General features: G+C 71.3%; 53 protein-coding genes and 1 pseudogene (2 of these 54 only partly in view). 32 read left to right on the top strand and 22 right to left on the bottom strand.

Annotated features, from left to right (window positions below; all coding sequences use genetic code 11):
• On the bottom strand, positions 1–1309 hold the 5' portion of the coding sequence (locus ACIHIX_RS15525; RefSeq protein WP_399955274.1) for an extracellular solute-binding protein. 101 nt of this gene lie to the left of the window's left edge; the window shows 1309 of its 1410 coding nt (coding positions 1–1309); its start codon is at positions 1307–1309; the stop codon falls past the left edge of the window.
• 147 nt (positions 1310–1456) lie between these two features.
• Between ACIHIX_RS15525 and ACIHIX_RS15530 the strand changes: the two genes are divergently transcribed.
• From ACIHIX_RS15530 to ACIHIX_RS15540, 3 genes are read left to right on the top strand one after another with little or no spacing between them, the layout of a single operon-like run.
• Complete coding sequence (locus tag ACIHIX_RS15530; RefSeq protein ID WP_399955277.1) at positions 1457–3004, top strand: glycoside hydrolase family 32 protein; 1548 nt, start codon at positions 1457–1459, stop codon at positions 3002–3004.
• Positions 3005–3024: 20 nt separating this feature from the next.
• Positions 3025–3621 (top strand): hypothetical protein, encoded by a 597-nt coding sequence (locus tag ACIHIX_RS15535; RefSeq protein ID WP_399955280.1) that lies wholly within the window; start codon positions 3025–3027, stop codon positions 3619–3621.
• A 20-nt stretch (positions 3622–3641) separates the two neighbouring features.
• The gene (locus tag ACIHIX_RS15540; protein WP_399955282.1) at positions 3642–4619 is read left to right on the top strand and encodes a TauD/TfdA dioxygenase family protein; all 978 of its coding nucleotides are present in this window, start codon (positions 3642–3644) and stop codon (positions 4617–4619) included.
• Positions 4620–4621: 2 nt separating this feature from the next.
• Here the strand turns inward: ACIHIX_RS15540 and ACIHIX_RS15545 are convergent, their stop codons facing one another.
• The 4 genes from ACIHIX_RS15545 to ACIHIX_RS15560 form a co-directional block, all read right to left on the bottom strand.
• Positions 4622–5650 carry an LLM class flavin-dependent oxidoreductase gene (locus ACIHIX_RS15545; protein ID WP_399955285.1) on the bottom strand — a complete coding sequence of 343 codons (1029 nt, stop codon included), beginning with the start codon at positions 5648–5650 and terminating at the stop codon, positions 4622–4624.
• A gap of 71 nt (positions 5651–5721) precedes the next feature.
• Positions 5722–7224 (bottom strand): metallophosphoesterase family protein, encoded by a 1503-nt coding sequence (locus ACIHIX_RS15550; protein WP_399955288.1) that lies wholly within the window; start codon positions 7222–7224, stop codon positions 5722–5724.
• Between the two features lie 94 nt (positions 7225–7318).
• On the bottom strand, positions 7319–8230 hold the full coding sequence (locus tag ACIHIX_RS15555) for an MHYT domain-containing protein (protein ID WP_399955291.1): 912 nt from the start codon (positions 8228–8230) through the stop codon (positions 7319–7321).
• 178 nt (positions 8231–8408) lie between these two features.
• Positions 8409–9374: an RNA-binding protein gene (locus ACIHIX_RS15560; RefSeq protein ID WP_399955294.1), complete on the bottom strand. Its 966-nt coding sequence runs from the start codon at positions 9372–9374 to the stop codon at positions 8409–8411.
• 48 nt (positions 9375–9422) lie between these two features.
• Here ACIHIX_RS15560 and ACIHIX_RS15565 point away from each other — a divergent pair, with 48 nt between their 5' ends.
• Positions 9423–10250, top strand: coding sequence for an SDR family oxidoreductase (locus ACIHIX_RS15565; protein ID WP_399955297.1), 828 nt, complete (start codon positions 9423–9425; stop codon positions 10248–10250).
• 30 nt (positions 10251–10280) lie between these two features.
• Here ACIHIX_RS15565 and ACIHIX_RS15570 read toward each other — a convergent pair.
• From ACIHIX_RS15570 to ACIHIX_RS15600, 7 genes and pseudogenes are all read right to left on the bottom strand, one after another.
• Positions 10281–10433, bottom strand: a pseudogene (locus tag ACIHIX_RS15570) (VOC family protein); the annotation flags it as partial.
• Between the two features lie 56 nt (positions 10434–10489).
• Positions 10490–10789 carry a hypothetical protein gene (locus ACIHIX_RS15575; protein WP_399955300.1) on the bottom strand — a complete coding sequence of 100 codons (300 nt, stop codon included), beginning with the start codon at positions 10787–10789 and terminating at the stop codon, positions 10490–10492.
• A 152-nt stretch (positions 10790–10941) separates the two neighbouring features.
• The gene (locus tag ACIHIX_RS15580) at positions 10942–11736 is read right to left on the bottom strand and encodes a caspase domain-containing protein (protein ID WP_399955303.1); all 795 of its coding nucleotides are present in this window, start codon (positions 11734–11736) and stop codon (positions 10942–10944) included.
• A 13-nt stretch (positions 11737–11749) separates the two neighbouring features.
• Positions 11750–12088, bottom strand: coding sequence for a hypothetical protein (locus ACIHIX_RS15585; RefSeq protein WP_399955306.1), 339 nt, complete (start codon positions 12086–12088; stop codon positions 11750–11752).
• A gap of 103 nt (positions 12089–12191) precedes the next feature.
• The gene (locus tag ACIHIX_RS15590; protein ID WP_399955309.1) at positions 12192–13415 is read right to left on the bottom strand and encodes a glycoside hydrolase family 64 protein; all 1224 of its coding nucleotides are present in this window, start codon (positions 13413–13415) and stop codon (positions 12192–12194) included.
• 159 nt (positions 13416–13574) lie between these two features.
• Entirely contained in the window at positions 13575–14330 is a 756-nt protein-coding gene (locus tag ACIHIX_RS15595) for a dienelactone hydrolase family protein (protein WP_399955312.1), read from the bottom strand.
• A 121-nt stretch (positions 14331–14451) separates the two neighbouring features.
• Complete coding sequence (locus tag ACIHIX_RS15600) at positions 14452–15072, bottom strand: L-threonylcarbamoyladenylate synthase (RefSeq protein WP_329331934.1); 621 nt, start codon at positions 15070–15072, stop codon at positions 14452–14454.
• Positions 15073–15237: 165 nt separating this feature from the next.
• Here ACIHIX_RS15600 and ACIHIX_RS15605 point away from each other — a divergent pair, with 165 nt between their 5' ends.
• The 8 genes from ACIHIX_RS15605 to ACIHIX_RS15640 all read left to right on the top strand — a co-directional run bounded on the left by ACIHIX_RS15605 (position 15238) and on the right by ACIHIX_RS15640 (position 21975).
• Positions 15238–16722, top strand: coding sequence for a helix-turn-helix domain-containing protein (locus ACIHIX_RS15605; protein ID WP_399955627.1), 1485 nt, complete (start codon positions 15238–15240; stop codon positions 16720–16722).
• Between the two features lie 562 nt (positions 16723–17284).
• Entirely contained in the window at positions 17285–18634 is a 1350-nt protein-coding gene (locus ACIHIX_RS15610; protein WP_399955315.1) for a transaminase, read from the top strand.
• A 2-nt stretch (positions 18635–18636) separates the two neighbouring features.
• Positions 18637–19077, top strand: a complete 441-nt coding sequence (locus ACIHIX_RS15615; RefSeq protein WP_399955318.1) for an Lrp/AsnC family transcriptional regulator — start codon at positions 18637–18639, stop codon at positions 19075–19077.
• 82 nt (positions 19078–19159) lie between these two features.
• Entirely contained in the window at positions 19160–19396 is a 237-nt protein-coding gene (locus ACIHIX_RS15620; RefSeq protein WP_399955321.1) for a hypothetical protein, read from the top strand.
• Between the two features lie 159 nt (positions 19397–19555).
• A complete protein-coding gene (locus tag ACIHIX_RS15625; protein WP_399955324.1) occupies positions 19556–20335 on the top strand; it encodes an alpha/beta fold hydrolase in 780 nt (259 codons plus the stop codon).
• Positions 20336–20389: 54 nt separating this feature from the next.
• Positions 20390–20905, top strand: coding sequence for a hypothetical protein (locus ACIHIX_RS15630; RefSeq protein WP_399955327.1), 516 nt, complete (start codon positions 20390–20392; stop codon positions 20903–20905).
• Positions 20906–20996: 91 nt separating this feature from the next.
• Positions 20997–21350: an ArsR/SmtB family transcription factor gene (locus tag ACIHIX_RS15635; RefSeq protein WP_399955330.1), complete on the top strand. Its 354-nt coding sequence runs from the start codon at positions 20997–20999 to the stop codon at positions 21348–21350.
• The gene (locus ACIHIX_RS15640) at positions 21343–21975 is read left to right on the top strand and encodes an SRPBCC family protein (protein ID WP_399955332.1); all 633 of its coding nucleotides are present in this window, start codon (positions 21343–21345) and stop codon (positions 21973–21975) included. Before ACIHIX_RS15635 ends, ACIHIX_RS15640 begins: the two co-directional genes overlap by 8 nt.
• An 11-nt stretch (positions 21976–21986) precedes the next feature.
• Here the strand turns inward: ACIHIX_RS15640 and ACIHIX_RS15645 are convergent, their stop codons facing one another.
• Positions 21987–22499 carry a hypothetical protein gene (locus tag ACIHIX_RS15645; RefSeq protein WP_399955335.1) on the bottom strand — a complete coding sequence of 171 codons (513 nt, stop codon included), beginning with the start codon at positions 22497–22499 and terminating at the stop codon, positions 21987–21989.
• Between the two features lie 258 nt (positions 22500–22757).
• Positions 22758–23393, bottom strand: coding sequence for a lipoprotein (locus ACIHIX_RS15650; protein ID WP_399955338.1), 636 nt, complete (start codon positions 23391–23393; stop codon positions 22758–22760).
• Between the two features lie 163 nt (positions 23394–23556).
• Here ACIHIX_RS15650 and ACIHIX_RS15655 point away from each other — a divergent pair, with 163 nt between their 5' ends.
• From ACIHIX_RS15655 to ACIHIX_RS15665, 3 genes are all read left to right on the top strand, one after another.
• A complete protein-coding gene (locus ACIHIX_RS15655) occupies positions 23557–24231 on the top strand; it encodes a DNA polymerase beta superfamily protein (RefSeq protein WP_399955341.1) in 675 nt (224 codons plus the stop codon).
• Between the two features lie 124 nt (positions 24232–24355).
• Positions 24356–24889 carry a 2,4'-dihydroxyacetophenone dioxygenase family protein gene (locus ACIHIX_RS15660; protein WP_399955344.1) on the top strand — a complete coding sequence of 178 codons (534 nt, stop codon included), beginning with the start codon at positions 24356–24358 and terminating at the stop codon, positions 24887–24889.
• 30 nt (positions 24890–24919) lie between these two features.
• Positions 24920–25840 (top strand): helix-turn-helix domain-containing protein, encoded by a 921-nt coding sequence (locus tag ACIHIX_RS15665; protein WP_399955347.1) that lies wholly within the window; start codon positions 24920–24922, stop codon positions 25838–25840.
• Between the two features lie 5 nt (positions 25841–25845).
• On the opposite strand, the gene ACIHIX_RS15670 is transcribed toward ACIHIX_RS15665, so the two are convergent.
• Entirely contained in the window at positions 25846–29499 is a 3654-nt protein-coding gene (locus ACIHIX_RS15670; protein ID WP_399955350.1) for a LamG-like jellyroll fold domain-containing protein, read from the bottom strand.
• 274 nt (positions 29500–29773) lie between these two features.
• Between ACIHIX_RS15670 and ACIHIX_RS15675 the strand changes: the two genes are divergently transcribed.
• From ACIHIX_RS15675 to ACIHIX_RS15695, 5 genes are all read left to right on the top strand, one after another.
• On the top strand, positions 29774–30805 hold the full coding sequence (locus ACIHIX_RS15675) for a LacI family DNA-binding transcriptional regulator (RefSeq protein ID WP_399955353.1): 1032 nt from the start codon (positions 29774–29776) through the stop codon (positions 30803–30805).
• A gap of 168 nt (positions 30806–30973) precedes the next feature.
• The gene (locus ACIHIX_RS15680; RefSeq protein ID WP_399955356.1) at positions 30974–32218 is read left to right on the top strand and encodes an extracellular solute-binding protein; all 1245 of its coding nucleotides are present in this window, start codon (positions 30974–30976) and stop codon (positions 32216–32218) included.
• A gap of 20 nt (positions 32219–32238) precedes the next feature.
• Positions 32239–33195: a carbohydrate ABC transporter permease gene (locus ACIHIX_RS15685; RefSeq protein ID WP_399955359.1), complete on the top strand. Its 957-nt coding sequence runs from the start codon at positions 32239–32241 to the stop codon at positions 33193–33195.
• Positions 33192–34001, top strand: a complete 810-nt coding sequence (locus ACIHIX_RS15690; RefSeq protein ID WP_399955362.1) for a carbohydrate ABC transporter permease — start codon at positions 33192–33194, stop codon at positions 33999–34001. Before ACIHIX_RS15685 ends, ACIHIX_RS15690 begins: the two co-directional genes overlap by 4 nt.
• 61 nt (positions 34002–34062) lie before the next feature.
• Entirely contained in the window at positions 34063–35793 is a 1731-nt protein-coding gene (locus tag ACIHIX_RS15695; protein WP_399955365.1) for an amylo-alpha-1,6-glucosidase, read from the top strand.
• A 41-nt stretch (positions 35794–35834) separates the two neighbouring features.
• Here ACIHIX_RS15695 and ACIHIX_RS15700 read toward each other — a convergent pair whose 3' ends face one another.
• Entirely contained in the window at positions 35835–35966 is a 132-nt protein-coding gene (locus tag ACIHIX_RS15700) for a hypothetical protein (RefSeq protein ID WP_399955368.1), read from the bottom strand.
• 251 nt (positions 35967–36217) lie between these two features.
• On the opposite strand from ACIHIX_RS15700, the gene ACIHIX_RS15705 reads away from it, so the two are divergent.
• The gene (locus ACIHIX_RS15705) at positions 36218–37741 is read left to right on the top strand and encodes a methionine--tRNA ligase (RefSeq protein WP_399955371.1); all 1524 of its coding nucleotides are present in this window, start codon (positions 36218–36220) and stop codon (positions 37739–37741) included.
• Positions 37742–37972: 231 nt separating this feature from the next.
• On the opposite strand, the gene ACIHIX_RS15710 is transcribed toward ACIHIX_RS15705, so the two are convergent.
• From ACIHIX_RS15710 to ACIHIX_RS15725, 4 genes are all read right to left on the bottom strand, one after another.
• On the bottom strand, positions 37973–38536 hold the full coding sequence (locus tag ACIHIX_RS15710; RefSeq protein ID WP_399955374.1) for a hemerythrin domain-containing protein: 564 nt from the start codon (positions 38534–38536) through the stop codon (positions 37973–37975).
• Positions 38537–38654: 118 nt separating this feature from the next.
• A complete protein-coding gene (locus tag ACIHIX_RS15715) occupies positions 38655–39833 on the bottom strand; it encodes an alanine--tRNA ligase-related protein (protein WP_399955377.1) in 1179 nt (392 codons plus the stop codon).
• Between the two features lie 180 nt (positions 39834–40013).
• Complete coding sequence (locus tag ACIHIX_RS15720; RefSeq protein ID WP_399955380.1) at positions 40014–40736, bottom strand: response regulator; 723 nt, start codon at positions 40734–40736, stop codon at positions 40014–40016.
• A complete protein-coding gene (locus ACIHIX_RS15725; RefSeq protein ID WP_399955383.1) occupies positions 40721–42031 on the bottom strand; it encodes a sensor histidine kinase in 1311 nt (436 codons plus the stop codon). Before ACIHIX_RS15725 ends, ACIHIX_RS15720 begins: the two co-directional genes overlap by 16 nt.
• A gap of 222 nt (positions 42032–42253) precedes the next feature.
• Here ACIHIX_RS15725 and ACIHIX_RS15730 point away from each other — a divergent pair, with 222 nt between their 5' ends.
• From ACIHIX_RS15730 to ACIHIX_RS15770, 9 genes are all read left to right on the top strand, one after another.
• Entirely contained in the window at positions 42254–42946 is a 693-nt protein-coding gene (locus ACIHIX_RS15730) for an ABC transporter ATP-binding protein (protein ID WP_399955386.1), read from the top strand.
• Complete coding sequence (locus ACIHIX_RS15735) at positions 42943–45279, top strand: FtsX-like permease family protein (RefSeq protein WP_399955389.1); 2337 nt, start codon at positions 42943–42945, stop codon at positions 45277–45279. The genes ACIHIX_RS15730 and ACIHIX_RS15735 overlap by 4 nt, the downstream gene beginning before the upstream one ends.
• A 102-nt stretch (positions 45280–45381) precedes the next feature.
• Entirely contained in the window at positions 45382–46083 is a 702-nt protein-coding gene (locus tag ACIHIX_RS15740) for a hypothetical protein (protein ID WP_399955392.1), read from the top strand.
• A 61-nt stretch (positions 46084–46144) separates the two neighbouring features.
• Positions 46145–46597, top strand: a complete 453-nt coding sequence (locus ACIHIX_RS15745; RefSeq protein ID WP_399955395.1) for a flavodoxin family protein — start codon at positions 46145–46147, stop codon at positions 46595–46597.
• Positions 46598–46825: 228 nt separating this feature from the next.
• Complete coding sequence (locus ACIHIX_RS15750) at positions 46826–47770, top strand: SGNH/GDSL hydrolase family protein (protein WP_399955398.1); 945 nt, start codon at positions 46826–46828, stop codon at positions 47768–47770.
• 173 nt (positions 47771–47943) lie between these two features.
• Positions 47944–50139, top strand: a complete 2196-nt coding sequence (locus tag ACIHIX_RS15755; RefSeq protein WP_399955401.1) for an MMPL family transporter — start codon at positions 47944–47946, stop codon at positions 50137–50139.
• Positions 50140–50271: 132 nt separating this feature from the next.
• Positions 50272–51471, top strand: coding sequence for a sensor histidine kinase (locus tag ACIHIX_RS15760; protein ID WP_399955403.1), 1200 nt, complete (start codon positions 50272–50274; stop codon positions 51469–51471).
• The gene (locus ACIHIX_RS15765; protein ID WP_399955406.1) at positions 51468–52148 is read left to right on the top strand and encodes a response regulator; all 681 of its coding nucleotides are present in this window, start codon (positions 51468–51470) and stop codon (positions 52146–52148) included. The genes ACIHIX_RS15760 and ACIHIX_RS15765 overlap by 4 nt, the downstream gene beginning before the upstream one ends.
• Positions 52149–52195: 47 nt before the next feature.
• Positions 52196–52837 carry a class I SAM-dependent methyltransferase gene (locus ACIHIX_RS15770; RefSeq protein ID WP_399955409.1) on the top strand — a complete coding sequence of 214 codons (642 nt, stop codon included), beginning with the start codon at positions 52196–52198 and terminating at the stop codon, positions 52835–52837.
• On the opposite strand, the gene ACIHIX_RS15775 is transcribed toward ACIHIX_RS15770, so the two are convergent.
• Both ACIHIX_RS15775 and ACIHIX_RS15780 read right to left on the bottom strand, forming a co-directional pair.
• Positions 52813–53589: a class I SAM-dependent methyltransferase gene (locus tag ACIHIX_RS15775; RefSeq protein ID WP_399955412.1), complete on the bottom strand. Its 777-nt coding sequence runs from the start codon at positions 53587–53589 to the stop codon at positions 52813–52815. The two genes, ACIHIX_RS15770 and ACIHIX_RS15775, sit on opposite strands and share 25 nt — an antisense overlap.
• 23 nt (positions 53590–53612) lie before the next feature.
• The gene (locus ACIHIX_RS15780; protein WP_399955415.1) at positions 53613–54539 is read right to left on the bottom strand and encodes a GNAT family N-acetyltransferase; all 927 of its coding nucleotides are present in this window, start codon (positions 54537–54539) and stop codon (positions 53613–53615) included.
• A 322-nt stretch (positions 54540–54861) separates the two neighbouring features.
• Between ACIHIX_RS15780 and ACIHIX_RS15785 the strand changes: the two genes are divergently transcribed.
• Both ACIHIX_RS15785 and ACIHIX_RS15790 read left to right on the top strand, forming a co-directional pair.
• A complete protein-coding gene (locus tag ACIHIX_RS15785; protein WP_399955418.1) occupies positions 54862–56019 on the top strand; it encodes a methyltransferase in 1158 nt (385 codons plus the stop codon).
• 40 nt (positions 56020–56059) lie between these two features.
• On the top strand, positions 56060–56927 hold the 5' portion of the coding sequence (locus ACIHIX_RS15790) for a hypothetical protein (RefSeq protein ID WP_399955421.1). 821 nt of this gene lie beyond the right edge of the window; 868 of the gene's 1689 nt are visible here — the first part of the coding sequence; the start codon lies at positions 56060–56062; its stop codon lies beyond the right edge, outside the window.

The following is a 56927-nucleotide window of genomic DNA, read 5'->3' on the forward strand; positions in this document are numbered from 1 at the left end:
GCAGCACCTGCTCGACCTCGGCGACCTGCGGCGGGGCCGGGATCGGCCCGGTGTCCGGGAACTTGTCGAGGGTGTCGTAGAAGACCTGCCAGTGGCTCGGGCCCATCTTCCGGTAGCGGTCGGCGGTCAGCATCGAACGGCGGGCCGGGGTGGTCTGGTTGGTCTCGAAGAGCCGCATCAGGGTGTCCCTGCGGGACGCGAACTTGATGAACTCCCAGGCCTCGTCCTGGAGTTTCGAGGTGCGCAGCAGGGCGTAGCCGGCGGCGCCGAACTGCATGCGCTGGGTGCGCCAGCGCGGGAAGTACTGCACGTCGAAGCTGCCGGGCCGCATGCCGGCCAGGTTCAGGCCGCCCGCCCAGAAGCCGCCCGCGGGGGTGACCCCGACCCGGCCGGTGGAGAACACGCCGATGAGGTTCTGGCCGTTGCCGCCCTCGGGGCGGGTGCACAGGTCCTCCTGGATGAGCGAGGCCAGATAGTCGTACGCCTCCTCGACGCGCTCGTGGTCGGCCTGCGGGGTCGTCCACCGGTAACCGCCGCCGCGGCCCTGCCGGTCGGCGGCCGGGTAGAAGGAGTCCCACAGCCAGGCGCCGCCCGGTGCCTTGGACTCGCTCAGCAGGTTCGTGCCGTTGGCGAACAGCCAGGGCACGACCCCGCCCCACAGGCGGTTGGTCCAGAAGTACGGCGTGAACTGCGAGCCGCTGGACCTCTTCATGTCCCGCAGCAGCGCGGTGAAGTCGTCGCGGGTCCAGTCGGCGGCCGGGAAGGAGGCGCCCGCCCGCTTGAGTACCTGGCTGTTGAGGTAGATGTCGGCCGCGTTGAACTCGACGGGCAGCTGGTAGAGGCTGCCCTCGTACATCATCGACTCGACCAGCGAGGGATGGACGTCGGCGAAGTACTCGCGCAGTTCGTCCGCGTCCCGCTTCACCCACTTGTCGAGGGCGACGCCGAGGCGCTGGGCGAAGAGCTGGACGCCCTCCGTGGCGACGTAGACGAGGTCGGGGGCGGTGCCCGCGGCGATCTGGGTGAGGATCTTCGCGAAGAAGTCGGACCAGTCCGTGGCCTGTACGGCGTTGATGCGCAGCTTGATGTCGGGGTGGACCTTCCTGAAGCCCTCGGTGAGCGTGCGGATGGCCTCCGGGCCGTAGGCCGGGCCGAGGGTGGCGACGACGAGGGAACCGTCGTCACGGCCGGGTATGTCGGCTCCGGTGAGCCGGTCCCAGCTCGCGGCGGTGCCGGCCAGCGCGGCGGCACCCGCGCCGTAGGCGCCGTACCGCATCAGCGAGCGGCGGGAGAAGTGCGAGTCGGTCATCCAACGGGCCTAACTCGTGTTAGTTCAGGGTTGATGCCCCAGATGATGGGAAGGGTGCCGCGCCCCTGTCAAGGGTCGGGACGGCTCGACCTTTAACGAGTTAGAAACCTTGACCTTTAACGTGTTAGGCCGCACAGTCCTGAGGCCATGAGACTTTCCAGAAGAGCGCTCCTCACGGGTTCGGCGGCCGGCGCGGCCGGTGTACTGCTGCCGACGGCACCGGCCACCGCGAAACCCAAAGCGGCCGGGAGCTGCGCGAGTTACCGCGCCGCGTACCACTTCACGGTCCCCGACCAGTGGAAGAACGACCCGCAGCGGCCGGTGTGGATCGACGGCGAGTACCACTACTACTACCTCTACAACCCGGACTACCTCACGGCCGGCACCGAAGCGGGCACCGCCTGGCGGCTGGCCACCAGCCGGGACCTGGTCTCCTTCACCGACCGGGGGATCGCCGTCCCGAAGGACACCACCGTCAACGGCGACGTCTGGTCGGGCTCCGTGGTCGTCGACGGCGCCGACACCGCGGGCTTCGGCGCCGGCGCGGTGATCGCCCTGGTCACGATGTCGCCCGGCGGCGGCACCGACCACCAGGAGCAGTTCCTGTACTACTCCACCGACGGCGGCCGCACCTTCCGCAACCACGGCACCGACCCGGTGCTCCCCAACCCCGGAGTCCGCGACTTCCGCGACCCCAAGGTCATCCGCGACGAGGACCACGGCCGCTGGGTGATGGCCCTCGCCGAGAACACCAAGATCGGCTTCTACCACTCGGCGGACCTCAAGTCCTGGACGTACGTGGGCGGATTCGTCAAGGACGGCATCGGCGTCCTGGAGTGCCCGGACCTGTTCCGCATCACCGCGTCCGACGGCACCGTGAAATGGGTGCTGGGCGTCAGCGCGAACGGCAAGGGGGCCGGGCTGCCCAACACGTACGCCTACTGGACCGGTTCCTTCGACGGCACCACCTTCACCCCCGACGCGAGCGACCCGCAGTGGCTGGACCACGGCTGGGACTGGTACGGAGCCGTCACCTTCGAGAAGCGGTCCGCGAACGGCACCCTGGACGAACGTGTCCGCTACGCGATCGGCTGGCTGAACAACTGGGACTACGCGGGCACGACCCCCACCATCGACTGCGACGGCTTCAACGGCACGGACTCGATCGTCCGCGAGATCACCCTGAAGCGGGCCGGCTCCGGCGCGTACTACCTGGCCTCGCGCCCGATCACCGCCCTGGACGACCACGTCTCGCGCACGATCGAACTCGGCGACCTGACGGTGACGGGCACGCGCGTCCTCGACTACACCGGCATCTCCTACGAGGTGACGACCGAGGTGACCTGGGACTCGCTGACCGGCGCCGGCCTCCAGCTGCGCCGCTCCGCCGACGGGGGCCGGCACATCGACGCCGGCGTCTACGGCGACTACGCGTTCCTCAACCGCCGTAACACCGTGAACCCCGACACCTCCGGCAGGTGGCAGGAGAGCCACAGCCCCTTCGACCGCTCCGCCCGCACGGTGAAGCTGCGCATCCTGGTCGACCGGACGTCCGTCGAGATGTTCGTGGACGACGGCCGGTACGTGCACTCGTCGGAGGCGTTCCCGTATCTGGTCGACACCGGGCTCGCGCTGTTCTCGATCGACGGGACGGCGGTCTTCCGGAACACGGTGATACGGGAGTTCAGCGTCTGAGGTCGTCTAGGGTCGGTCGGATGCGCGTACTGCTCATCGGCGGGACCTCCCACACCGGCAAGTCGACCGTGGCCCGGGCCGCCGCCGAGCGGCTCGGGTTCACCTACCGTCCGACCGATCTGCTGGCCCGGCACCCGGGACGCCCCTGGCGGACGCCGGACCGTGAGGTGCCGCCGCAGGTCGCCGAGCACTACGGCACCCTCGGCGTCGACGAGTTGATCGACTCGGTGCTCGACCACTACGCACGGCTGTGGCCGCGGATCGAGGAGCTGATCACCGAGCACGCCGTGGGCACCGGGCCGGGTCTGGTGCTGGAGGGTTCCGCGCTCTGGCCCAGCCGTGTCGCCGCGCTCGACGTTCCGCGGGTCGAGGCCGTCTGGTTCACCGCGGACGAGGGCGTGCTGGCCGACCGGATGCACGCGGCGGCACGGTACGGGGAGGCGAGCGCCGAGGAGCGGTACCTGGTGGACCGGTTCGTGGCCCGCGCCCGGCGTTTTCAGCACCTCGTGCGGGAGTCCGTGGACGCGGCCGGGCTGTGCCGCGTCGACACGACCGGGCGGACCGTGACCGACCTGGTGGAGGAGATCCTGGCCGGGCACGGTCGCCAGAGCCCGTGATCGCTGACACGATCTTCGTCATGACGACGAATGCGGACAGGGACGCGACAGCAGCGGAGAGGGCGTCCGGGATCGAGGTGAAACCGGTCGCCGGACACATCGGGGCGGAGATCACGGGCGTCGACCTGGCCGGAGAGATCGAGGACAGCATGGTCGCCGCGATCCGTGCGGCCGTACTGCGGTGGAAGGTGGTGTTCTTCCGGGACCAGAAGCTCGATCACGCCGGGCATGTGGCGTTCGCGCGCCGGTTCGGTGAGCCGGTGGTGCTGCCCAGGCGGGGGAGTGCCTCGCCTCCCGACTTCCCCGAGGTCGAGACGACCGCCGACCGGCTGGAACTGGGCGGGAAGTTCGGCATGGAGCACGACGAGTGGCTCCAGCGCCGCCGCCACAGCCTGCTGCGCGGCTGGCACTGCGACCACGGTGCCCGCGTCGACCCGCCCGCCGCGACCATCCTGCGCGCCCAGAGCGTCCCGCCCTACGGCGGCGACACCACCTGGTCCAACCTGGCCGCCGCCTACGCCGGACTGTCCGCCCCGGTGAGGGAGTTCGTGGACGGGCTGCGCGCCGAGCACCGGCTCGGCGTCGGCTATCAGCCGCGGCCCGGTGACGACCGTTATCTGAGGCACCTGTTGGATCACCAGACGGCCTCCGAGCACCCGCTGGTCCGCGTGCACCCGGAGACGGGGGAGCGGGTGCTGTTCGTCAACGGCTACTACCTGGAGCAGATCGCAGGCCTCTCCCGTCCCGAGAGCCGGGCGATCCTCGACATGCTGCTGGAGCAGGCGGTCCGGCCCGAGTACACGGTCCGTTTCCGCTGGGAGCCGGGCAGCGTGGCCTTCTGGGACAACCGGGCCACGATCCACCTGGCTCCCAGCGACAACGCCCACCTGGACTTCCCCCGCACCATGCACCGGGTGATGCTGACGGGCGACGTCCCCGTGGGCGTCGACGGCAAGCCGTCGCGGCCGGTCGTGGGGACCGCCCCCGGCCGCTGGTGACCTCAGCCGACGGGCCGCCACCCCAGCGCCGGGCCGAGCTTGGTCGCCATGTCCGTGAGGATCTGGACGTAGTCCTCGTGCCCGAAGGTGAACGGCAGCGCGAACGCGACCTCGTCGACCTCGCGGAACGCGGCGTGTGCGTGCAGCCGTTCGGCGATCTCGTCGGACGTGCCGACGATGTCCGGCGCGAACATCAGGCGGGCGGGGCCTTGCGGGGTCGTGGTGCGGGGGGTGCGCTTGGCGGCGTACTCCTCGTACTTCGCGCGCTGTGCGGGCGAGGCGGAGTCGGTCGGGATGACGACGAGCCCCTGGGAGACCCGGGCGGCCTCGCCGTCCGGATGGGCGGCGCGGAAGGCGCGGATGTGGGACAGCTGGATCTCGGCGAAGTCCGTTGTCTCCTCGGGGTGTTCGGCCTTGACGACGCTGCTGGTGAGGAAGTTCATGCCGTGTTCGCCGGCCCACCGCGCGGAGCCGAGGCTCCCGCCGCCGTACCAGAGCCGGCTCCCGAGACCGGGGGACTGCGGCTGCACCCGGTCCGAGAACACCTCGAAACCCTCGACCCCGCTGAAGTCGGTCGCCGACTTGCCGCGCACGAAGTCCAGCAGCCGCCGCACCCGCTCGTACGAGAAGTCCTCGGCGTCCGCCGTGTCCGGGTAGAGGGCCTCCTTGACCTGGTCGTAGTGCATGGGCGGGCCCACGCTCACGCCCGGGTTGATGCGGCCCCCGGACAGCAGGTCGACGGTCGCCAGGTCCTCCGCCAGCCGCAGCGGGTTCTCCCAGCCGAGCGGGATGACCGCGGTGCCCAGCTCGATGCGCCGGGTGCGCTGCGAGGCGGCGGCCATGACGGCGACCGGGGACGAGATGCCGTACTGGAGGTGCCGGTGGCGCAGCCAGGCGCTGTCGAAACCGAGCCGCTCGCCCAGCTCGATGATCTCCAGCGTGGACTCGTGACCCCGTCGCGGGTCCGCCTCGTCGAACAGTCCGATGGTGAGGAAGCCCAGCTTGCGCAGCGGACGAGAGGTGGGTGGCACGGGCCCCTCCACGGGTCATGGATCAACGTCGTACGGCAGTGCCAACCCGGGCGCGTCCCGCGATGTTCCCCTCAGGTCAGGGCGATGGTGACCTCGTCCTCGATCGGCGGGTCGACCTCCTGGGCGCGGTTGCCGGTCGCGGCGTGGCAGCGCAGCCGGACCGACTCCGGGGTGACGTCCAGGCGCAGGAAGCACTTGAAGAACGGCGGGCCGTACGTGGCCGAGCTCGGGGAGAACAGCTGCGTGTAGATCTTGCGCACGGGGAGCCTGAACCGCTTGGCCCGGTCGGGGCGGCGGCCGGTGCCCAGCAGCCCGGCGACGAGGCGGGTGCGCCGGGTGACCCGGGCCTCCGGGCCGGGGGCGCGTCCCGGCCTGATCTGCAATCGCTCGGCGACCACGGCCGCGGCCTCGGCGGCGCTGAGGGTGAAGAAGCGGCGCAGCCGCAGCCGGCGGCCGTAGAGCCTGCTGTAGAAGGCCAGGGAGTCGCCGCGCAGCGGGTAGCAGCGGAAGGTGTCCTCGGTGACGTTCGCGATGTCGACCCGAGGGATGGTGTGGGTGGCGTGCATGAAGGCACCGCCGCCGCCCGAGACCACGTACTGGATGGTGCGGCCGTCCACGTCGACGGGATAGCGCTGGTAGTTGTGGATGTCGCCGCCTATCGCCGCGACGTAGTGGTGCGCCGGGTCGCGGACGATGTCGTCGACGGTGCCGCCGCCGTCGATGGGGCAGGGATGGTGCTCGCCGTCCACGTACAGGGGTGAGCCGGTGACCAGGATCTTCGGGCGCGGCCCCTGGGAGACCTCGCGCAGCCAGGCGCCCTGCTCGGCGTCGAGGGTTCCGAGCAGGCCGGTGTCGATGCCTATGATCCGTACCGGTCCGGCGTCGATCGCCCAGTAGGGGCCGGGCTGGACGGCCTGTTGGCCCCGGTCGGCCCGCAACTGTCGTACCTCGTCCAGACGTTGACCGTCATCGCGGCGCGGGCGGTGCCAGAGCAGGGAGCGCAGCCAGGCACGGCTGAGCGGGCGCGGGGCGGGTTCGGGGGTGAGCGGCGGGGCGTCGTCGCAGAAGACGCGCATGAACCCGCCGAGGTCCTCGTACCAGTCGTGGTTGCCGGGTATCGCGTAGATGGGCGCGCGATAGTCCTGGTAAGGGCGGAAGAACTTGGTGCCGTAGTCGTCGGCGCTGCCGACCGGGTAGATGACGTCACTGGCGAGGACGGTGAAACGGGTGTCCTGGCTGATCCTCAGGAAGCCTGGTACGACGGCGTACTGGGATGCGTCCCCCTCGCCGGTGTCGCCGATGACCATGAAGGAGAAGCGGTCCGGGTCGTCCCGTCGGATCACCTTGTCCGCCGGCGCGCCCGCCTTGGCCCGCTGGGCGACCCAGCGGCTTCGGGTGCGGCCCGTCGGGTCGCCGAACCAGGAGGCCAGGACGCCGTTGCGGGCCGCCCACAGCATCCTCGGGTCGAGCCACGAGATCTTCTCGACCTCGGACGGCATCAGGCGCTCGAAGTCGCCGCGCTCGGCAGCACCCCAGCCGGCGCCCTCGGCGGTATCGCGTGAGGAGTCAGACACCGGTGCACCGTAACAATGATCTAGCGGAGGCCGGGCGGCGGGTTCCCTCGATGCCCGTGAACGAGCCGGTTGGCGGCGGGCGTTGGGGGCGTCGTCACCATTCGCCGGCGCGCTGCGGGGTGTCGTAGGGGTGCTGGCGCGCCCGTGCGGGGCTCGTGGGGGTCTCGAAGAGCGAGCTGTGCGTCGGCGCGGGAGCCTCTTCGGCGGACCAGGTGGTCGGCTTCCGGGCTGAAGCCGGCTCCTGGCGTGCGGCGGGACGGCTCCCCTCACTGTCGCCCAGCACGAGCAGCGGGTCGAACATGACGACAACTCCGGCCAGGACGAGGAAGATGACCGGCCCCAGCAGCATCGGCAACAGCAGCGAGGACGCCGAGTCACCGGCCCAGGAGCCGCCGGTCGTGCCGTGCACATGGACGCTGACGGCGGCCATCGCGGTGTAGTGCATGCCGGAGACGGCCACGCCCATGACGAGACTGGCGCCGAGGCTGGTCATGAAGCCCCGGATGGTGACGGCCGCCCAGAGGGCCGCCGTGGCGGCGACGATCGCGATCACGACCGAGAGGCCGACGGTCAACGCGTCATAGCCGATCGCCCCGTTGAGACGCATGGCGTACATGCCCAGGTAGTGCATGGCCGCGACGCCGATCCCGGTGACGATCCCCGCCAGGGAGAGGTTCGCCGTGCCGGCGCCGCGATAGCCGACGATGAACACGCCGATGCCGACCACGACGATCGACACGGCCAGGCTGAGCAGGGTGAGCCCCGCGTCGTAGCGGATCCTGGTCTCCTCGACCTGGAAGCCGATCATCGCGATGAAGTGCATCGTCCAGATGCCGCACCCGATCGACGCGGCGCCCAGCGCGAGCCAACCGGCCTTCCATGATTCGGCGTTGAGCAGCGACCGCACGATGCAGCGCAGCCCCAGGGCCCCACCCAGACACGCCATCACATACGCCGCGATCGGCGTCACCACGCCGTAGCGAAATCCGTCGACGGTGCCTTCCATACGCCAACTCCCCCCAGAGCCACCGCTAGTGCTGGGGCAAGGTCTACGCCGTAAGGGCCGCGTAAAGCAAGGATTTACCGGCAGTAACCAGTGAACTCTGGAGCACCACGTGTTCACTTCGGTCACGGGGCGATGAATTTGAGCCATGAACGACTTCGCGACCCCGGCTCGCACACGGTCAGATGCGCCAGCGAGCCCGGAGGACCCCGTCCTGGTCCGGCATGACCGCCGTGCACACCGGCACGCGTTCGTCCGCGTACACGGAAAGGAGCGCGGCGGCGCGGGCACCGGACATCCGGGAGGCCAGTTCCGTGAACACCTCCTCGTGGGCGACGGCGCTGTGGACGAGTCCGTCCTCGCACTGCCACACCCCTTCGACGAGGCCGTCGGCGGGGAGGGAGTCCAGGACGGCCTCGACGTCGGTCGACAGCGGTGGCCAGACCGCCAGCCGGGCCCGGGGAGCCAGTCCCGCGCGGACCGGGTCGACGGAGTCACCGGTGAGGTGATGCCACCGCGAGGCGCCCTCCAGATACATCTCTTCCAGGATCCCGGCACGCCCGGCGGCGACTGCGTGACGCACGTCCACCCAGAAAGCGTCGTCCGCCGCGCGCTGGACGCCCGGCGCCTCCTCTCCATCACCGGCCCCGAAGGCGTACGGGGAGGCGGCCAGACGTTCCGGGAACAGCCCGAGCGCACGCGTGCGGGCCAGCGCCTGCTCACAGGCCCGGTCGGAGCCGACGTAGAGGTACTGGTCCCACCCCACGTGCACCGCGAACGTGTCCTCCACCTCCAGCCGGCACCACGCGCCGCCGTCCCGCAGCATCACCCGCACCAGCTCCAGCCCGACGTCCAGCGGCACCCGCGCCCCGTCATGGAAGCCGTCCCGACCCGACGGGAAGAGCGCGTCCAGGCCGAAGTCCTCCCGCGCGGGCTCCCCACCGAAGTGGACGAGCGAGGAAACCTCCGGCTCCCGTACGACCAGATGATCGACGCCGGTGTCCGCGGCGAAGGCGGCCACCGCCTTGAGACAGGCCGCCTCGACCTCGCCGTGGTCGCTGACGACGTCCTCGGGGCCGTGGTAGTGGCCGCGCTCGTCGCGGTCGGCGGGGTCGTACTTGGTGACCCGGTAGACGTGGCTGGGCATGACGGCATCCTTCCGCACCGGCCGGGCTGGGCCCTAGCGTGGCCGATCATGAAGATCCTGATCGTCGGCGGCAGCGGCTTTCTCGGCCGGGAGGTCGCCGAACGGGCAAGGGCCGCCGGGCACACCGTGACGGCGACCTTCGCGACCCGCGCGGGTGACCTCACCGGGGTGCGCTGGCTGCCGCTGGACCTGCGGCGGGCGGACGAGATCGACGCGACGCTCGATGAGACCGGGCCCGATGTCGTCGTCAACGCGGCTTACCGCAAGGGCGACTGGGCCACGACGGCCGACGGGGCGGCCCGGTTGGCGCGGACGGCGGGCGCGCGGGCGTGCCGGCTGGTGCACGTGTCGAGCGACGCCGTCTTCTCCGGCTCCGCCGTCCCCTACGACGAGTCCGCCACGCCGGATCCGGTCACGCCGTACGGCGCCGCGAAGGCCGCCGCCGAGACGGCGATCCGGCTGCTCGCTCCCGACGCCGTCATCGCCCGCACCTCACTGATCGTCGGCGACGGCGATTCGGACCACGAGGAGTTCGTCCATGATCTGGCCGAGGGGCGGCGCGAGGGGGTGCTGTTCACCGATGTCATCCGGTGCCCCGTCCATGTCGCCGACCTCGCCGCGGCACTGCTGGAGCTGGCCGCCACCGACCACACGGGCGTGGTCCACCTCGGCGGACCCGACGCGGTCAGCCGCCACGAGCTCGGCGTCCTGATCGCCGCCCGCGACGGACTGGACGCGGCGAGACTGCCCACCGGACGACACGCCGACCTGAACACCCCGGGCGCGCTGGACGTCCGCCTGGACAGCGGGCGGACGCAGCGCACTCTGCGGACGAGGCTGCGCGGCGCCCGCGAATTCCTGCGGCGCGGAGAGTGACACGGGGCCGCCCTCGGCGGAGTGCCGCTCTCAGACCACCGGCTGCCCGACACCCAGCAGATTGCCCTCGCTGTCCCGGAACCAGGCGGCGCGCTCCCCACGGGCCCCCTTGCTCGGGTAGTTCCCGTCGATGTCGGCGATCCCGTCCTTCGTCCGGAGCCCCGGCAGGTCGACCTCCTCGAACGTCTCGTCGTCCGCGTTCATGGCTCCACTGTGCGCCCGTGTGAGCTTCGCGGCGGCTACGGGGTCTTGGAGCTGCACAGTGAGACGACCTTCTGTTCATCCTCGGTCAGAGTGACCTTGCTGCCTCCGGCCTGGTTCTGCGCGTTCTTCTTGCACGCGGAGGCCTGAACACTGAGTTGGTTGATCGCCGCCGCCTGCGCCTGCGAGCGGCTCTGGTACGCGATCGTGTCCTCGATCTGGCTCTGCTGGTACAGCGACAGGTACTTGAGCTTGCCCACGTAGTACTGGGTCTGCGTCCACTGGTAGAAGCCGTACAGCCCGCCGCCCATCGCTGTCAGAACGACCCCGCTCAGCACCGCGAACAACTTCCTCCGACGCGTCCAGCGGCCTCGGCCCCATGGCCACCGGAACCGCCACCTCTCGCCCGACGGCGGCGACGGCATGGTCGGCGGAGGGCCGAAAGCGGGAGCAGGCGGGGTGGGTGCCACCTCGGGCATCGCGACGATGCTCATCGCCGCCGTGTCGCGGCCCGGCCAGGGCGAGGGGTTCTGGTGCGGGGCCAGAGCGGTGCCGGGACGGGGCAGGAAGAAGAAGTCGTGCGTGGGACGCGGTCCTGCACGGCGTCGCGGAACTCGGCGAGAGCGAGCGGCCGGCCGTGCGGGTGGGCGGTCACCACGTCGGCGATGGACCGCGAGAAGATGCTGAACGATTCGCCCGGGCGTGTGCCGTGGTCGCGGCCGTCCCGCACCTGTTCGTGCGGGCGGACGAACAGCGACAGCTGGGCCGGGGAGCAGCCGTACAGATAGGCCACCTTCCGGCGCAGTGCCGCGCTGATCTGCTGGCGCCCCCATTCCCTGACGCCTGCCACGCTCATGGAGTCCTGCTCGATGCCCTCGCGGCAGGCGTCGATGAGGAACACCACATGGTCGGCCGGGGTCTCGTCGAGGTGTCGCCGCCAGTCGATGGGAACGCACCCCGACTCGAAGGGGTGGACGTCCTCGTCGATGTCCTCCGGCACCAGAAAGTCCTGGCCACGCGCGTGCACCCCGTGTCCGCTCAGGAGGATGAACGCGGTGTCACCGGGCCGTACCCGGCGCAGGAAGCCGATGACCCGGGCGTTGATGTAGTTCGCGGAGATCTGCTTGCCGCCGGGGCGCCGGGCGAGCACCTGGACGTCGGCGAAGCCGCGCCCGGTGAGTACCGCGCCGAGCCGGGTGAGATCGCCGGGGACGAAGGGCAGCGGCTGGATGCCGCGCATCTCGTAGTCGCTGGCGCCGATGAGCAGCGCGCGGTGGTGCCCCATGACCGGCGCCCGGTCACTGCCGGAAGACGAGGACGATGCCGCGACTGCTCTGCACCTGCGCGCTGCCCACGAACTGCACCCCGCCGGCCGCCGTCACCTGTACGGACAGCTGGGCCTCTCGCAGGGGAAGCGGTCCGCCCCGGGCCGCGACCTCCGCGAAGAGGTCCTGAAGGGCGTCGACGGCGTCGGCGAGGTTCTTGCGCAGCACACCCAGCGGTACGCCGCGCAGCACCGCCTCCTGACGGTTGCCGAAGAGTCCCATCGAGTCCTCGCCGTCAGGGTCGGACTCCTCGTCGTACGAAACCCAGAAGGGCAGTGTCGGCTCGCCGGGTACGGCGCCGGACGTGTCCATTGGTGACCCCCATCCCCCGATGTGACGGAGAAACTTTAGTGCAAATGGGCCGAGTCGGTGCCCGTTCGGACAGGACGGGGGCGGGGGGTGACGGCCGGGTCGCTCAGCTCAACGGGTCCAAGGTCAGATACGCCTGGAGCGGGTTGCCGTCGTGGACCAGGGACTCGTGCTGGCCCACGTCGTCGAAGGCGAAGGCGTAGGCCTTGCCGTCGGCCATGCGGTCGTGGATGACGCGGGCGTAGTGGTTGGTCACCGGGTCCTGGTAGAAGGCCGCCGCGGAGGTGTCCGGCTGGTTGGGGTTGGTGAGCAGGGTCGAGCGGTTGAAGCCGGCGCACAGGGTGCGGGAGATCGGGCCGCGGACGGCGTCGTTGGGGGCGTCGAGGAGTTTGTGGCAGCCGAAGACACTGCTCGCGTCCGGCTTCTGGAACGTCGTCACCACCGCGCCGGAGGAGTTGGTGAAGTTCATGACGCCGCCGGAGACCCGGCCGTAGTACTTCGTGTTCGGCTGGTCGGCGAACGGGGTCACGGTGAGCGTCGAGGTGGCGTACTTCTGCCAGACGCGGTTGATGTAGTCGTTCAGGACGGTGGCGGGCAGGGCTCCGGTCTCCAGGCCGTACGCCGGGGACAGCGCGCGCAGGACCGTGCCGTCGGCGCGCGTCTGGACCAGGCCGCCCCAGCCGCCCGACTGTGCGCGCAGGGCGTTGAAGACGGCGTTGTAGCCACCGGACTTGAGGCGTCCCGTGCTGACCGTGCTGCCGTCGGCGCGCTGGACGCCGACCGCGTAGGGAGCGGAGAACATGTCCACCTGGGTGCTGTTGAGCCACAGACCCGAGTCGTTGAGCGTGTACTCCGACCAGTTGAAGAGGATGTCGCGGTTCGGATCGCTCGGGTTCTGCACCGCCGGCTGCACCAGACCGCCGGTGGTGAGCCGGAAGTCGAGCTTCCTGCCGTACGAGAAGTAGACGCGGCCGGAGAACTTGGGCATGCGGATCGTCTTCGACTGACCTGCCGCGGGGCCGGTGATCGACGCGTCCGGTGCGGGGGTCGGCGGGTTGCCGCCCGCCGGCCAGGCGTGGAACGTACCGGCCGCGTCGGCCCAACCCTGCTGGCCCGTCGCCAGGTTGGTGCCGAGGTTGTAGATGTACACCGCGTCGCCGCGGCCCGAGTTGTTCGTCACCTTGAGGGGGATCGTGGCGGGCACCGCCGCGGTCGCGGTCGACGGTGCGCCGAGGGTGAGCAGGGCGCCGAGCAGGGTGGCCGCGCCTGCCGCGGCCGGGAGTCGGTGCCTCAGCCGTCCGAGTCGTCCGAGTCGTTGGAATCCGAGCACGCTCCACCTCCGTGGGGGGATGGGAGAGGTACGGGGATTGGTCCGTACCAGTTTTGAGAGCGCTCTCAGAGTCGCGCCGCGACGCGAGCATGTCAATGAAGTCGACCGAATGCACCGCGAGGCGGCGCCCACGGAGTTCACGGGCGCCGCCTCGTTGGCTCAGAACGTCCGCTTCAGCAGGTCGAGCAGTGCCGCCCAGTGCCGCTCCGTGGCCTCGTGGTGGTACGCCGCCGTGTCGGCCTGCGTGTACCCGTGGTGCGCGCCCGGGTAGACCTCGCCGTGGTGCCGTACGCCCGCCTCGGTCAGCGTGTCCGCCAGCAGCCGGATCTGCTCCGGCGGCATCGAGGGATCCTCGTCGGCGTGTCCGAAGTACAGCTCGGCGGTGATGTGTTCGGCCACCCGGTGCGGACTGTCCGGGGCGTCGGTGGCGAGACGGCCACCGTGGAAACCGGCCGCGGCCGCCACCCGGTCCGGATGGGTACCCGCCGTCAGCACGGCGAGCCGGGCACCCATGCAGTAGCCGGTCAGTGCCACCGGACCCTCGGTCACGTACGGGCTCTCCGCCAGAAAGGCCAGATAGGCGCCGGCGTCGCGCATCGCGAGTTCGGGGGTGAGCGACTGCATGACCGGACCGATCGCGCTCCACAGGTCGGGCCGCGCGTCGGTGTCGATGAACTCCGGCAGGTCGAAGACCGGCGAACGGCCGTGCCGGTAGAAGACGTTGGGCACCAGGACCGTGTATCCCTCCCCGGCGAGCCGGTCGGCCATGGACCGCAGATGCGGGCGCAGCCCGAAGGCGTCCTGGTAGAGCAGGACACCGGGGTGGGGGAGCCCGTCGTCGGGACGGGCCAGATAGGCGTCGGCGACGCCGTCCGCGGTGGCGATGTCGACGGGGGTTCCCTGTACCGAGGTCATGGGGGCGCCTCTCTGTGCATATGACGGCGAGCAGCTCGCCGGCCCGGCGGGGTCGGGCCGGGAATATCGTTTCACGCACCACGTAACTGGGGTGCGAGGACCCCCTGGGCCCGGGCTCCGCTCACTCGAACCGTGAGGTGTCGCCCGCTCCCCGCCGTACGATCTCCGCCTCGCCGCCGGAGAAGTCGATGACCGTCGTCGGCTCGGTGCCGCACTCGCCGGAGTCGAGCACCGCGTCCAGGACGTGGTCGAGACGGTCCTTGATCTCCCAGCCCTGGGTCATCGGCTCGTCCTCGTCGGGCAGGAGCAGGGTGCTGGAGAGCAGCGGCTCGCCGAGCTCGGCCAGCAGGGCCTGGGTGACGACATGGTCGGGGATACGGACGCCGACCGTCTTCTTCTTCGGGTGCTGCAACATGCGCGGCACCTCCCTGGTCGCCGGCAGGATGAACGTGTAACTGCCCGGCGTCGAGGCCTTCACCGCACGGAAGACGTCGTTGTCGACCCGGACGAACTGGCCCAGCTGCGCGAAGTCCTGGCACACCAGGGTGAAGTGGTGCCGGTCGTCCAGCCGGCGGATCGCGCGGATCCGCTCGATGCCCTCCCGGCTGCCCAGCTTGCAGCCGAGCGCGTAGCAGGAGTCCGTGGGATACGCGATGAGTGCCCCGGCCCTGATGCTGTCCGCGACCTGGGAGACGGTGCGCGGCTGGGGGTTGTCGGGGTGCACGTCGAAGTACTTCGCCATCCGTCGAGCTTATGCCGTACGAGGGTGGCCGCCGTGCAGGACGGGGGCGGGGAGGGCCGCGGCCACCGGTTCACCGTACGACCCAAGAACCCACGGGGTGAGGTAACGTCCCGGCACCTGCACCGGCAGGGCGGGGTCGACGCGAGGGACGAGGAGAAGGGCGACGTGGCGGGCAGTGAGGACGGCGCGCGGACGACGGGCGCCGAGGTGACGTGGGCGCGGGAACTGCTTGAGCATCTGCGGCCGACGGGGCGGGACGTCCGCCGTGTCGTGGCCTGGCTCGCGGACGGCGTCCAGGGAACGGCCCTGCTCCAGGACGACACGGGAACCCTCGTCGCGGGCACCCCCGTTCCGCTGGACGAGGTCCTGGTCGCGGACCTCGTCACGGGCCGGATCGCGTCCGCCGCCTGGGAGGGCGAGGGGCGGCACCAGCGCCTGGTCCGGGTGGCACAGCCGCACTCGGCCGCGGCGGGCGTCCTGGCGGTCTCCCGGGACACCCCGTTCGACCGGCACGCCTCCGACATGGTGACGCACACCGCTCAGGTCGTCGAACTCCTGCTCAGGGCCCGTGAGTCGACGGTCGCGGGGCGCCGTCTGCAACGGGCCACCTCCGATCTGCGGCTGGCGATCCTCCAGTTGCTGATGGTCGAGGACATCGTCTCGGCCCGTCGCGTCGCCGCGGGCCTGTGGCCGGGGCTGCTCGACACGGACTCGGCGTGCGTCTACGTCGTCGAGAGCGCCGCCGGCGACCGGGACCGGCTGCTCGAGGAGTGCCTGAACGCCATCGCCGAACAGGCCCTCGTCGTGCGCTGTCCGGCGATGGACCAGCACGTCATCGTCGTCATCCCCGGCGACACCGCCGCCCATGACCTGCGGGCGTTGATCGAACGGCGTCCCGGAACCTTCCTCGGCGGCAGCGCCCGGCAGAGCCTCGCCCGCACCGCCACCGCCTACGGACAGGCCGTCAGCGCCCTCGCGGTCGCCCACTTCCGGCCGGACAACGCGGCGGTCTACGCCGAACGCACCCACCCCGAACGCCTGATGGACCCCGCGCTCCTGCACAGCTGGACGGCCCAACTGCTGCGCCCCCTCGACGCGCTGGCCCACCACACCCGGGCCGAGCTCCTCGCCACCACCCGCCTCGGCCTGGAGTTCACCGCGGTGAACGCGGCCAAGGTCCTCGGCGTCAGCCGCAACACCGTGCGCGCCCGGATGGAGCGTGTCGAAGGGCTGCTCGGCGTGTCCTTCACCGACCTCACCGCCCGGGCCGTCGTCCATCTGGCGCTGAACACGCAGGTGGGGATGGAGTCGGTGCCCGCCGCTCCCGAGGCCGAGCAGGAGACGCCCGCCGGGCTCGGCGACGTACTGTCCGGGCCCGCGCTGCGCACCTGGGGGCAGGACCTCGTCGGCCGCCTCGCCCCGGACGCCCGCGACCTGCGCCGCACCCTGCGCACCTGGATCGCCGCCGGCGGCAACTCCGAACGCACCGCACAGGCCCTGGGCGTGCACGCGCAGACGGTGCGTGAGCACGTCCGCAGCGCGGAACCCGTCCTGGAACGCCAGCTCCTCGCCGGCGGCAGCGACCTGTACGAGGTCGTCCTCGCCCATCTGGCCACCGGGGACGTCCGGCAACCGCGGCTCGCCGGGTAGCGGCTCGGCGTGCGAAAGCGCGCTATTCGGACGCACCTGTGCACAGGTGAGTGCCCGTGACGCCGCATCTGGCATGAACGCGATTCACAACCGCGGTGTCATTCACGTAAGTTCGTCGGGCCGCAGGGGCACGACCGGAACGGGGGACCGGTCGGGCCCCTGTTCCCGTCCCAGCCGCACCGGCGCCTGCCGGCCGTACGCGATGAGGGACGGCGGCGCAGGGCCTCGTCGACGCCCGTCTCCCGGCCGAGCTCTCCCGAGCGCCCCGCGGGGGCCGATCAGTCTGGGCAGCGGTGTTCTGATCTGCCGCTGGACGGACCCGGCGTGCTCGGGGAAGACGCCGGGTGCCGATGATGGCCGCGGCCGGCCGCCCCGCATCGGGCGCTGCGGTCGGTACACCGAGGAGTTCGCAGCTGACCCGCATCGCGCGTGTTCTCTCCACGGCCGGACGACACTCGAATCGATCGCGGCGACGATCGAATCGTTTCTTGGATCTGGAGATCTGTGCGTTTTCAGCCTTACGCTGCCATCGATCAGTCGGCACTCACGGCTCGGGGTATCCATGGACCGCACTCGCCTTTCCCACCTGCTGGCCCGCGAGAAGGCGGAGGCCGAGCGGCGTTGTCCGCGCTCCAGGGACGCCTACGCGCGTGCCGACCATCTCTTCGGGCGGGTCCCGATGACCTGGATGAACAAGACGGCCGGGCCCTTCCCCCGCTACCTGGACAGCGCCCGCGGTGCGCGGGTCACCGACATCGACGGCCACGAGTACGTCGACTTCTGCCTCGGTGACACCGGCGCCATGGCCGGACACTCGCCCGCGCCGGTCGCCGAGGCCGTCCAGCGGCGGTTCGCCGGGCTCGGCGGGGCGACCGCGATGCTGCCCACCGAGGACGCGGAATGGGTCGGCGCGGAGCTGACCCGCCGCTTCGGGCTGGCCCGCTGGAGCTTCTCGCTGACCGCGACCGACGCCAACCGGTGGGCGATCCGGCTGGCCCGGGCCGTCACCGGCCGCCCGAAGATCCTCGTGAACAGCTACAGCTACCACGGCAGCGTCGACGAGTCCCTCATCGTCGTCGGCCCGGACGGCCAGGGCATCGCCCGCCCCGGCAACGTGGGCGCCCCCTGCGACGTCACCCTCACCAGCCGGGTCGCCGAGTTCAACGACCTGGAGCAGCTGGAGCGCGAGCTGGCCCACGGCGACGTGGCCGCCGTCCTCATGGAGCCCGCCCTCACCAACATCGGCATCGTGCTGCCGGAGCCCGGATACCTCGCAGGGGTCAGGGAGTCGACCCGACGGCACGGCACCCTGCTCATCAACGACGAGACGCACACCCTCTCCGCCGGACCCGGTGGCTGCACGGCCGCCTGGGACCTGGAGCCCGACCTCCTCACCGTCGGCAAGGCGATCGGCGGCGGCATCCCGGCCGGGGCGTACGGACTGTCCGCCGAACTCGCCGACCGGCTGCTGGGCCGCGCCGACCTCGACCTCATCGACATGGGTGGCGTCGGCGGCACCCTGGCCGGGAACGCGCTCTCGGTCGCCGCGATGCGCGCCACCCTCGAACACGTCCTCACCGACGACGCGTTCGCCCACATGGCCAAGCTGTCCGAACGCTTCGAGGCGGGCGTCCGCGCGGGCATCGACGCCCACGCGCTGCCCTGGTCGGTGAGCAGACTCGGCGCCCGTACCGAGTACCGCTTCGCCTCGCCGGCGCCCCGCACCGGCACCGAGTCCGCGGCGGCCGGCGACGAGGAGCTGGAGGACCTTCTCCACCTCTACCTCGCCAACCGGGGCATCCTCCTGACGCCGTTCCACAACATGGCGCTCATGTGCCCGGACACCACCGAACGCGACGTCGACACCCACACCGAGGTCTTCGCCGCCGCGCTCACCGAACTGGCGGGCTGAGCATGGACGAGATCGACCGGGCCATCCTGCGCGAACTGCAGAGCGACGGCCGTATCGCCTACGCCGACCTCGGCCCCAAGGTCGGCCTCTCGGCCTCCGCCGCCCGGCAGCGCCTGCAACGCCTCCTGGACGCCAAGGCGGTTCAGGTCGTCGGGGTCACCGACCCGATGGCGATGGGCGGCCAGGCCATGGCACTGCTCGGCATCGGCGTGGACGGCGATCCCCGTGCCGTCGCCGACGAACTCGCCGGGCGCACCGAGGTGATCTACTCGGTGCTCACCTCCGGCGGCTTCGACCTGTTCGTCGAGGTCGTCGCCCCGGGACCGCGCGACCTGCTGGACTTCGTCAACGACGTCGTACGGGCCGTCGAGGGGGTCCGCGAGGTCCGCTCGTTCCCCTACTTCGGCATCCACACGCACCGCTTCCTGTGGGACGTGGGCTGACAGACCCGCGGGGAAGCCGATTGAGCCGCGCGGAGCGGGTACCCGGCCGGTCCCGGAACGACAACCGCTGGAGGGAGCCCCCATGACCAGCAGCACGGAGACCGGCGGCGTGACCGGTACGCCGGACAAGGACTACAACCTCATCTGGTACGTCGAGGCATGCCTCAACAACGCGCTGCGCCTGGAGTCGTACATCCAGGACGCCGAACGCGACAAGGACAGCGAGGTCGCGGACCTCTTCCGCAAGGCCCAGGCGGACAGCCGCAAGGGTGCCGAGATCGGCAAGGGCCTGCTGCGCGCGCGACTGAACGGCGGCTGACCCCGGTCCAGAGCGGCGCCCGGCAGGGATCAACCGGCCGGGCGCCTCGTCATGGGGCGTACCGGGGCGGCCGGCGCAGTGGCCCACCGCACGGTGACGTCGGCCCCGCGGGCGGCTACCGTACCGGTCAGTAACCCACGGGACCGCAGGGAGGCCGCCATGCCGCAGCTCGAAGTCGACGGCGCAGCACTGACGTACGACGACGAGGGCCCCCGCGACGGTGGGGGCGTGCCCCTGGTGTTCGTGCACGGCTGGACGGCCAACCGCCACCGCTGGGACCACCAGCTCGCGCACTTCGCCGAGAAGCGCCGGGTGATCCGCCTCGACCTGCGCGGCCACGGCGAGAGCGGCGGCGCCGGGGTGCGCACGATCGCGGAGCTGGCGGACGACGTCCTCGCGCTCCTCGACCATCTGGAGATCGAGCGCTGTGTCCTGGTCGGCCACTCGATGGGCGGCATGATCGCGCAGACCATCACGCTGGCCCACCCTGAACGGGTCGAGCGCCTGGTGCTGGTCAACTCGATCGGACGCATGACCTACAGCCGGGGCAGGGGACTGCTGCTGGGCGTCTCGACGCTCGTCCCCTTCAAGCTGTTCGTCGCCACCAACATCCAGCGCGCCTTCGCCCCCGGCTACCCGCGCGACGAGATCCGCGCCTACGTCAAGGCCTCGGCGGACACGCCGCGCGAGGTCGTCATGACCCTGTACGGCGCCATGCGCGCCTTCGACGTGCTGGACCGGGTCGGCGAGATCGGCGTTCCCACCCTGATGATCCACGGCTACCACGACATCCAGCTGCCGGTACGGCAGATGCTGCGGATGGCGAAGGCGTATCGGGACGCCGAGGTCCGCATCATCGACGCCGGTCACGAACTCCCGGTCGAGAAGCCGGAGGAGCTGACCCGCGCGCTGGACCGGTTCGTGCGCGTCCCGGCCTGAATCACCGGCCGCTCCCAAGGCTCCTCCCTAAGGGGCGACGGGGGGAGTCTGCTGATGCCCGGACCTTGGCGCGACACGGCCGAACGGCGCAGGCGGCGAGAGATCCGGATGCGCCGGGCCCGGGTGCGGGCGGCCCGGCGCTCGCGGGAGCATGCCGAGCGGCGCCGTGCGGAGGGACCGACGCACCAGAGGATCCACCGCCGTCGACGGGCCCTGTGGCGTCGGTTGTGGGGGACGGGCGCCGTCCTGCTGGGCGCCTTCACGGTGCTGACCGCGCATGAGGTGTGGGCCGCGGACGACGACCCCGCCTTCGACACGGCGATCGCCCTCGCCCTGCTCGCGGCCGGGCTCTACGGCATCGGCGCGGGCTCCGTCGTGGTGTTCCGGGCGGGCGGGGAACCGCCGCGCTCGCTCGGCGGGTGGGGGCTGGTCGCCTGGTTCGCCGTCGTCCTCGCGCTCCCGTCGTACAAGTACGGCGACCTGATCGGCGGCCCGGTCGCGGTGACGGCGGTGTGGCTCGCGGCGGTGGCCGCCACGGTCTGGTACCTGCGCCGCGAGGCCGACGACTGAGTCGGCCCTGACCGCTCACGAGCCGGGGGCATGCCCAGCCCCTTTATTTAAGTGTTGCCTTATATAAGCAGCCCATGGCATAGTCGGGAACGTGCACGCCTTCGACGTACTGGGAGATCCGGTCAGACGCCGGATATTGGAGCTGCTCGCCTCGGGCGAGCAGACGTCGGGCGAGGTCAGCGCGGTGATCCGGAGCGAGTTCGGGATCTCCCAGCCGGCCGTCTCACAGCATCTGCGGGTGCTGCGGGAGAGCGGATTCGCGTCCGTGCGGGCCGAGGGAACGCGACGGCTGTACGCCGTCCAGGCCGAGCCCCTCCGTGAGGTGGACGCCTGGCTGGACCGGTTCCGGGGGTTCTGGGAGCAGCGCCTCGACGCGCTGGGGACGGAGCTCGCGCGAGGCAGGCGTGAGCGCAGACCGAGAGAGGAAACGAGCGGAGATGACTGACTTCGTCGAGGAGATCAAGCGGCTGCACCGGGAGGTCGGCACGCGTGAGGTCGACGCGGGCGACGCCCGCACCGTGCTGCTGCGGCGCACCTATGAGGCCGATATCGCCGACGTGTGGGACGCGGTGACGTCGCCCGAGCGCATCAGCCGCTGGTTCCTGCCGGTCAGCGGTGAGTTCAAGGTCGGCGGCCGCTATCAGCTGGAGGGCCAGGCGGGCGGCGAGATCCTGGAGTGCGTGGCGCCGGAGCGGCTCAGGGTGAGCTGGCTGTTCGGGCCTGACCCGGGTTTCAGTGAGGTCGAGGTGCGGCTGACCGCCGAGGGCGAGGGGCGGACCGTGTTCGTGCTGGAGCACGTGGCCGTCGTACCGGACGCGTTCTGGGGCCAGTACGGCCCGGGCGCCACCGGCGTCGGCTGGGACCTGATGTCCCTCGGTCTCGCCCTGCACCTCGCCGGTGGCGCCATGACCCAGGAGGAGGCGGTGGCCTGGCAGCTCTCCGACGAGGGCAAGGAGTGCGCGACCCGCTCCGGCGAGGCCTGGGGCGCGGCGTACCGCGCGTCGGGCGCGGACACCGGGACCGTCGAGTCCACGACCGCGGCGACGATCGCGTTCTACACGGGAGCCTAGGGCTCGGCGATTCACTTCCAGGTATGGGCGACGTCCACCACCACCCGGTCGTCGACGCGCAGGACCCGGAACGGCAGCCGGGCTCGGACGCCGAGGCCGAACTGGGTGTCGCCCTCGAAGCTGCCCACGAAGCGGGCGTCCCGGAAGGTGCGGTACCCGTCCAGGTCCACGCCGGGAAGCGGGCGGCCCACCCGGCCGGGATAGGTGGGGGCGCCGGTGTCGATGTCGTACGCGGGTGCCGCCACCCGCACCTCCAGGACCGCTCCGCCCGCGACCGGGACGAGTCGGCCCGAGCCGTCCTGGTGGACCTGGTCGACGTACCGGACGGAATAGCCGAGGTCGGCCTTCTCGGCGCCGGGTATGTCGACGACGAGCCGGTCGTAGCAGGTGTGGTGGCCGGTCCTGGCGTTCGTCACCGATTCCGTGGAGCCGACCGCGCGGCTCTTGTCGAGGCTGCCCCAGCCGGTGGGGCAGCTGGTGGTGGCCTGTGCGGGTGCCGCGGCCACGGCGAGTGTCGCACTCATGAGGGCGACGGTGGCCCATGTCGTTCTGCTGCGTCGCATGATGTCCCCCGGGATTCATGTGTCTGTTATCTGATGAGACAACCCGGTTCGGGAAAAGGTTGCACCTTGTCTCGGTATGAGCTTCCGAAACTGGGTCTCGGGTCTCGCCGCAGCAACGCGAAGAGCACCGCCGACTGCGTGGGCTTCCACATCCGGCGGTGGCGGTGGCGGAGGTGGCGGGGGTACGGCGTCCTGACCGACGCGCGATCACCCCGACGCTCAGACGGTGCGCAGCGTCTTCCGCGCCAGCTCGAACGCCGGGAGCATGTCCTGGTGCTCCTCGGTGTCCGCGCCGCCGAGGTGGACGACGACGGGGCCGTCCGGGGTGACGACGGCGAAGGCGCTCTCCTGCTTCGTCTCGTCCAGGAGTTCGCTGGTGGCGAGGTACTCGACCGCGACACCGGGGAGGCCGCCCGCCTCGAACGTGCTGTACCGCGCCTTCTTCGCCCCGTCCTGCGCCGTGACGAACGCCTGGAGCACGGCCCGGGCGTCGCCGCCGTCGCCGGACTCGCCGGTGTAGACGCGGAGGAAGCCGAGGTGCCCGGCGGGCTTGGCGTCGATCTCGCACACCAGCGTGACCGGCCCCTGGCGCAGCAGGGACGCCATGTCCTCGTCGACCTCGGCCGCACCGCCGCCGTCGGCCTCGGCGTCCGCCGCCGAGCCGTCGATGGCGTCCGCCTTCCACTCGGCGGCGAGGTCGAAGCCGACCGGCAGCAGACAGGCGGAGCCGGCCGCGCCGACCCTGCCACCGCTCCTGACCTGCTCGGAGGGGCTCACAGACGGGCTCGCGGTCGGGCCCGGGGACGACGCGGCGTCCTTCTCCGCGGCCCCGGAGCAGCCTGCCAACACGCTCACCAGCACGGCCGCCCCAGCCGTCCGCCACCAAGCCTTCCCCACCCCGACCAGCACCGCGCCGACTCCCCTCGGATCCCCTGCCCCAAATAAATCTGATGACCGCATCCTCGCAGGTCACCAGAATGAGGCCGGACGACCCCGCCCCGAGGAGAGGTGACCGGCCATGACCGTCCCGAACGTACTGCTGTCCGGCATCGTCGGCTCCACCGCCTACGGCCTCGCCCACGCGGACTCCGACGTGGACCGCCTCGGCATGTTCGCCGCCCCCACCGAAGCCCTGCACGGGCTGCACCGGCCGAAGGAGTCACACGTCAGCACCGCCCCCGACCGGACCCTGCACGAGGCCGCGAAGTGGTGCCGGCTCGCCCTGGGCGGCAACCCCACCGCGATGGAACTCGCCTGGCTGCCGCCGGAGTTGTACGAGGTCCGCACCCCGCTCGGCGACGAACTCATCGGCCTGCGCACCGCGTTCCTGAGCGCCAGGCGGGTCCGGGACGCCTATCTCGGGTACGCCACCCAGCAGTTCCGCCGTCTGGAGAACCGCGAGCCGGACGCCCGCACGGCGAAGCACGCCCGTCACCTCAAACGGCTGTGCCACCAGGGCCTGGAGCTGTACACCACCGGAAACCTCACCATCCGCGTCGAGAACCCGGCGGAGTACGTCGAGTTCGGCGAGCGCGTCAAGGCCGACCCGACGGCCGCGCGCCCGCTCCTCGCGCACTACGAGGCGGCCTTCGCCGAGTCCCGCCCGGCACTGCCGGAGCAGCCCGACGAGGCGCCGGTGGAGGCGTGGCTGCGGCGGGTGCGCGCGCACTTCTACGCGACGGCCGGCGTGTAGCCGGGCGCGCGGTGCGGGGCAGGTCCCGAACAGGCAAAGCGGGAGGTCCGCCACGGAGAAGACCCGTCCCGCACCACGCCGGTTCACTGACGGCCACCCACCCGCGACCCAAGGGGGCCCGACCATGCCCGAAGCAGCCGGCGGCGAGTTCTGGAAGAACCTCAAGCCGATCACCGACTCCCTCAAGCCCGACGCCCTGCCCGAGATCCATCTGTCCCAGGTGGCCACCGACGACGACCGGTACTACGTGCCCTTCACCGAGACCGTCGGCTCGCGCCCGCTGTGGATCAACGTCAAGGACAACTCGTGGGCCGACATCCTGCGCGCCGAGGAGGCCGGACTCGTCAACCGGCACTACCACCCGCACGAGGTCTTCGCCTACACGATCTCCGGCAAGTGGGGCTATCTGGAGCGGCCCTGGACCGCACACGCCGGTGACTTCGTCTACGAGGCCCCGGGTGAGGGGCACACGCTCGTGGCCTATGAGAGCGACCAGCCGATGAAGACGTTCTTCATCGTCAAGGGGCCTCTGATCTGGCTGGACGAGAACGGCGAGCCGGACGGATACTTCGACGTCCACGACTACATCGAGATGTGCCGTACGCACTACGAGAAGGTCGGCATCGGAGCCGCATACGTGAACTCGCTGTTCCGCTAGTCCGGTTCCGGCGAGGGGCAGGAGGACCGGGTGAGCGTGCCCCTCGTCTCCCGGGTGTCCACGCTCGCCATGGACTCCGCCGACCGGATCGCCTTCTGGGAGGAGTACAACCGGCGGGAACTGGTCGGCCTGACCTGCTCGTCGTACTCCCCGGACGGTCTGCTGGCCACGCAGACCAACTACCGGCTGGGCGGCCTGCGGTTCGCCGAGATCAGCGGCAACGAACACGTCATCCAACGCACCCGAAGGACCTGCGAGGACCTCCCCAAGGACGCGGTGTTCGTCAGCCTGCTGACCGACGGCCAGGCGGTCTTCTTCCACGAGGGCGGCTGTCTCACCGTCCGGGCGGGCGACATCGTCCTCTACGACACCCGGCGCTCGTACCTGTTCGGCTTTCCCACCCGTATGCGCCAGCTCCTCATGGACATCCCGCGCGAACTGTTCGCCGAACGATGTGCCGACCGGGAGATGGCGGCGCCCCTGCTGTTCGACAGGGGAGCCGCGGCGACCGCGTTGGAGTCGGTGCTGTCCGACTGGGCGGCCGGGGCCGCGGGTGAGGACCCGGCGCCCACCGAGGAGACGGTGCTGGACCTGGTCCGCACGCTGGCGGTGCCCCGCACGGGCGGCCGGTCCGCCCTGCTGGCGATGGCCCGCTCGTACATCGACCGGCATCTGACCGACCCCGGGCTGAGCGCGGACCGAGTCGCGGCGGCCGTCGGAGTGTCCGCCCGGCACCTGAGCCGCGTCTTCGCACCGAGCGGCGTCAGCCCCGCCCGATACCTGCTCGCACAGCGACTGGCCCGGGCCCACGAGCAGCTGGGCGACCCCGGCTCCCGCCATATGACGGTCGCCGAGATCGCCCACCGCTGGGGATTCGCCGGCCAGGCGCACTTCACCCGGGTCCACCGCGACCACTACGGCCGTACGCCCGGTGCGGTGCGCCCGCGCTGATCAGCTCACCGGACCTCCCTCGCGTACGGCGCGACCGTGATCCGGTCGATCAGCGGGGCGTACCGGGAGCGGAGCAGTACGCCGGGGAAGGTGTCCGAGGCGTAGGTCGTGCCGTCGAAGTTCGGCAGCTCCTCGGAGCGGAAGGTGACGGTGTTCCCGCCCTTCTTCAACTGGACCGGGACGGTCAGCTCCCAGAAGTTGTTCTGGTGGAAGCTGTGCGGGAAACCGACCCGCTGGGCAGCGCCGCCGTTGACGCTGATGTCCGCGTGGCGGGCGAGCGGGTCCGGGTTGTAGTGGGTGGCCTCCGACTGCTCGGGGTTGGAGTAGCGGACACGGAGGGCGTAGAGGCCGGCCCGGTCCGCGGAGACGGTGAACCTCGCGGTGTTGGCGTTGCCCGGGTCGCCGCCGATCCCGGTGATCGCCGTTCCGTCGGTGGCCAGGGACAGCGGGGTCAGCGTGGCCGAGCCCGCGAGGACGGCGTCCTTGGCCTCGTACGTTCGCACCGGCAGGGTGCCCTCGGTGGGCGTGACCGAGAGACGGTCGACCAGCACGGGAGATGAACTGCCGGTCAGCGTCACCTTGTTGAGGCCGCCGGAGAGGGAGACCGCGACACTGGTGCGGTCCTTGGCGAGGCGCAGGACGTCGTGGCCGTTGACGGCGAGCCGGGCGCCGGTGCCGCCCAGGGTGTCGACCTTGAGGGTGGCCTCGCGGTCGGCGGGGGAGTAGACCCAGAACGTGGCCGTCTGCCCCTTCGCGAGCCGGGCCGCGCCCGAGCCCGTGGCCGCGCGCTTCGGCAGGTCGTACACGGGCCGCGCCCCACCGCCCAGCCAGGCCAGCTCACCCTCGTACACCTGCGTGCCGGCCGAGGCCGCCGGTAGCGTCAGGGTGAGGCGGTCGACGATGGCGTCGCCCTTGGTGACCCGCCTGCCGTCGAGGCTCTTCGCGGCGAGCGTCAGGGTGTGCTTGCCCTGGGTGAGGTGGACCTGGGTGTCGGTGTGGTCCCAGACCACCCACTTGTAGCCGAGGGGGAGGTTCAACTCCTGCTCGCCGGCCGCCTTGCCGTCGACCCGCAGGAAGACGTTGGTGGGACCCTGCTCCTTCACCTTGTCGTAGGTGTTGAGGGAGTTGGCGAAGACGCTCAGGTCGTAGGTGCCGTCCTCGGGCACGTCCACGGTGAAGTCGAGCGTGACGTCCGAGCCGGTGCGCAGACCGCCGACGTCGTAGCCGCCGGAGGTGTAGAACTTCGACACGTCACGCGGTGAGCCCTCGGGCCCGTTCTTGGACCAGCCGGACCCGGCGTGGGCGGCGTCCTCCGCCTCGTACGCACCCTGCCAGCGGACAGGTGCGCTCTGTGCGGCCTTCGCCTTGCCCGCCGGACTGAGGACGATCTCGTACGCCGACGATTCCTTCAGCGTCGGCAGTGTGCCGTCGCCGAAGTCGACGGCCACCTTGCCGTCGTCACCGACCTTGAGGTTCGTCTCGGTGAGCAGCTTCGGGCCGGAGTTGTCGCCGACCTGGCCGCTCCACTCGATCTCCCGTACCCAGGCGTGGACTTGAGAGCCGAGGACCTCCTTCGGGACGTTGTCGAAGGTGATGTGGCCCTTGCCGGTGGAGCCGCCGAAGAGCAGCCGGGCCTGCTTCTTCTTCGCGTCGAGGGTGGCGACGCCCTGCATGGTGTAGTTCTCGCCGGGGAACGGCGGGGTCACCGCCACCGTGTGCCCGGTCATCGAGGCGTACGAGTTCAGCAGCCACCACTGGCCGTTGCCGCGGTTGGACTGCACCGCGGAGTCGGAGAGGTTGCCGTCGATGTTCCAGTAGGCGATGTCGGCGTCGACCTTGGACTCCTCGATCGCGGACACCCACTGGATCATCTGGCCCGGGACGGAGGTGTGGTAGTTGAAGGCGTACTCGTTGATGTTGACGGGGAGTTGGGTCCCTTCGCGGGCCGTGCCCTTGAACAGGTCCCTCTCCCAGGTCCGGTACTTGGCGACGCTCTCGCGCACCGCCTCCGGGTGGCTCAGCTCGTGCCAGGTGATGACGTCGGGGAGGGTGCCGGCGGCCAGGGCGTGGGTGAGGAAGCCCTTCACCTGGTCGTACAGGACGCTGGTGTTGGGGCCGGCTATGCGGGCGTCCGGCATCCTGCCCTTGATGAGCTTGTACGCCGAGTCCCAGGCGGCGAAGAAGGCATCGGGGTCGTTGAGCCAGCTGACCTTGTCGTAACTCCACTGCCCGGTACCGAACATGTTGCCCTCGGGCTCGTTGAACGGCACGAAGACGATGTTGTCCCGGTACTCCGCGGGGAGCTGGAGCACCTGGTCGACCTGCTTGGCCAGCTTCTCCTCGTAGAGCTTCAGCTTCTCGGCCGGAGTGTCGCCTGGCCACTCGTAGGGGAAGCCGCGGTGGATGTCCGTCATGTAGATGTACACATCGCCGTCGGTGGAGTCGGCCAGCGGCTTCACCACCTCCAGGGCATCGGCACCCGGGTGCTGGGGGCCGTCCTGCGCCTTGGTGGAGACCGTGCGCAGGCCCATGCCCTCGATCAGGTTGTTCGTCGGGACGTCCGGTCCGTACACGCCGTAGAGGGTTCCGGAGGCGCCGCCGTGGAACGCGCCGGTGTCCGAGCCGAGGTCGACGGTGAGGGCGCCCTCGCGGACCACGGTGACCTTCGCCTCGACGGCCCGTCCGGCCGCCTTGCCCGCCACGGTGAAGGTGCCGGGCCGGGCGTACTTCTCGGACGGCACGGCGTCCCAGGCGATCGGGGTGTCGCGGTCGTAGCCGTCGGAGTAGGCGGAACGCACGGCCGCGGGGAGGGACGGGGCGGTGCCGGTGGTCGTACGGACGTCGAAGGAGGTCTGCGCGAGCTCGCCGACGGTCGGGACCGCGCCGACCAGGCCGGCCACCTGGTCGGCGTTCAACGCCGCGTGCCAGACCGTGAAGTCGTCGATCGCGCCCTTGAGGAGGGGGTCGGGCCAGAAGGACTTGCCGATGTACCCGGCGGCCGTGGCCGAGCCGTCCAGCAGTTCCTTGGCCTTGATGCCGGTCGCCGAGGAGGAGACCGCGACGCCGTCGAGGTAGGTGGTGAGCCGGCCGGCCGCGGTGTCGAGGGTGACGGTGACCGTGCGCCACTCGTCCGCCGGGAGCATCGCATAGCCGCGGACCTGGGTCTCCGCGCCGCCCCCGCCGGTGGTCACGGAGGTCTGGAACAGTCCGTTGCCGTTGTACGGGGTGCTGAACAGATACCTCGTGGTGTCGGTGCCCAGGTCGAAGAGGCGCTGCCAGGACGACTTCTCGCCGCTCCACTTCACGCGGGCGGAGACGGTCAGGTCACTGGAGTCGCCGACCACGTCTCGGGGGAGGCGGACGTAGGCGCCGTCGGAGGTGGGCGCCCCGCCGGGCAGGGAGAGGGCCTTGCCGCCGCCCGTGCCGTCGACGGACCGGGCGGTGGAGCCGTTCACCAGGGTCGCGGTGAGGCCGTTGCCGGAGCTGTCGGTGATCCGGCCCGAGGCGAGGTCGTCCTGGTCGAAGGTGTAGTGGGCGGTGGGCTGCGGGGTGTCGGCCGCCTGCGCGGGCACGGCGGGTGCGGCCAGCAGACCCGCGCCGAGGGTGAGGGCCACGGCGGCGGGGGCGCGGCGCAGGGCTGGTCTTTCGGGGGATGCCATGGATTGCGTCCTCAATCCTTGAGTAACAGCAAGGCGAACCTGTTCGACAAGGCCGAGGAGGAGGCCCAGCCATCCCTTCGGATCTTCCTGTCGAACCGGTTCGGCAAGCTAGCACCGGGGCATCAGGCGGGCAATCCCCTCGACACCAGCAAATCTCGATACCGACGCAGGTGTTGACAGCCGCTCCGGCCGTTCTTACCGTCACTTCACGCGAACCGGTTCGACAGCGGTTCGCGAGCGAACCGGTTCGGCGTACGCGACGAAGGAGTCCCCCGTGAACATCGGTGAGATCGCCCGGCGGGCCGGTGTCTCGCGCAGCACCGTCTCCTACGCGCTGAGCGGCAAGCGCCCGGTCTCGGAGGACACCCGCCGCAAGATCCAGCAGGTCGTCGACGAACTGGGCTACCGGCCCAGCGCCAGCGCCCGCGCCCTGGCCAACGGGCGGACCAGCACCATCGGGCTGGTCTTCCCGCCGGCCGGGAACCACTACACGGGCATGCAGCTCGACTTCATCGGCAGCGTGGTCGAGGCCGCCGCGGCCTACGACTACGACGTGCTGCTGTCGCCCAGCGGAGTCGACAGCGACCGCTCCTTCCAGCGGCTGCTGGGGGAGCGGCGGGTGGACGGCGCGATCCTGATGGAGATCAGGCTGGCGGACGATCGGGTCGATCACCTGGCCGAGCTGGACTTCCCCTCCGTCGCCATCGGCCGCACCGCCCACCCCGAGGGCGGCTGGTGGGTGGCCCTGGACCACACCGCCCTCGCGGCGGCGTGCGTCCACCACCTGGCGGACCTCGGCCACCGCCGGGTCGCCTTCGTCAACCGGCCCGAACAGCTGCTGCGGGCCGGGTACGAGTCCGCCCACCGCGGACTGGACGGCTTCACCAAGGCCGCCGCCGAGCGCGGGCTCACGGTCCGGACGTACTGCTGCGGGGACGACGCCGCCTCGGGCCAGACCTGTGTGGAACGCATCCTGCACGACGACCCCGACACCACCGCCCTGGTCACCCTGAACGAGGCCGCCCTCGGCGGTATCTACCGGGGGCTCGCCCGGGCGGGCCGCCACGTCCCGCGCGACTTCTCCGTCACCGGCGTCGTGGCCGGCCGCTGGGCGGAGACGGTGACCCCGCCGCTCACCGCGGCGGACGTACCGGCGGCCGAACTGGGCCGTCTCGCCGTCGAGTTGCTGGTGGAGCGGCTCGACCATCCTGACGCGCCGCCCCGCCATCATCTGCTCACGCCGCCGATCTCGCTGCGGGCCAGCACGGGGCCCTCCGGGGTGACGCGGGCCGACACCTCAGCCTGACCGCACTCCGCTCCACTCCTTTCCTTCCTGACGCCTCTCCCCGCGCACACTGCGCGACGGCGCCCTTCGCCGTGCCCGCTTCCGCCCGGCACCCCACTGCCTCGGCACCTCCCTGCCCGCAAAGCCCGTGCCTCGGCACCCGCATGCCAAGAACCGAAGGAATCCGCGATGAACAGCTCCTCAAGGCGCCGCCGCCTGACCGCCGCCGCCCTCACCGCCCTGGCCGTCGCCGTCACCTCCACCGCCTGTGGCTCCGGCTCGGACGGTGGATCGAACACGGCGGACAGCGGGACGTACACCATCTGGGACCCCTACCCCCAGTTCGACAAGAGCTCGGCCTGGGCGAAGCTGCTGGACTCCTGTGGCACCGAGGCCGGTGTGAAGGTCAAGCGGACCGCCTTCGACACCAGCGACCTGTCGAACAAGGCGCTGCTCGCGGCCCAGCAGGACAACTCCGCGGACGTCCTCATCGTCGACAACCCGGTCGTCTCGACACTGGCCGAGGCGGGTGTGCTCACCACGACCGACGACAACAAGCTGGACACCTCCAAGGTCGACCCCAACCTGCTCGCGGCCGGCCAGACCGGCGGCAAGACGTACGGCACCCCGATCGGCGCCAACACCCTCGCCCTGTACTACAACAAGGACATCCTGAAGAAGGCCGGCGTCGACATCACCTCGATCAAGGACTGGGCCTCGCTGACGGCGGCCCTGGCCAAGGTCGACAAGGCGGGCAAGAAGGGCATCACCTTCTCCGCGATCGGCACCGAGGAAGGCAGCTTCCAGTTCCTGCCCTGGTTCTGGGGATCGGGCGCCCGGCTGACGCAACTCGACTCCGCCGAGGCCGTCTCCGCGCTGGCCCTGTGGAGCGACTGGCTGAAGAAGGGGTACGCGCCCAACTCGGTCATCAACAACACCCAGACCACCAGCTGGCAGGAGTTCGCGAGCGGCGACTACGCCTTCGCCGAGAACGGCACCTGGCAGCTCGCCAACGCCGAGAAGGCCGGATTCGCGTACGGCGTCCTGCCGATACCCGGCGCCAAGGGCGGCAACGCGGCGGCCCCGACCGGCGGCGAGTTCGTCACCCTTCCGGTCCAGAGCGACACCGGCCGCTACGCCACCACGCAGAAGCTCGTCGCCTGTCTGACCCACACCGACCATCTCTTCGACACCGACACCACCTTGTCCTACGTGGCCCCCACCAGCGAGGTCCAGGCCAAGCAGGTCGCGGCGAACGCCGAGCTGAAGCCGTGGGTGGACGCGGTCAAGGCGGCCCGGGGACGGACCAGTGACGACCTGGGCACCAAGTACCCCAAGATCTCCGAGCAGTTGTGGAAGGCGGTCCAGTCCGCCCTCAGCGGCTCGAACTCCCCGAAGGACGCACTGTCCGCCGCCCAGTCCGCCGTCAAGTGACCCCACGTCAGGGCGATCTGATGAGTGCCACACTCCACAAGTCGGACCACCGGGCCGCGCTCACCGGCCCGGCCCCCGCCGCACCGCGCCGCCGCCCCACCTCCCAGCAGTGGGCCGCCTGGGCGTTCCTCACCCCGGTGACGCTCTACCTCGTCCTCTTCTACGCCTATCCGCTCTACCGCAACCTCGATCTGAGCCTGCGCAACTACACCGTCCGCTCCTTCGTCCAGGGCGACGCGCCCTTCACCGGCCTCACCAACTACCGCACCGTCCTGGACGATCCGACCTTCGCCCCCGCCCTGCTGCACACCGTGGTCTTCACCGCCGTGTGCCTGGTCTTCCAGTACGCCCTCGGTCTGGCCCTCGCGGTCTTCTTCAACCAGCACTTCCGGCTCTCGGCCACCCTGCGCGCCCTGTTCCTGGTGCCGTGGCTGCTGCCGCTGATCGTGTCGGCCTCGACCTGGTCCTGGATGCTCAACAGCGAATCGGGCATCGTGAACGCCCTCCTGAGCGCCGTCGGCATCGACCCGGTCAACTGGCTGACCTCGCCGGACTGGTCACTGACCTCGGTGATCATCGCCAACGTCTGGATCGGTGTCCCCTTCAACCTGGTCGTGCTGTACAGCGGCCTCCAGTCCATCCCGACCTCGCTGTACGAGGCCGCCGCCCTCGACGGCGCGGGCGCCTGGCAGCGGTTCTGGCGGATCACGTTCCCGCTGCTGCGCCCGGTCTCCGCGATCACTCTGCTGCTGGGCCTCGTCTACACCCTCAAGGTCTTCGACATCATCTGGATCATGACCAAGGGCGGTCCCGCGGACTCGTCCACCACCTTCGCCACCTGGTCCTACCAGCTCGGCTTCGGCAACCTGGTGCCCGCCTTCGGCCCGGGCGCGGCCGTCGGCAACCTCCTCGTGGTCGCCGCGCTGGTCTTCGGCCTGGTCTACGTCCGGGTGCAGAGAAAGCAGGCGCTGTCATGAAGACAGGTTGGAAGACGGCCCTCGGTGTGCTGCTGACGGGAATCATGCTCTTCCCGGTGTACTGGATGGTCAACGTGTCCTTCACCCGCGACGAGGACATGCGCAAGAGCCCACCCGACCTGTTCCCCCTCCACGGCACACTCGACGGCTACCGTGCCGTCCTCGACGACCAGTTGCCCTACCTCGGCACCAGCCTCGTCGTCGGACTCGGCACCGTCCTGCTGACCGTGGCCCTGGCCGCACCCGCCGGCTACGCCCTGGCCAAGCTGCGCCCGCGCGGGGGCGGCGTCCTGAGCTTCGTCCTGCTGGCCGCCCAGATGATCCCCGGCATCATCATGGCGATGGGTTTCTACGCCATCTACCTCCAGCTCGACCTGCTCCAGTCCGTCCCCGGCCTGATCGTCGCCGACTCCACCCTGGCCGTGCCCTTCGCGGTGCTCATCTTCACCGCGTTCATGTCCGGCATCCCCGGCGAACTCCTCCAGGCCGCCCGGACCGACGGCGCCGGACCGCTGCGCACCTTCTGGTCCGTCGTGCTGCCGATGAGCCGCAACGCCGTCGTCACGGTGTCGCTGTTCGCGTTCCTGTGGTCCTGGTCCGACTTCGTGCTGGCCAGCACCCTCGTCAACGGCGGTGCCCACGAGCCGATCACGCTCGGCATCTACCACTACATCGGCAACAACAACCAGGAGTGGAACGCCATCATGGCCACCGCCGTCGTGGCCTCCCTCCCCGCCGCGGTCATCCTCGTCCTCGCCCAGCGCTACGTCGCCGCCGGCGTGACCTCCGGTGCGGTCAAGGACTGACGCCACCTCCGCACGCCCTCGCCGAGGACATGCCCTCGCTGAAGAAACGAGTAGCCCCTTCATGACCGTCGCCCGAACCGGCCCGGCCTTCTCCCTCTCCGACATCCCTTTCAGCACGTACGGATCCTGGTTCGACATCTCGCCCGTCGTGGCCGAGAAGACGTACGCCGACGATCTCCACCTCGTCTCGCACCAGAACGGCATGCACGCCGTCCTGCGTCTGGCCCCCCTGACGCAGGGCGAGCGGGCCCGGACCACCTGGCAGGCCACCCCCGGACTGCTGACCTGGGCGGGCGAACAGGGCCACGTCGATCTCGCCTACGAGTCGCCCGACACCGTACGGCTGCGGGGCAGCGGCCTGGACATGGGGGTGTTCGCCGCGGCGCGAACCCTGACCCCGTTCAGCGGCACGTACTTCTTCCACGACCCGGCGGCGGACGCGTATGTGTTCACGTCGTACGAGACCGGACGCCGTTACCGCGTCACCGTGCTGTCCGGCACGATCACGGACACCACCGGGGACCAGGTCCTGGGCAGCGGCGACCGCGGTCTCACCGTGGGCGGCGAGGGGGACGGCGGATGGGAGATCGCGGTCGAGGAACTCGACACCGCCCGCCCGCCGTACACGGCCCCGACCGCCTTCGACGACGTCGTGGAGTCCGCGCGAGACGCCTTCGCCGCCTTCGTCGACGCCGTGGCCCCCTGGCGATCGGCCGACACCCCGGCCGCCGAACTCGCCGCATACGTCATCTGGTCGGCGACCGTCCGCCCGGCCGGTCTGGTCACCCGGCCCGGCGTGCTGATGTCCAAGCACTGGATGGACAAGGTGTGGAGCTGGGACCACTGCTTCAACGCCCTCGCCCTGGCGCCGGGCTGCCCCGCGCTCGGTCTCGACCAGTTCCAGCTGCCCTTCGACCACCAGGACGCCAGCGGCGCCCTGCCCGACTCGGTCACCCACTCCGAGGTGCTCCACAACTTCGTCAAACCGCCCATCCACGGCTGGGCCTTCGGCCGCCTTCGCCGTCGCTTGCCGACGCCGCCGAGCCGGGCCGAACTGGCCGAGGTCTACGAGCGGTTGGAGCGCTGGACCGACTTCTGGCTCACCGCCCGCCGCGCCCCCGGCGCCGCACTGCCGTACTACCAGCACGGCAACGACAGCGGCTGGGACAACGCCACCGCCTTCGACCCCGAGCGAGTGGTCGTCACCGCCGACCTGGCCGCCTTCCTGATCCTTCAGATGCGTGAACTCGCAGCTCTCGCAGCGGAGTTGGACGAACAGGGCGACGCAGTTCGCTGGACCGGGGCGGCCGAGGAGATGCAGGCCACGCTCCTGGACCAGCTCTGGACCGGCGACCGGTTCGTCACCCGGGGCGCCGCCTCGGGTGACACCTGGAGCACCGCCAGTCTCCTCGACCTGATGCCCGTCGTGCTGGGCGAGCATCTGCCCGCGGAGATCGGCAGTACGCTGGCCGACCACATCAAGGCCCACCTCACGCCGTACGGCCTGGCCACCGAGCTCACCACCTCCCCGCACTATCTCGCCGACGGCTACTGGCGCGGCCCCATCTGGGCCCCCGCCACCATCCTCATCGAGGACGGTCTGCGCCGCGCCGGCCATCACCGGCTCGCCGACGACATCAGCGCCCGCTTCCGCGCCCTCTGCGAGACGCACGGCTTCGCCGAGAACTTCGACGCCGTCACCGGAACGGGCCTGCGGGACCGCGCCTACACGTGGACCGCCGCCAGCTATCTGCTGCTGGCCGAGGCGCACACCCACGGAGACGACCACTGACCGGCCGCCTCCCGGACGTCAGCGGCTGACGGGGGACGAGGTCAGACGAGCTCGACCGGAAAGAGATCGGTACGGGCGACCGCCGCGTCGCGCTCGTCCGCCAGAGCCGTTCGGCGCGGGTCGGCCATGAACCCCTCGTATCCGGCCCGCGCGGCGAACTCGATCAACTGCACCTCGTCCGGCCTGCCTTCGGCCCCGTCAGCACGCGCCGCTGGTGATCGACCCCAGGGGACGCGCAGAACAAAGCGGATGCCCGGCGCCGGAACCCCTTGCTACGCTCGACCCCATGATCACGCCTTCGACTCAGCACCGGATGATGCCCCCGCACTGGGGCTGCTGAGCACGGACGCGTACCGAATCGAGGCCCCGGGACGGGGCCTCGACGCGTGGTGCGGAGCAGGTCCCGGTACCGGCGGGAGGACCGATGACCGCATCACGCCACTACATCACCACGACCATCCCGTACGTCAACGCCCGCCCGCACCTGGGCTTCGCCCTGGAGCTGGTGCAGGCGGACACACTCGCCCGGCATCGACGCGGGCGGGGCGATGAAGTGCGCCTGTTGAGCGGTACCGACGACAACTCGCTCAAGAACGTGCTGGCCGCGGAGGCCGAGGGCGTCGGCGTGCGGGAGTTCGTGGACCGCAACGCCGACGCGTTCGCCGCCCTGCGCGACCCGCTGGCGCTCTCCTTCGACGACTTCATCCGCACCAGCAGCGACCCCCGGCACCGTGCGGGGGTGGAACGGCTGTGGCGCCGGTGCGCGGCGGCCGGCGACCTCTACCGCAAGGAGTACGAGGGGCTGTACTGCGTGGGCTGCGAGCAGTTCTACACGCCCGACGAACTGGTCGACGGGCGCTGCGTCGAACACGGCACCGAGCCACAGCGCGTCGCAGAGGAGAACTGGTTCTTCCGGCTGTCGCGCCATGCCGACCGGATCCGCGATCTGATCACCAGCGGCGCACTGCGCATCGAGCCCGCCGCCCGCCGCAACGAGGTCCTCGCGCTCATCGACAGCGGCCTGCACGACTTCTCCGTCTCCCGTTCCCACACCCGCGCCCGCGGCTGGGGCATCCCCGTCCCCGACGACCCCCAGCAGGTCGTCTACGTCTGGTGGGACGCCCTCGGCAACTACGTCACCGGCCTCGGCTACGGCACCGACGACCCCGCGTACGAGCGGTGGTGGGCAGCCGGGGACCGCCGCGTCCACCTCGTCGGCAAGGGCGTCGTACGGTTCCACGCCGTGTACTGGCCGGCCATGCTGCTGTCGGCGGGCCTGCCGCTGCCGACCGACATCCTCGTCCACGACTACCTCACCGTCGCCGGACGGAAGATCAGCAAGTCCGGAAACGGGACCACCGTCGACCCGGTCGCCCTGACCACCGCGTACGGCACTGACGCGGTGCGGTGGTGGCTGCTGCGTGACGTACCCCGGGTCGGGGACGCCGACTTCACCGTCGAGCGGCTCAGCGCCCGCGCCGACGCCGACTTCGCCGGGGGCCTCGGGAACCTGGTCCACCGGATCGTGACCATGGTCCACCGCTACCGCGGCGGGACCGTACCGGCGCTCGGCGCCGACCGGTTCGCTGTGACGCCACTGCTCGACGTGTGCCGGGCCGCACCCGGACGGATCGACATCGCGCTGGCCGACTTCGACTTCCGGCGGGCCGTCGACGCCGCCTGGGACATCGTGGAAGAGGCCAACCGCTGCATCGACACCACCCGGCCCTGGGAACTGGCCCGGGCGGAACGGCAGGGCAACACCGGCGCGTCGGAACGTCTGGACGCGGTGCTCGCCGCGCTGGTCGGGGCGTGCCGGGTCCTGGGCGACGAACTGCGGCCCTTCGTCCCGGCGGCGGCGGAACGCATCGCCCGCCGGGTCACCCCCGTCGACGGCACGCTCCCGGCGCCGGAACCGCTGTTCGTGCGCCTCCAGGAGCGGACCTGACGTCGCCAGCGCGGCAGCCTCAACTCGTAGGACGGGTCGAAGCGGCGCAGGTAACCGGTGTCGTCCCGTGCGTGTCGCATCGCACCGGACGGGCGCGACCAGGGGGCGGCGGCTCTGCTGCGCCATCCCGACCTCGTCGCGCCCGTGGCGGAACTGCATCATGCGCGGCGCCTGGACGTTCTCGACCGACGAGAGCCGTGCGAGCCGCTGGTCGCCTGAGGAAGGCCCGGGTCAGTCCTCCTTGCCGCGGCCCGTCAGCGCGTCGCGCATCCGGTCGACGAGACCCAGGCCCGGCGCGAGCAGCTTGTTCGCCGGGGGCTCGCTCGGGGTGGACGGGTGCGGCCGGGTCGGCGCGACCTTCTTGGCCATGCGGATCTTCTCGCCCAGCTCGTCCAGCCGCTCCGCGGGGCAGACCGCGCGGAGCTGGGGGAAGAGGTTCTCCTCCTCGTCGGCGATGTGCGAGCGCACCTCGGCCATCAGCTCGCCGGCGATCCGGTCGAACTCCGGATCGTCCGCCTCGCAGGACTCCAGGTCCTTCATGAGCTGCTCCGCCTTGGAGTGGTCCTCGATCTCCCGGTCGGCGAGGGTGTTCCCGTTCGCCAGATGCTCCCGCACGGCGGGGTACAGATAGGCCTCCTCGGCGACCGAGTGCCGGACCAGCTCGATGGTGGCCTGGTCGGCATGGACCTTGCGGTCCTTGTCACCGGGGGGCAGCGCCTCGATGCGACCGAAGAACTCCTCGACCTCGCGGTGATCGGCGACCAGCTCGTCGATCACGTTTCCACCGTGCCCCATGCTCTCCACCTCCGACTGGACCGGGCGACTCCGGAAGGGAGGCCGCCGCGGCCCCCGAGTGCCCCGGCCGCGCAAGGGTTAACGCGGCCGGGGGCTGGCCACGATCATGTACGGCGGTTCATCGGCGCAGGCTCCGCATTCCGACGACGAGATCGCGGGGCAGGCCATGGGTGTCGTGGAGGTAGTGGTAGTCCTCCTCCGTCAACCGCCCCTGGTACCTCGGGTGGGAGAGGACGCGGTGGCCCCGGTCGAGGAGCTTGCCGAAGCGGTCCTCCTCGTCCAGGAGGACGCCGAGGACCGGGTCGGTGGTGCCGGACAGCCGGAAGTGGTCCAGGGTGTGCTCGACGAGCTCCCGCGGCAGGTCGGACAGGGTGCGCGTGGGGTCCTGCTGCCACAGGACGGTCAGCAGCCGGCGGACGAGGCGGCGCAGGACGTAGCCGCGTCCGGTGTTGGTCGGCCGTACGCCCTCGCCGATGACGACGACGCCGGAGCGCAGATGGTCGCAGACCACGCGGAACGACGGCTCGTCCAGGTCCCACAGGCGCGGGAGCAGCCGTGTCCAGGGTTCGAACAGATCCGTCTCGTAGACCGAGTCACGGCCCTGGAGGACGGTCAGCAGCCGCTCCAGACCCATGCCCGTGTCGATGTTCGGCTGCGACAGCGGGGAGAGGTTGCCGTCCTCGTGACGGCGGTAGCGCATGCTGACGTGGTTCCAGACCTCCACCCAGCGCGGATCGGTGGTCGGCGTGCCCTCCGGCGGGGTGTCGTCGCCGCCCGTCCAGACGAAGATCTCCGAGTCGGGGCCGCACGGGCCGACGGGGCCGTTGGACCACCAGTTGTCCTCCGTCGTCGGCTCCACCGGTACCCCCCACTCCTCCCAGGTGCGCAGCGAATCGGTGTCCGGGCCGACCTGGTCGTCGCCGCCGAAGACGGTCACGTACAGCTGTCCCTCGGGGATGCCGAATCCGTCGCGCAGCAGCTCGAACCCCCAGCGCAGGCTCTGTGGATGGCCGTAGTCGCCCAGCGACCACGAGCCGAGCATCTCGAAGACCGTCAGATGGGTGGAGTCCCCGATCTCGTCGAGGTCGGTGGTGCGCAGACAGCGCTGGACGTTGACCAGGCGGCGGCCCCGCGGGTGCGGGCGGCCCTCCAGGTACGGGGTGAGGGGGTGCATGCCGGACGTGGTGAACAGCACCGGGTCCGAGGGCGGCGGGAGCAGGGTGCTGCCGGTGATCAGATGGTGGCCGCGCTCGACGTAGAAGTCGGTGAAGGTGCGCAGGGTCCGGTCCGTGTTCATGGCGGTCTTCCTTGGGGTCGGGGGACCGGAAAGAACCGCGACGACGGGCAGGAAGGTGGAGCACACTGCACCGGCGGTCCGTTTCCGGCCGCCGGGGGTGAGATGAGGTCAGACGGTGGCAGCCGGGGAGCTGGTCGCTCGCGCGGCTGCGGTGCGGTTGTGCTGGGTGACCTCCATGGGTCAACGGTAACGATCGACGTCCGGCACGTCTTCCGGATTTCCCGGGGTGATCAGCCCCGACTCGTAGGCGAGGACGACCGCCTGGACGCGGTCGCGCAGGTCCAGCTTCGACAGGATGCGGCCGATGTGCGTCTTCACCGTGGTGGGGCTGAGGAAGAGGCGCTCCGCGAGCTCGGCGTTGCTCAGACCGGTCGCGAGCAGCCGCAGCACCTCCAGCTCGCGCGGGGTGAGGCCGGAGAGGTCGCGGTGCAGGGGAGGGGCCGGGCGGGGCTCCTCACGCTGGGCGAACCGCTCGATCAGCCGGCGGGTGATCGCCGGTGCGAGCAGGGCGTCGCCGGACTGCACCAGACGGACGGAGGCGACCAGGTGCTCGGGGGTGACGTCCTTGAGCAGGAACCCGGAGGCGCCGGCGGTGAGCGCCGCGTACACATAGTGGTCGAGGTCGTAGGTGGTCAGGATGATGACGCGGGTGCCCTCGGCCGTGTCGTCGGCGAGGATGCGCCGGGTGGCCTCGATGCCGTCCATGCCGGGCATCCGGATGTCCATCAGCACCACGTCGGGGCGGGTACGCCGGACCGCGGCGACCGCCTCGGCGCCGTCGGCTGCCTCGGCGGTCACCTCGATGCCGTCGGCGGCGAGGATCATGCCGAAACCGGTGCGTACGAGCCCCTGGTCGTCGGCGATGACGGCGCGCAGCGCCGGCCCGCTCACGCCGCCCGCCACGGGATGCCGGCTCTGACGCGGTAGCCGCCGGCCGGTGTCGGCCCTGCCGTCACCTCACCGCCGTAGACGGCGAGCCGCTCGCGCAGCCCGATCAGCCCGCGGCCGTTGCCGTCCGCGGGCGGGGCGTCGCGGACGGCGCCGGTGTCGACCACCTCGATCTCCAGCCGGTCGCCGGTGTAGCCGATCGTGACGGAGGCCTCCGCGCCGGGCGCGTGCCTGATCGTGTTGGTCAGTGCCTCCTGCACCACGCGGTACGCCGTCAGGTCGACGCCGGGCGTGAGGGGTTCGGGGGGCAGCGACACCGCGACGCCGACCGGCGTACCGGCGGCCCGCACGCGGACGATCAGCGCGTCGAGCTGGGCGAGTCCCGGCTGCGGTTCCAGCGCCTCGGGCTGGTCCGGATCCGGTGCCGCCAACAGCCCCATGACATGCCGTAGTTCGGCCATCGCGGCCCTGCCGCCCGCCTCCACGGCCAGCAGCGCCTCCTTCGACCGTTCCGGCGCCGCGTCCATCACTTTGCGTGCCGCCCCCGCCTGGATCACCATCACGCTCACATTGTGGGTCACGACATCGTGCAACTCGGCGGCTATGCGGGCCCGTTCCTCCTCCACCGCCCGGCGCGTCGCCTCCTCCTGGTCACGCTCCAGGCGGGCCAGCCGTTCCCGCCCCGCCGCCATCTGCCGTTGCCACACCCGGGCCAGCCCGGCCAGCACCCCGGCGATCAGCAGCACCACCGCCGGGCTCGACCAGCCCGGCAGGACGGGTTCGGTGTCCCGGAACGCCAGCCCGGCCAGGACGGCCGCGACGAACAGACCGGCCAGCGACCCCGCCCGGTGCCTGCTGTACATCACGGCGCTGTAGGCGCCGACGACACAGGTCAGCACATTGATCCAGGAGGCGTTGTCGCCGATGGCCAGGACCGCGGCCATCACCACGGCGAACACCAGGAACGGATACCGCCGCCGGACGGCCAGCGGCAGCGCGGAGAGCACGACCAGGACGAAGGGCGGGGCGGCGGGCTCCTCCGCCACCATCCACCGGCCCGGATCCGGCGGCCGGGGCGGGATCGGCGCGCCGGGGTCGACCGGCGCCACGTTGATCGGCCCGTCGCCCGGATAGCGCGCCGCGACGAACAGCGCCACGGCGGTCAGCAGCACCGCCAGCACCACGTCCGCCCACACGGCCCGCCGGGACAACGGCTCCCGCCTCGCCTCGGGCCGCAGCGCCTGACGCAGCTGCCGACGCCAATCACGCCCGTCCTCCGTGCGCCGTCGCGGCACGCCCTCCGTCTCCATCCGCACATTGTGCGACCCGTTCCTTCCGGCCCGCGTCCGTCCCGGCGACCACCGGACCGTCCCCGAGGCGTACTCCGCAGGGAGGACCCCGCACCCGGATCGTCCGCGCGAAGGGCGGCAAGTCGGTGCCCCGGCCGACGCGCCGCACCCGAGCCCGCCCCTACGTTCGCTGGGCCGGTGCACAGCACAGGCCCACTCCACTCACAAGGACGGACGACTCCCATGACTCAAGTGATCGAACTGGCGGGCGTGGCCAAGCGCTACGACAGTTCCGGCGCACCCGCGCTCGGACCGATCGACCTCGGTGTCGCCCAGGGCGAGGCCCTCGCCGTCACCGGCCCTTCCGGCAGCGGCAAGTCCACGCTGCTGAACCTCGTCGCGGGCCTGGACCGGCCGACCACCGGCACCGTGACCGTCGCCGGTGAGCGTGTCGACCAGCTCAGCGAGCACGCCTCGGCCCGGTTCCGCCGCGAACGGATCGGCATGGTCTTCCAGTTCTTCAACCTGCTCGACGACCTCACCGTCGCCGACAACATCCAGCTCCCCGCCCAACTGACCGGCACCGCACGGCGCAAGGCCGCCGCCCGGGCCGGTGAGCTCATGGAGCTCCTGGGCATCCAGAAGCACGCCCGCGCCTACCCTGGCCGGCTGTCCGGCGGTGAGCGGCAACGGGTCGCGGTGGCGCGGGCGTTGGTGAACCGGCCCGCGCTGCTCCTCGCCGACGAACCGACCGGCGCCCTCGACAGCGCCTCGGGCCACGACGTACGGGAACTGCTGGTGGACCTGCACCGGGGCGGGCAGACCATCGTGCTGGTCACCCATGACCCGGCCCTCGCCGAGGCGGTCGCGAGCCGCACGATCCACCTGGTCGACGGCCATCTCGCCCTCGACACCCAGGCGGAGGCGGTCCGATGAGCGCGCTCAGCCGCGTCGTACGGTCCGGGGCGGGCCGGCGGCGGGTGCAGACCGTCGTCATCGCCCTCGCCACCATGATGGCCGTGGCCTCGGCCGTGGTCGCCGGATCGCTGATGGTCGCCTCCAACGCGCCCTTCGACCACGCCTTCGCCGCGCAGAACGGGGCGCACCTGGTCGCGCAGTTCGACCCGGCCAAGGCGAGCGCCGCCCAACTGAAGGCCACCGGACGGCTGGACGGGGTCACGGGGAGCGCGGGACCGTACCCCGTCACGACCATCCGTCCGGTGGACGAGGGAGGCGGCCATCTGCCGCCGGTGACACTGGTGGGACGGTCCGCACCGGACACCGACGTCGACCGGCTGAACCTCAAGTCCGGCCGGTGGCCCACGAAGGCGGGTGAGGTCGTGCTCTCCAGTGAGTTCGACGGCCCGGCCCTCCGGCTCGGCGCCACGCTCAACACCTCGGACGCCGCGGACAGTACGGCGCTGACCGTCGTCGGCTTCGCCCACTCGATCGGTGAGAGCGCCGACGCCTGGGCGACCCCCGCACAGGTCACCGCACTCGCCTCCGACGTCACCCGGGTCACCAGCCAGATGCTCTACCGCTTCGACTCCGCGGGCACCAAGGCACAGATCGCCGCCGACCGCCTCAAGCTCACCGCCGACCTGCCCTCCGGCGCGCTGATGGGCACCGAGTCCTGGCTGGACACCAAGCGTGCCGCCGACCAGAACGCGGCGCCGACCATCCCCTTCCTCATGGCGTTCGGCGTCCTCGGCATCGTCATGTCGGTCATCATCGTCGGCAGCGTCATCAGCGGCGCCGTCGGCACCAGCCTGCGCAGGATCGGCATCCTCAAGGCCCTCGGCTTCACCCCGCGCGAGGTGGTGCGCGCCTACGTCGCCCAGGCGCTGGTCCCCGCCGGAGCCGGGATCGCGCTGGGCGTCGTACTGGGAAACCTGATGGCCATGCCGCTCCTGGAGGACACCGAGACGGTCTACGGGAGCGCGTCGCTGTCGGTGGCCTGGTGGGTGGACGTCCTGGTGGCCGGGGCAGCGCTGTTCGTCGTCGCGGTCGCCGCGCTGGTGCCCGCGCTGCGGGCCGGACGGCTGCCGACCGTGGAGGCGATCGCGGTCGGCCGGGCGCCGCGCACCGGGCGCGGGCAGTGGGCCCACCGGGCGGCGGGACGGCTGCCGTTGCCGCGCGCCGTGACCTATGGCCTCGCCGGTCCCTTCGCACACCCGGTGCGCACCCTCGCGATGCTGCTCGCGGTGGCCTTCGGCACCGTCGCGGCGACCTTCGCCCTCGGGCTGACCGCGTCCCTCAACGCGGTCGGATCGGCACAGGACCCGGAGGACCGCGCCCCCGTCACCGTGTTCACCGGCCAGCCCCGCTCCGGACCCGGCGGGGGAGAGACGGCCACGGCCGATCCGGCGCGAGTGGCCGCCGCCATCGAGCAGCAGTCGGGCACCGACACCTATTACGGCAGGACGCAGACGGACGGCACCGCGGTCGGCGTCTCGGGTGCCGTGCAGGCGGTGCTCTACGACGGCGACCTGCGCTCCGCCTCCTACGAGATGATCTCCGGCCACTGGATCACCGGACCCGGCCAGGTCGTGGTCTCCACCCACTTCCTGAACACCACCGAGACCGACGTCGGTGACACGCTACGAGTGACGGTCGGCAAGCAGACGCGGACCCTGACGATCGTCGGCGAGGCCTTCGACACCTCCGACGACGGACTCCGCTTCCACGCGAGCCTCGCCGACTTCCCCGACGCCGAGCCGCAGATGTTCCTCGTCGAGCTCAAGTCGGGCGTCCAGGCCACCCAGTACGCCACGAAACTCGACGAGACGGTGAACACGCTCGGCGGCGCGGCCATCGCCAACTCCTCCTCCCGGCAGGACAACCTGATCCTCGTCCTGGACGCGATGGCGGCGCTGCTCACCCTGATGCTGGTCTCCGTGGCCGGACTCGGCGTGCTCAACTCCGTCGTCCTCGACACCCGCGAACGCGTCCACGACCTGGGCGTGTGCAAAGCACTCGGCATGTCACCCCGGCAGACCGTGAGCCTGGTGCTGGCCTCGGTGGCCGGGATCGGCGTGGTCGGTGGACTCATCGGGGTGCCACTCGGGTACGCCCTGCACGGCTACGTCCTGCCGAAGATGGCGGAGACCGCCGACACCGGACTGCCCAAGGCCGTCCTCGATGTGTACGACACCCCGGAACTGCTCCCGCTCGGCTGCGCCGGCCTGCTCATCGCCGCACTGGGCGCGCTGCTCCCGGCGAGCTGGGCGGCGAAGGCCCGCACCGCGACGGCACTGCGCACGGAGTAGCCGAACAGAGCCCTCATCAGCACATTTTCATTACGACACCTCCACAACGGTGGTCCCCCGGGCGATGATTGATCGCGCAACAGAACCATCCCTGGGGGGACCATGAGTTACGACAACACGCAGCCGCCCATGCCCGGCTACACGCCGCCGCCCGCGCCCGGCTACTACGCGCCGCAGCCGCCTCAGGCGCCGCAGGGCCCGAAGAGGACCACGACGGTCCTCATCGCGGCCGGCGCGGCCGTGGTCGCGGCCGTCCTCGCCGCGGTCGTCACCGCGAGCGTCAGCGGCGACGGCAAGGCCGAGGCTGCGCCGACCGTCACCGTCACCAGGACGGCGCCCGCCGAGGGCGACACCGCCGCCGACGACTCCGCGACCGACGCGGCGGACTCCGACGCGCCGGCCGAGGAGTCCGGCGACGACTCCTACGGCTTCGACGACACGATCGCGTACGACAACGACGTCGAGATCAGCCTGACCAAGATCACTCGGGCGGTCTCCGGCGAGTACGCGTCCCCGGAGAAGACGCCGTACGCCAAGTTCACCATCAAGATCGTGAACAAGTCGGACAAGAAGATCGACGCCTCGATGATGACGGTCAACTGCGCCTACGGCGACGAGGGCAAGGAAGGGGAGTCCATCTACGACGACGGACTTGACGGTCTGCCCGACACCAGCATCCTGGCGGGCCGCTCGCTCTCCGTGCCCTGGGGCTGCGAACTGCCGAAGGGCCAGTCCTTCCTCCAGATCGAGGTGGCACCCGACTACGAGTCGGAGACCGCGATCTTCACCGGCAAGGTGAAGTAGCGGCCGTCCGGGCGGCCGGCGCGTTTGCGCCGGGTGCCCGGCCGACGGCAGGGTGCGGGGTGTGCCTACCTTGCTGATCGTGCATCACACCCCCTCGCCCAACTGCCAGGAGCTGCTGGAAGCAGTCGTCTCCGGGGCCACCGACCCGGAGATCGAGAACGTCCGTGTCGTGCGGCGGGCCGCCCTCGCGGCCACCGCCTCCGACGTGCTCGCCGCCGACGGCTTCCTGCTGGGCACACCCGCGAACCTCGGCTACATGTCCGGGGCCCTCAAGCACTTCTTCGACCAGGTCTACTACCCGTGCCTGGACGAGACGCAGGGGCGGCCCTTCGGCTACTACGTCCACGGCGGCAGCGATGTCACCGGCGCGGTCCGCGGCATCGAGGCCATCACCACCGGCCTCGGCTGGCGCCGTGCGGCGGACGCCGTGACGGTGACCGGCGCGCCGGGCAAGCCCGATGTGCAGGCCTGCTGGGAGCTGGGCGCGACGGTCGCGGCCGGGCTGATGGAGTGACGGCGGCCTCTCTCCGAGGGCGAGGAGGTCTCGTCGCTCCGGAGTGTCCAGCCCCTCCGGAGTGTCTCGTCCCTCCGGAGGACTAACCGGGTGGCGGCTACTGCGGGGTCAGTAGCCCGCACAGCCCGCAGCGGGACGACGACGCGGGCGGGTTCGCGAGGCGAGCCTGAGGCGGTGTGCAGCACCGCCCGCGCCGCGTCGGCGCCGTACCGGAAGGCGTGACCCCGGATGAGAACTCGTACCAGCCTCGGGCTGGCGGTGACCCTGTCGTGCGCCGCGCTCGTCACCGTCGTCGGCGTCGCCCGGGACGGCGTCGGAGACACGGCGGCCTCCCCGACCACGCCGCCGCGCGGCCCGTACGTCGCCCTCGGCGACTCGTACACCGCCGGTCCGAAGATCCCCGGCCAGAACGGGAAACCCGCGGGGTGCGACCGCTCCGACCGGAACTACCCCGCGCTCGTCGCCGCCGAACTCGGCCTGGAACGGGCGGAGTTCCGTGATGTGAGCTGTAGCGGGGCCACGACCGGCGACCTGCTGGCGGCGCAGGACACCGACGACGGGACGAACCCGGCGCAACTGTCGGCCGTGTCCGCGTCGACGCGGCTGGTCACCGTCGGGATCGGCGGCAACGACATCGGCTTCGGCTCCCTGATCACCAGCTGCGTCAAGGCCGGCGTCCGCTACCAACTGGAGAGCCGCATCGGGGACTCGGCGCCCGACCGGGCACCGTGCCGTGAGCGGCAGACCTCCGACGGCACCGACGCCGTCGGGACGAGGATCGAGGCGACGAGCGGGCGCGTGGCCGACGTGCTCGGTGACATCAGGCGCAGGGCACCCGAGGCGCGCGTCTACGTGGTGGGGTACCCGACGATCCTGCCCGCCCGAGGCGCCGACTGCGGCCCGGACATGGGGCTGGCTCCCGGCGACGTCACCTACCTGCGGCAGAAGGAGCAGCAGCTCAACACCATGCTGCGGGAGGCCGCGAACGCCGCCGGGGCGGGATACGTCGACACCTATGGCCCCTCCGACGGACGCGACGCCTGCGCGCAGGCCGACGTGCGCTGGGTCGAACCGCTGATCCCGGCCGCTCCCGCGGCCCCCGTGCACCCCAACGAGCGCGGTGAGCGAGGCATGGCCCAGGCCGTGCTGCGGGCGGTGCGCGCCACCGGGTGACGGGGCGGGCGTAGTCCCGGGGCAGGATCGGCCGACCGGGCATGTACTGCGGTTTCAGTAGGCGGTCCTGCCAGTGCAGCAGGCGGCATTGCCAGCAGCCGTACGACGACTCGGGGACCCCCGCCGGGACAGTCTGGGTGATCTGATCGAGCACGGATGTGGAGTCCCCTGACGTGGCTGCTTTTCTCTATCGACTGGGCCGACTGGCCTTCCGGCGGCGTGGATACGTCGCCCTGATGTGGGTGGCCGTCCTGGCCGCCGTCGGACTGGGCGCCATGCAGGCCCCGGGAACCTCCGACGAGGAGTTCTCGATGCCGGGCATCGAGTCCCAGAAGGCGTACGACCTGATGCAGGAGCGCTTCCCCGGCGCCGCCGCCGACGGCGCCACCGCCCGCGTCGTCTTCGTCGCCCCCGACGGACAGAAGGTCACCGCCACGGCGAACAAGAAGGCCGTCGAGGAGACGGTCGCCGCCCTCGGCACCGGCTCCCAGGTGGCCGGTGTCGCCGACCCCTACCAGAGCGGGGCGGTCAGCAAGGACGGGTCCACGGCCTACGCCACCGTCACCTACAAGGTGAAGTCCAATGACGTCACCGACGCCAGCCGTACGGCGGTGGAGAAGGCGGCGGAGCAGGCGCGCGACGCCGGGCTGACCGTCGAGACGGGCGGCTCCGCCATGGACAGCGGCGGCGGCGCCGGCGGCATGGCCGAGATCATCGGCATCGCGGTCGCGGCCGTCGTCCTGCTGATCACCTTCGGCTCGCTGGCCGCCGCGGGGCTGCCGCTGCTCACCGCGCTCATCGGTGTCGCCTTCACGATGCTCGCCATCACGCTCCTGGGCAGCGCCCTGGGGCTGTCCACCAGCACCGGCACCCTGGCGATGATGCTGGGACTGGCCGTCGGCATCGACTACGCCCTCTTCGTCGTCTCCCGCTACCGCGAGGAGCGCGCCAAGGGCCACACGCCCGAAGAAGCCACCGGACTGGCCGTGGGCACGGCCGGCTCGGCCGTCGTCTTCGCCGGTCTGACCGTGGTCATCGCCCTCGCCGGGCTGACCGTCGTCGGCATCCCGATGCTGTCCAAGATGGGGCTGACCGCGGCCGGGGCGGTCGTCGTCGCCGTCCTCGTGGCGCTGACGGCGGTGCCCGCGCTGCTGGGCGCGTGGCCGAACGCGGTCCTGGCGCGACGGATCCGGAAGAACCCCGCGACCAGGGAAGCCGCCGACAACGGCGGCACCCGCTGGGCCCGCTTCGTCCTGCGCCGCCCCCTGCCCGTACTGCTTCTCGGTGTGGTGGGCCTCGGCGCCCTCGCCCTGCCCATGACGGGCCTTCAGCTGGGCATGCCCGGCGACGAGGCCAAGTCCACCTCCACCACCGAACGCCGTGCCTACGACGACCTCGCCGAAGGCTTCGGCCCCGGCTTCAACGGCCCCCTCACCATCGTCGTGGACGCTCGTGGCACCGCCGACCCGAAGGCGGGCGTGGCAGCCATCAGCGACAAGATCGCCGGCACCGACGGCATCGTCTCCGTCACCCAGCCCCGCTTCAACGACGCCGGCGACACCGCGGTGTTCAGCGCGATCCCGTCCACCAGCCCCACCGACGAACGGACCAAGACCCTCGTCAAGACCATCCGCGCCGAGCGCACCGAGAACTTCGAGGTCACCGGCACCACGGCGCTGAACATCGACATCTCGGACAAGGTGCAGGCGGCGCTGGTGCCGTATCTCATCACCGTCGTCGGTCTGGCCGTGATCCTGCTGCTGGTCGTCTTCCGGTCCGTGCTCGTCCCCCTCAAGGCGGCCGTCGGCTTCCTGCTCTCCGTGCTCGCCGCTCTCGGCGCCGTCGTCGTGGTCTTCCAGGAGGGGCACGGCGCGAGTCTGTTCGGCGTCGAGCAGACCGGGCCGATCATGAGCCTGATGCCGATCTTCCTGGTGGGCATCGTCTTCGGTCTGGCCATGGACTACGAGGTCTTCCTCGTCTCCCGGATGCGGGAGGCGTACGTCCACGGCGAGTCCGCCAAGCAGTCGGTCGTCTCCGGATTCCGGCACAGCGCCCGCGTGGTCGCCGCCGCCGCGCTGATCATGATCGCGGTGTTCGCCGGGTTCATCGGCGAGAGCGACTCCATGATCAAGATGATCGGGTTCGGGCTCGCCACCGCCGTGCTCTTCGACGCCTTCGTGGTCCGGATGGCCCTGGTGCCTGCGGTCCTCGCCCTGCTCGGCGACCGCGCCTGGTGGCTGCCGAAGTGGCTGGACCGGCTGCTGCCCCGCGTCGACATCGAGGGCGAGTCCCTCACCCGGCACCCGGCCGGGGCGGCGGAGCCCGACCCGGACCCGACGCCGGACGAGTCCGCGCAGGTACGTGTCTGACGGGGGCAGCCCCGGCCGCCGGGCCGCCCGTGGTGAGAGCCGCGGGCGGTCCGGCGGCGTACGGGGAGTGCCGTCCACCGGCCGCCCGTGCGTCGGTCACCATGGACGCAGGCCTTTGATCCGGAGACACCGATGAGCACCCGCCCGCAGAGCCTCACCACGCGCCATCCCTGCGCCCTGGACGTCATGACGGGTCTGGCGCTGCTCGGCTGCGCGACCCTCGGCGCCTCGCTGAGCATTCCCGGCACCAGCCAGCCGAGCGACGACACGCCCGCGGTCGTCCTCGCGGCCGTCTCGTGTCTCGCCCTGCTCATGGCACGCGATCACCCGCGCACCGTCACCGCCGTCGTCACGGCCTGCACGATCGCCACCCTGGCCCAGGGCTACCTGCCCACGCCCCTGATCCTGGCCCCGCTCATGATGGCCCTGTACTGGGTGGCCGCCGGTACCCACGTGACGATCACTCGCGTGCTGGGCGTGGGGGCCACCGTCATGATCGTGATCACCGCCATCCTCGACCGGCCGACCACCGACATGCTGCTGCTGCGCAGCGTGGGCCCCGTCCTGTGGCTGCTGCTGCCCCTGGTCGGCGGCCGCAACGCCCGCCTGCGCGGCGCCTACCTGGAATCGGTGCAGTCCCGGGCCGTCCACGCCGAACGCACCCGGGAGGAGGAGGCACGGCTGCGGGTCGCCGAGGAACGGATGCGCATCGCCCGCGAGCTCCACGACGTCGTCGCCCACCACATGGCCGTCGCCAACGCCCAGGCGGGCACCGCCCGCCACCTCGCCCCCACCCAGCCCGAACAGGCGCAGAAGATCCTCGACGAGCTGACGGCCACCACCTCCGCCGCGCTCCTCGAACTGCGCGCGACCGTGGGCGTGCTGCGCCAGCCCGACGACCCCGACTCCCTGGAACCCGCCCCCGGACTGCACCGGCTCCCCGAGCTGATCGCCGCCTGCGAGTCCGCCGGCCTCACCGTGGCGGTCGCCACCGAGGGCGAGCCCCGGCCGCTGTCACCCGGCGTGGACCTGACCGCGTACCGGATCGTCCAGGAAGCCCTGACCAACGCCACCAAACACGCCTCCGACCACACCGCCCGCATCCGGCTCGCCTACTCCGACTCCCGGCTGCTCATCACGGTTTCCAACGAGGGCGCCGGCGTCGCCCCGCCGGTGCCGGGCGGCGGCTTCGGCCTGATGGGCATGCGCGAACGCGCCCACTCCGTCGGCGGCGACCTCCGGGCCGGCCCCCGCCCCGAGGGCGGCTTCGAAGTCACCACCGCCCTGCCCCTGCACTCCCACGTCACCGACGAACAAGGGACGACCCCGTGACCATCCGCGTCCTGCTCGCCGACGACCAGGCACTCCTGCGGGGCACCTTCCGGCTGCTGATCGACTCCTGTGCGGACATGGAGGTGGTCGGCGAGGCCGCCGACGGCAAGGAGGCGCTGGAACTCGCCCGGACGCACCGACCCGACGTGGTCCTCATGGACATCCGCATGCCCGGCACGGACGGCCTCGCCGCCACCGCCGCCATCTGCGAGGACCCCGACCTGGCCGGCACCCGTGTCCTCGTCCTGACCATGTTCGAGACCGAGGAGTACGTCGCCCGCGCCCTGCGCGTCGGTGCCAGCGGCTTCCTCGGCAAGTACGTCACCACCGACGCCCTGCTCGCCGGCATCCGTACCGTCGCCTCCGGCGAGGCCCTGCTCTCACCCGGCGCCACCCGGGCCCTCATCACCCGCTTCCTGAGCGCCCCGGCCCCCGGCAACTTCCTGGCGCCGCCCGAACGCCTGGCCGACCTGACCCCGCGGGAACGGGAGGTCACCGTGCTGGCCGCCGAGGGCCGGTCCAACGGGCAGATCGCGGACCACCTCGTCCTCAGCGTGCTGACCGTGCGCACCCACGTCCAGCGCGCCATGACCAAGCTAGGCGCCCGCGACCGCGCCCAACTGGTCGTCATCGCCTACCAGACCGGGCTGGTACGACCGACGTCGGGACCACGCTGACGCGGACCGCCCACTCGACTCGGAGGAGGGGATGCCATGCTGGCCGTATGGGTGATCACGCGCGGCACGACTCGGTTCGGCACAGCTACGACACCGTGGCCGAGGAGTACACGACCCGGCTGCACGCCGAGCTCGAAGGCAAGCCCCTCGACCGGGCGTTGCTCGCGGCGCTCCTCGAACAGACCGAACCGGGGTCGCCGGTGGGCGACTTGGGCTGCGGGCCCGGACATGTGGCGGCCTGGCTGGCGGAGAAGGGTGCGCGGACGGTCGGCATCGACCTGTCGGCGGGGATGGTCGAGGCGGGGCGCAGCCGGTTCCCGCAGGTGGAGTTCCGCCAGGGCGACCTGCTGGAACTGCCTGCCGAGGACGCCGAGTTCGGCTCCCTGGTCGCGCTCTACACCGTCATCCATCTCGAACCGGCCGAACTGCCGCGCGCCTTCGAGGAGATGGCGCGGGTGCTGCGCCCCGGTGGCCCGCTCCTTCTCTCCTTCCACATCGGCGAGGAGGTCCGGCACCTGGACGAGTGGTGGGGCCACTCCGTGGACGTCGACTTCCGCTTCCTCGACCCTGCCCATGTCGCGGGCCTGCTCGAAGCGGCGGGCCTCACGGTCGAGATGAAGCTGGAGCGCACGCACCACGCCCACGAGGCGGAGACCCGCCGTGCCTATGTGCTGGCCCGCCGCTCCTGACACGTCACGACCGGCTGGTAGAACCCCGTCGCCTCGGGCGCGTGCCACAGGACGTCGGCGAAGCCCGCCTCCGCGAGCAGCCGTGTGAGCACGGGTCGCGTCAACGCCCAGTAGGTGGTGGTACGCCGCCGGACCGTCCAGCTCTCGCCCGCGGGGATCATCTGGAAGTGCTCCAGGTCGTAGCGCTCACCGTCCTCGTGCCAGTGCCACAGCTGGAAGGTGATCACTCGGCCGTCCGGCGTCTGTCCGACCTGGGGCGGTGCGGAGGTGGGCCGAGTGCGGCGGAGCTCGTCGTAGTCCCGGAGCGTGAGCACCAGCAGCCCGCCGTCCCGCAGCACGCGCCGGATCTCGCCCAGCGCCGCCGAGACGTCCTGCGCGCAGAGCAGATGCGGCAGCGCGTTGTCGGCGCACACGACGACGTCGAAGACGGACGCCCCGAAGGGCAGCCGGCGCATGTCCGCGGCGGCCGTCGGAAGCCGGACGCCCCGCGAGGCCGCCTCGACCGTGGCGCGCGCGGCGGCGCGGGGGCTCAGGTCGCTGCCGACGACGTCGTACCCGGCCCCGGCCAGCCCGATCGCCTGCGTGCCGATGCCGCAGGAGCAGTCCAGGACGCGATGCGGCCCCGCCCCGAGGCGCCGCTGGAGCAGGGTGTCCAGGACGGCGGCCTGACGGGCCGTGCTCGCCTCCCAGTCCGCGAACATCAGGTGGTAGTCGGCGGCCAGGTCGTCGTAGAAGTCCCGGGTCGAGGACATGCGCACACCTTTCGCCGCCACCGTCAGATCAGCACCGCCTCCCAAGTATCGACCGCGTAGTGGAGGCTCAGCCCGTTGCGCCCGTACAGCTCTGGCGCCCCGGTCGCGTTCGCCGTGTCCACGCCCAGCCCCACGGTGTCCCGCCCCCGCGCGGCGAACGCGGCGAAAGCCTGGCGGAGCAGCAGCCCGCCCAGTCCCCTTCCGCGCGCCTCCCGCAGCACCCCGACGCTGCGGATCCACCCCATGGCCTCGCGGTCGTCCCGAGCGATCAGGAACCCGGCGTCCCCCCACTCCTCGGTGCCGACGAGCCACACCAGGGACCAGTCGAGGCGCTCGGCGTCGATGTCGTGCAGCCACTGGTCGTACGTACGCGGCTGGAAGTCGAAGTGCTCGGCGAAGGTGGACTGGTGGAGCAGATGGGCGCTTCGGCGATCCGCCTCGGCCGTGCAGGGGCGGAGACGCACGCCTCGGGGTGGTTCCGGCGTGTGGTCCTCGGCCCGGTCCAGGGGGCGTTGCAGCACGTGGTAGCGCCGTACGACGTACCAGCCGCGCTCGTCGAGGAGCGAAGTGTGCAGCGTGGGACGGGTGTTGAGATGCAGATGGACGACGGCCTTGGCGGCGCCGTTGCCCCGGGCCCTGGCGAGGGCCCTGATCTGTAGGGCGTCGAGGATCTGTGCCCCGGCCCGCTGGTGCTCGGGCAGGACGTAGTGGTCGACGTCGATCCGCTCGTTCCCGGAGTCGTCCCACAGCAGCCCGTACGCCACCAGCCGCTCCCCGTCGAAGGCCAGCCAGGAATCGTGCTCCAGGTCGACCTCGGGATGCCCCAGATCGGCCTCGACCGTGGCGAGATCGGTCTCCCGCCGGCCGATCTCGATCTCGTCGACGGCATTGAGCAGTTCGGTGATCGCGGGCGCGTCGGCGAGCCCGGCGTGGCGCTGAAGGTACGGCATGAGGGCCAGGGTCCTGGCGGCGGCGGGCGGTCGCAACGGGTTTTCGGCGGCCGGTGACCGACACGGTTTGCCCGGGCGCGGGACGCCGTGCGAGCCTCGTACGTCATCTCTCCGGAAGGACCCCTCGTGACACTCGGCATGGTTCTGGGCGACGCCTCCTCACGCGCTTCGACGCGGGAGTCACAGGAGTCGCGGGCGCCGCGGGAGGCGTAACCCTTCCCGCCCCCGATCTGCGAGCCCGTGCCGCGGTACGGGCCGCCCGTGCTGCTCCTCGTCGAAGTGCTCTTCGTGCCCCCGCACTTCGACCACGAGGAGTACCTCCGTGTCCACGATCCACTGGACCGAAGACCGCACCGCCCGATCCACCCGCTGGCACTCCGAGAGCGCCGCCCCACCGCCCCGCCGGATCGTCGTCGCCGACGACCGGACGAAGGCCGCCACCGCCTACCGACTCGTCTGCGAGGGCACGGCGTTGCTGTGGCGGGGCGACTTCCACCACGCACGTCACCTGCTGAGCGCGATGCGCCGCCGCGCCGACGGTCGACCGGCCCGGCCCGGCGACACCCCGCAGGAGTCCTTTCATCTGCACCGCCGGGCGCGCGGCCATCGCGCCCGGATCCTGGGCAGGCTGATCGTGCTGCTGGAGGACGACCACAGCCTGGACCTGCGCCGGGCCCCCGATGTACGCCGGGCGTGCGCCGAGGCGTACGGCCCGCCGGCCGGGTCCATGGCGGTCGCCCTGACCGAGCTGCTCGGAGTCATCGGCGCGCGGGAGTGGCGTGCGAAGGGCGTCGAGGTGCCGGCCCTCGGTGCCCGCGTCCACCCGCACTACGGGGTGTTCTCCCCGGTCAGGGGCGAGTACGTCGACCTCGTCGCACGGGCGCCGCTGCCCCCGGCCGTGCCCTGCCGGACCGCCTTCGACCTCGGCACGGGGACCGGGGTGCTCGCCGCCGTCCTGGCCGGGCGCGGTGTCGAACGCGTCGTGGCCACCGACATCGCGCCGCGCGCCCTGACCTGCGCCCGCGACAACGTGCGACGGCTGGGACTCACCGGGCGGGTCGACATCGTGGGCCCCGCCCTGTTCCCGCAGGGCCGCGCCGACCTCGTCGTGTGCAACCCGCCCTGGCTGCCGGCCCGGCCCACGTCCTCCGTCGAGCAGGGCGTGTACGACCCCGACGGCGCGATGCTGCACGGCTTCCTGGACGGCCTGGCGGACCACCTCGCCCCGGGCGGCGAGGGATGGCTCGTCCTCTCCGACCTCGCGGAGCATCTCGGTCTGCGGACCCGCGACGACCTGCTCACCGCCGTCGCGGCCGCGGGCCTGCGGGTGGTGGACCGGCTCGACACCCGGCCACGGCACCCCCGGTCGAGGGACACCACGGACCCGCTCCACGCCGCCAGGGCCGCGGAGGTCACCTCGCTGTGGCGCCTGGCCGTCCGTCCCTCCATGTCGGCGTGTCGGAGGCGAAATGCCCTGTAACGTCACGCGTCCAGGCCTGGCTCGCGCTCGGGGGAACCCCATGGACTACTACGATCTCGGCACCCACACCCGCACCGTGACCACCGCCTCGCCCGAGGCCCAACTCTGGTTCGACCGCGGGCTGGTGTGGACGTACGCCTTCCATCACGAGGAGGCCGTCAGATGCTTCCAGGCCGCCGCCGAGGCCGATCCCGACTGCGCCATGGCCCACTGGGGCATCGCGTACGCGCTCGGCCCCAACTACAACAAGCCGTGGGAGTTCTTCGACGGTGACGACCTCGCCCGGACCGTCGAGCGCACCCACGCCGCGGTGGAGCGGGCCCACGAGAAGGCGGCCACCGGCGCCACCCCCGTGGAGCGGGCCCTGATCGAAGCGCTGCGCGCCCGGTATCCGCAGGCGCACCCCGTGGCGGACTGCGCGGTGTGGAACGAGCCCTACGCCGACAGCATGCGCGCCGTCCATGAACTCGCCCCCGGCGACACCGACATCGCCGCGCTGTACGCCGACGCCCTGATGAACCTGACCCCTTGGCAGCTGTGGGACCTGGGGACCGGCGAACCGGCGGACGGCTCGCGCACCCTGACGGCCAAGGCGGTGCTCGACCGCGCGCTCGCCTCGGACGCCGGCGCACGGCATCCGGGCCTGCTGCATCTGTACATCCACCTGATGGAGATGTCCCCGACCCCGGAGGCGGCCCTGCCGGTCGCCGACCGGCTGCGCGGCCTGGTGCCCGACGCGGGACACCTCCAGCACATGCCGTCCCACCTGGACGTGCTGTGCGGCGACTACCGCAGGGTCGTGGCGGACAACAGCGCGGCCATCACCGCCGACGAGAAGTACCGGGCACGGGCCGGGGCCATGAACTTCTACACCCTGTACCGATCGCACAACTACCACTTCAAGATCT

The sequence above is a fragment of the Streptomyces sp. NPDC051913 genome (assembly GCF_044593635.1).
GTDB lineage: Bacteria > Actinomycetota > Actinomycetes > Streptomycetales > Streptomycetaceae > Streptomyces.

Excerpts from the sequence above, each read along its gene's own strand:
- ACIHIX_RS15530 (WP_399955277.1), top strand. The coding sequence starts at position 1,457 with ATGAGACTTTCCAGAAGAGCGCTCCTCACGGGTTCGGCGGCCGGCGCG.
- ACIHIX_RS15535 (WP_399955280.1), top strand. The coding sequence starts at position 3,025 with ATGCGCGTACTGCTCATCGGCGGGACCTCCCACACCGGCAAGTCGACC.
- ACIHIX_RS15540 (WP_399955282.1), top strand. The coding sequence starts at position 3,642 with ATGACGACGAATGCGGACAGGGACGCGACAGCAGCGGAGAGGGCGTCC.
- ACIHIX_RS15555 (WP_399955291.1), bottom strand. The coding sequence starts at position 8,230 with ATGGAAGGCACCGTCGACGGATTTCGCTACGGCGTGGTGACGCCGATC.
- ACIHIX_RS15560 (WP_399955294.1), bottom strand. The coding sequence starts at position 9,374 with ATGCCCAGCCACGTCTACCGGGTCACCAAGTACGACCCCGCCGACCGC.
- ACIHIX_RS15565 (WP_399955297.1), top strand. The coding sequence starts at position 9,423 with ATGAAGATCCTGATCGTCGGCGGCAGCGGCTTTCTCGGCCGGGAGGTC.
- ACIHIX_RS15580 (WP_399955303.1), bottom strand. The coding sequence starts at position 11,736 with ATGGGGCACCACCGCGCGCTGCTCATCGGCGCCAGCGACTACGAGATG.
- ACIHIX_RS15585 (WP_399955306.1), bottom strand. The coding sequence starts at position 12,088 with ATGGACACGTCCGGCGCCGTACCCGGCGAGCCGACACTGCCCTTCTGG.
- ACIHIX_RS15595 (WP_399955312.1), bottom strand. The coding sequence starts at position 14,330 with ATGACCTCGGTACAGGGAACCCCCGTCGACATCGCCACCGCGGACGGC.
- ACIHIX_RS15600 (WP_329331934.1), bottom strand. The coding sequence starts at position 15,072 with ATGGCGAAGTACTTCGACGTGCACCCCGACAACCCCCAGCCGCGCACC.
- ACIHIX_RS15610 (WP_399955315.1), top strand. The coding sequence starts at position 17,285 with ATGGACCGCACTCGCCTTTCCCACCTGCTGGCCCGCGAGAAGGCGGAG.
- ACIHIX_RS15615 (WP_399955318.1), top strand. The coding sequence starts at position 18,637 with ATGGACGAGATCGACCGGGCCATCCTGCGCGAACTGCAGAGCGACGGC.
- ACIHIX_RS15620 (WP_399955321.1), top strand. The coding sequence starts at position 19,160 with ATGACCAGCAGCACGGAGACCGGCGGCGTGACCGGTACGCCGGACAAG.
- ACIHIX_RS15625 (WP_399955324.1), top strand. The coding sequence starts at position 19,556 with ATGCCGCAGCTCGAAGTCGACGGCGCAGCACTGACGTACGACGACGAG.
- ACIHIX_RS15630 (WP_399955327.1), top strand. The coding sequence starts at position 20,390 with ATGCCCGGACCTTGGCGCGACACGGCCGAACGGCGCAGGCGGCGAGAG.
- ACIHIX_RS15640 (WP_399955332.1), top strand. The coding sequence starts at position 21,343 with ATGACTGACTTCGTCGAGGAGATCAAGCGGCTGCACCGGGAGGTCGGC.
- ACIHIX_RS15645 (WP_399955335.1), bottom strand. The coding sequence starts at position 22,499 with ATGAGTGCGACACTCGCCGTGGCCGCGGCACCCGCACAGGCCACCACC.
- ACIHIX_RS15655 (WP_399955341.1), top strand. The coding sequence starts at position 23,557 with ATGACCGTCCCGAACGTACTGCTGTCCGGCATCGTCGGCTCCACCGCC.
- ACIHIX_RS15660 (WP_399955344.1), top strand. The coding sequence starts at position 24,356 with ATGCCCGAAGCAGCCGGCGGCGAGTTCTGGAAGAACCTCAAGCCGATC.
- ACIHIX_RS15670 (WP_399955350.1), bottom strand. The coding sequence starts at position 29,499 with ATGGCATCCCCCGAAAGACCAGCCCTGCGCCGCGCCCCCGCCGCCGTG.
- ACIHIX_RS15680 (WP_399955356.1), top strand. The coding sequence starts at position 30,974 with ATGAACAGCTCCTCAAGGCGCCGCCGCCTGACCGCCGCCGCCCTCACC.
- ACIHIX_RS15685 (WP_399955359.1), top strand. The coding sequence starts at position 32,239 with ATGAGTGCCACACTCCACAAGTCGGACCACCGGGCCGCGCTCACCGGC.
- ACIHIX_RS15690 (WP_399955362.1), top strand. The coding sequence starts at position 33,192 with ATGAAGACAGGTTGGAAGACGGCCCTCGGTGTGCTGCTGACGGGAATC.
- ACIHIX_RS15695 (WP_399955365.1), top strand. The coding sequence starts at position 34,063 with ATGACCGTCGCCCGAACCGGCCCGGCCTTCTCCCTCTCCGACATCCCT.
- ACIHIX_RS15705 (WP_399955371.1), top strand. The coding sequence starts at position 36,218 with ATGACCGCATCACGCCACTACATCACCACGACCATCCCGTACGTCAAC.
- ACIHIX_RS15710 (WP_399955374.1), bottom strand. The coding sequence starts at position 38,536 with ATGGGGCACGGTGGAAACGTGATCGACGAGCTGGTCGCCGATCACCGC.
- ACIHIX_RS15715 (WP_399955377.1), bottom strand. The coding sequence starts at position 39,833 with ATGAACACGGACCGGACCCTGCGCACCTTCACCGACTTCTACGTCGAG.
- ACIHIX_RS15725 (WP_399955383.1), bottom strand. The coding sequence starts at position 42,031 with ATGGAGACGGAGGGCGTGCCGCGACGGCGCACGGAGGACGGGCGTGAT.
- ACIHIX_RS15730 (WP_399955386.1), top strand. The coding sequence starts at position 42,254 with ATGACTCAAGTGATCGAACTGGCGGGCGTGGCCAAGCGCTACGACAGT.
- ACIHIX_RS15735 (WP_399955389.1), top strand. The coding sequence starts at position 42,943 with ATGAGCGCGCTCAGCCGCGTCGTACGGTCCGGGGCGGGCCGGCGGCGG.
- ACIHIX_RS15740 (WP_399955392.1), top strand. The coding sequence starts at position 45,382 with ATGAGTTACGACAACACGCAGCCGCCCATGCCCGGCTACACGCCGCCG.
- ACIHIX_RS15750 (WP_399955398.1), top strand. The coding sequence starts at position 46,826 with ATGAGAACTCGTACCAGCCTCGGGCTGGCGGTGACCCTGTCGTGCGCC.
- ACIHIX_RS15760 (WP_399955403.1), top strand. The coding sequence starts at position 50,272 with ATGAGCACCCGCCCGCAGAGCCTCACCACGCGCCATCCCTGCGCCCTG.
- ACIHIX_RS15770 (WP_399955409.1), top strand. The coding sequence starts at position 52,196 with ATGGGTGATCACGCGCGGCACGACTCGGTTCGGCACAGCTACGACACC.
- ACIHIX_RS15775 (WP_399955412.1), bottom strand. The coding sequence starts at position 53,589 with ATGTCCTCGACCCGGGACTTCTACGACGACCTGGCCGCCGACTACCAC.
- ACIHIX_RS15780 (WP_399955415.1), bottom strand. The coding sequence starts at position 54,539 with ATGCCGTACCTTCAGCGCCACGCCGGGCTCGCCGACGCGCCCGCGATC.